Source organism: Kribbella antiqua, from assembly GCF_004345665.1.
Taxonomy (GTDB): domain Bacteria; phylum Actinomycetota; class Actinomycetes; order Propionibacteriales; family Kribbellaceae; genus Kribbella; species Kribbella antiqua.
The window spans coordinates 1-56,949 of the sequence record NZ_SLWR01000007.1 but is presented as its reverse complement, the minus strand read 5'-3'; the positions used below and the strand labels follow the sequence as shown (position 1 = coordinate 56,949).

Below are 56,949 nucleotides of genomic sequence, written 5' to 3'. Positions count from 1 at the left end.
GAGGTCGCCTCGTCCAGCACCAGCGTGTGCGGGTCCGCCAGCACCAGCCGCGCCAGCGCGACCTGCTGCGCCTGTGCAGGCGTCAGCGAGATCCCACCGGAGCCCACCTCGGTGTCCAGCCCGTTGCCGAACCCGGCGACCCAGCCGTCGGCGTCGACCGACCGCAGCGCTTCCCACAGGTCGGCGTCGGTCGCGTCCGGCCTGGCCAGCCGCAGGTTGTCCCGGACGCTGCCCACGAACACGTGGTGCTCCTGGTTGACCAGGGCCACATGACTGCGGACCTGCTCGGCCGACATCTTGTCGAGCGCGGCACCACCCAAGGTGATGTCGCCGACCCGCGGCGAGTAGATGCCTGCCAGCAACCGGCCGAGTGTGGATTTCCCTGCTCCTGAAGGGCCTACGAGCGCAACGCGGGCACCCGGCTGCACAGTCAGCGTGACGCCGTGCAGTACGTCCCGGCCTTCCAGATAGCCGAACCGTACGTCGTCCGCCAGCACAGTCCGGCCCTCGGGCTCGGTCTCGTCACCGACTGCCGCCGCCTCGACCTCACGAACCCCGACCAGCCGTGCCAGCGACACCTGCGCAACCTGGAGCTCGTCGTACCAGCGGAGCATCATGTTGACCGGCTCCACCAGCATCTGGATGTACAGCGCACCTGTGGTGAGCGCGCCGACGGTGAGCCAGCCCTGAATGGCGAAGCCGCCGCCGATCACCAGTACGGCGACCAGCGCGACGCAGTGGGTCATGTTGATCACCGGGAACAGGACCATCCGCAGGAACAGCGTGTACCGCTCCCAGGCGACCCACTGACCGATCCGGGTGTCACCGAGCTGGATCCGGCGGTCGCCGAGCCGGTGCGACTCAACGGTGCGGCCGGCGTCGACGGTCTCGGCCAGAGCCGAGGCGACTGCGGCGTACCCGGCCGCCTCCGACCGGTACGCCGACGGCCCGCGCCGGAAGTACCAGCGGACGCCGAAGATCAGGATCGGCGCCGCGATCACCACCGCGATCGCAAGCTCCGGCGCGGTCACGATCAACGCACCGATCAGCAGCGACGCCCAGATCACCGCGATGGTCAGCTGCGGTACGGCGTCCCGCATGGCGTGCGACAGCCGGTCCACGTCCGTGGTGATCCGGGACAGCAGGTCACCCGTCCCGGCCCGCTCCAGCACGCCAGGCGGCAGCCCGACCGCCCGGACCAGGAAGTCCTCCCGCAGGTCGGCCAGCATCTCCTCACCCAGTACGGCGCCGCGCAGCCGCGTGAGCCGGACGAACACCGTCTGGACGAGTAGCGCGCAGACGAAGCCGATGACGACGTACGGCAGGTCGACGTCGCGCTCGCCGCGGGACAGCTTCTCCACCACGTTGCCCAGCAGCCAGGGCCCGACCATGCCGCTCAGCGCTGCCGCTGCGTTCACCAGCGTCAGCCAGGCGAACGCACGGCGGTGCCGGCGGAACAGGGTCTTCAGGTAGGCGCGAACGGTTGCCTTGCCGGCGACGGGCAGGCGCTCTATCTCCTGCGGTGCCGCCGGGTCGTACAGAGGGCGCTTCACGCCGACTCCTCGAAGGTTGGTTCGTCTTCACGAGTGACGACCGCGCGGTAGCGCGGGTTGGTGTGCAGCAGTTCGTGGTGGGTGCCAACGGCATCGACCTGGCCGTCCGGCACGAACACCACCCGCTCCGCGCGGTCCAGCATCAGTGGGCTGGAGGTGAACACCACAGTGGTCCGGCCGGATCGCAGCAGCCGCAGCCCGTCGGCGATCCGGGCCTCGGTGTGCGCGTCCACCGCACTGGTCGGCTCGTCCAGCACGAGCACCGGCGGGTCGACGTACAGCGAACGAGCCAGTGCCACCCGCTGCCGCTGGCCACCGGACAGTGAACGTCCACGCTCGGTCAGCACGGCCTGCATCGGGTCCGACACACCTGCAGGCAACGACTGACGCAGTACGTCGAGAATGTCCGCGCACTGCGCCGCTTCGAGCGCAGCCACAGCAGGGACCGCACCACTCGCCGGCACGTCGAACAGCTCCCGCACCGTGCCAGACAGCAGCACCGGGTCCTTGTCCTGCACCAGTACGACGGTGCGCGCCGACTCGAGCGGGATGTCGTCCAGCGCGACGCCGTCGAGCAGCACAGACGCCTGCCCGTCCTCTGCGTGCGGGCTGTGACCACCCAGCCGGTCGGCGAACCGGCCACCAGCGTCCGGGTCGCCGCACACGATCGCGGTGAAGCTGCCGGCCGGCACGTGCAGACCGGAGACCGGGTCGAGCAGGTCACCATCCGGCAGCTGGGCCTCGGCGGTGCCCATGTGCTCGTCGGTCCGCTTGAGCGACAGCACCCGAGCCGCCCGGCGCGCCGACACCTTCGAGAAGATGAACGCGCTCGCCGTCTCCTCGAACGTGTGCAGCGGCACCAGCATGAAGGTGATGAACCCGTACGTCGTGACGAGTTCGCCGACGGTGATCCGGTTGGACATCACCAGCCGGACACCCATCCACACGATCAGCACCAGGAACAGCCCGAACATCAGCACCTGCAGCGCGGAGATCAGCGACCACATGCGAGCACTGCGGACCGCGCTGGCCCGGTAGTCCTGCGAGGCCGAGCGGTAGCGGTCCAGGAACAGCTGCTCGCCACCGATGCCACGCAGCACCCGCAGACCGGCCACGGTGTCGGCGGCCAGCTCGGTCGCCCGGCCACCCTTGGCGCGCTGGGCATCGGCCCGGCGCTCGGCCGGACCCATCAGCGGCACGATCGAGAACGCCAGCACCGGTACGGCGATGGCGACGATCAGACCGAGCTGCGGCTCATAGAGCAGCAGCCCGACAACGACGGCGAAACAGGTCAGCAGCGCGGCGGTGAACCGGCCGAGGACCTCGACGAACCAGCCGATCTTCTCGACGTCGCCGCTGCTGACGGCGACGACCTCACCGGCGGCGATCCGCCGGGTCAGCAGCGAGCCCAGCTCCGCGGCCTTACGGAACAGCAGCTGCTGCAGGCGTGACGCCGTACTGATCCAGTTGGTCACGACGGCCTTGTGGAAGAAGGAGTCGGCACCGGCCTGGGCCGCGCCGAACGCGAGCAGCAGGGCACCGGACAGGAACAGCTTCGACCAGGACTTGTCGATCACCGCCTGGACGGCAAGACCGACAGCGATCGGGGAAGCGGCGATTCCGCCGAAGAACAGCAGGCCCCAGAGCACTGCCACGGCCTGGCCGCGCAGCTGCTGGTGCTCCAGCCAGAGGATGAGTCGGAGACCGGACCGGGTGTCCGGCACACCCGGGTCGGCGAACGGAATGAGGCGCAGCGACATGACGTCCCACAGAAGGCATAGAAGGAGTGAAGAAGGCACCTGACCAGGCGAATGGATCAAGCCTAGGCGGCGCCGCCGACAGTTCGCCAACGCTTTTCAGCCTGTGGTCCATGCCGGTATCCCGAGGGCTGAGATCTGGCTAGTACAGTGTTCAACGAGAGGAGTCCGGTGCCTGAGTTGAGTCGCGGTCGACGGTTGCTGGTACTCGGGATCTGCTGTCTCAGCCTGTTCATCGTCGGGCTGGACGCCACCATCGTGAACCTCGCGCTACCGGCCATCCGGTCCGACCTGAACGCGGACGTCTCCAAACTGCAGTGGACCATCGACGCCTACACGCTGGTGCTGGCGAGCCTGCTGATGGTGTCCGGCTCGACCGCCGACCGGGTTGGGCGGCGGCGTACCTTTCAGCTCGGGCTGGTGCTCTTCGGCGTCGGCTCGCTGTTGTGCGGGTTCGCGACGTCGGCAGACCTGCTGATCGCGTTCCGGATGCTGCAGGCGGTCGGTGGGTCGATGCTCAATCCGGTGGCGATGTCGATCATCACGAACACCTTCACCGATCCGCGGGAGCGAGCGCAGGCGATCGGGGTCTGGGGTGGCGTGGTCGGGCTGAGCATGTCCGTCGGGCCTGTAGTCGGTGGGGCGCTGGTGGACTCGGCTGGCTGGCAGTACATCTTCTGGATCAACGTGCCGGTCGCGCTGGCCGCTCTGGTGCTGACTGCTCTCTTCGTGCCGGAGTCACGGGCCGCGGTGCCGCGGCGGATCGATCCGGTCGGGCAGGTGCTGGTCGTGCTGCTGCTCGGCGGACTCACGTACGGGATCATCGAGGGACAGCGGGCGGGCTGGGGATCGCCGCTGATCATCGGGTGTTTCGTCCTGACCGTCGTTGCTTTGATTGGGCTCGTGCTCTACGAGCGGCGGCGGGTGGAGCCGTTGCTGGAGCCGCGGTTCTTCCGGAGTGCGCCGTTCTCGGGAGCGACGCTGATCGCGGTCGCCGGATTCGCGGCGCTGTCGGGGTTCCTGTTCCTGAATTCCCTGTATTTACAGTCGGCGCGCGGATTCTCGGCGTTCCATGCCGGGTTGCTGACGTTGCCGATGGCGGCGATGACGGTGGTGTTCGCGCCGGTGTCGGGCTGGCTGGTTGGGCATCGCGGGCCGCGGCTGCCGCTGGTGGTTGCCGGGGGCATGCTTACGGTGTCCGGGCTGGTGTTGTCGCGGCTGAGCCTGTCGACCTCGACCGTGGAGCTGCTCGGCGGTTACCTGCTCTTCGGCCTCGGCTTCGGGATGCTGAACGCGCCGATCACGAACGCCGCGGTGTCCGGGATGCCGCGGTCACAGGCCGGCGTCGCGGCCGCGATCGCGTCGACCAGTCGCCAAGTCGGTGCATCCCTCGGTGTCGCGATTGCCGGCACTGTCCTCACTGCGCGACTCACCGGCGCACTCGAGACCGGCTTCGTCGACGCCGCCCGCTTGTGCTGGTTCATCATCGCCGGCTGCGGCTTGCTGGTGCTCGTGCTCGGCCTGATCACCACCGGCGCGTGGGCACGTCGTACTGCTGCTTCGGTCGCAGAGGATCTCGTCAAGACTCGGTGATGCCGGCGCGGGCGAGGGCTTTGAGGCGGCCGCGGAGGATCTTCTGGCGGCGCTCCTCGTCGGGGAACAGGTCGACGTACGCCGATCCCTTCGCGGCCAGCAGGTCGTCGTCGAGGCGTCGTACGGTTCCGGCTGGGAAGCGGTGGGTCATCGCCGACTGGACCGCGGCGCTGTCGATGCCGGTGAGCAGGTCGGTCAGCTGCTCCTCGGTCGTGACGCCGAGCTGGGCGAGGACGCTGAGGATCCAGGCGTAGTGGTTCGTCTTCGCGTGCGGCGCGTCCGGGTAGCGCCGGGTCAGGTACGTCGTCAGTGTCGCGGTGGTGAGGTCGCGCGGCGCCTTGTCCGATTCGGACGCCGCCAGCTCGCGGTAGAGCCGGTCGATCTCGGTGAACTCGTTGTCGGCCAGCTCCATCAACGCCGCCGCCAGCAGGAACCGCCGGTCGAACTCGGCCTTGCGGTCCGCCGGGATGTCCAGCTTGTACCGGATGTCGTGCTCGAACTCGGCCCACGCGTGCTGAACCGCCGTACGCACCTGAATCTCCATCACCAGATTCTTCAGTACGGCGTACTCCGGCAGCTCCCGGCGATGCGCGTTGAGCCGGACCAGGTAGTGCTTGCTCGCGTACCCGAACACGCCCTGCGCCCGGGTGTGCGCGCCCATGTCGGTGTGCTCGACGATCTCGAACTCGGCCTCGATCACCTCACACACCCGGTCCACCGCCTCGACCAGGAACGTGATCACCCGGGCCGCCACCAGGTCGGTGATCTGGTTCAGCGGGTCGTCGTACTTCGGCCGGGCCGGATCGTCCGGGTTGGGTTTGGCCGCCTTGGCCAGAAAGGACTCGGGATCCTTCGCCCTCGCGGTCGCACTCAGGTAATTGATGCCTTCCTCCTCGCCGATCAACTCGTTGATCAGCGCCTCCAGCTTCCGCGCACCCCCGACGTACTGCTGATGCACCCGCTCGTACAGGGCCCCCGCCTGCCGAGCCCACTCCACCCGCCCAACCATGGTTGGACGATAGTGCGCCGCCGGGCCGGATGGTGTCTCGACTCGTCTACCAAAATCTAGGAAAAAAACTAGAAAGCTGTAGACAGTGGTCGCGACACGCTCTCGGGGTGGCTAGCGAAATCTAAGGAAAACGCTAGATGCGCTCATACAGTGAAAGCATGGATCCGATCCGGAATCCCTACGCGCCCGGCGCCGGTCAGCGGCCGCCTGAGCTGGCCGGACGCGACATCGAGGTGCGGCAGTTCGAGGTGGTTCTCGAACGTGTCGCGGCAGGCAGACCGGAACGGAGCCTGGTGCTGAGCGGGCTCCGGGGTGTGGGTAAGACGGTGTTGCTGAACACCTTGCGGAGCCAGGCGATCAAGCGGGCCTGGGGCACCGGGAAGATCGAGGCACGGCCGGACCAGAGCATCCGGTTGCCGATCGCGCAGGCGCTGCACACGGCGATGCGCGAGCTGGGACACCGGCACCGGGACGACGAGAAGGTTGACGAGTTCAGTTCGGTGCTGAAGGCGTTCGCGCTGCGGACCGCGGCGAACGACCGGAAAGGCATCCGCTGGCACCCGCCGGTCGATGTGGCCGCGGCGAAGGGCCGGGCCGACTCCGGTGATCTGGAGATGGACCTGATCGAGCTGTTCACCGACGCGGCCGATCTCGCGGGCGACCTGTCCGTCGGCGTCGGGCTGTTCATCGACGAGATGCAGGACATCAGCGCCGACGACCTCTCCGCGTTGTGCGCCGCGTGCCATGAGATCTCGCAGCAGAGCGCACCACTGGTCGTCGTCGGGGCCGGCTTGCCGCATCTGCCCGCCGTACTCTCGGCCAGCAAGTCCTACTCCGAGCGCCTCTTCCGCTACATCCGCGTCGACCGCCTGGCCCGGGACGCGTGCGACCGGGCGCTGATGGTCCCCGCCGAGAGCGAAGGAGTCCAGTACGACGACGAGGCGCTGGACGAGCTGTATGCGCAGACCGACGGCTACCCGTACTTCGTCCAGGCCTTCGCCCACGCCACCTGGGACCACGCCCCGACCTCACCGATCACCATCACGGACGTCGCCGTCGCCGCCCCCGAAGCATCCGCCGAACTCACCGTCGGCTTCTTCGGCTCCCGGTACGAGCGCGCCACCCCGGCCGAACGCGAATACATGCGCGCCATGGCCGAACTAGGCATCGGCGTCGACGATGGCTCCGTCCCCACCGCCGAAGTCGCCAGCACCCTCAACCGCAAACCCCAATCCCTCTCCCCCGCCCGCGACGGCCTGATCAAGAAGGGCCTGGTCTTCTCCGCCGAACGCGGCACCGTAGCCTTCACCGTCCCCCACTTCGGCAAATTCCTCCGCACCCGCACAGCCTGATCCCCCACGCGTGCTACGCCCGGAGCCTGGGCTGATTGGGGTTCGCTGTGGCTGGGTCGTGTTGGGGCTGGTGGGGTGGAGTCGCCGGACTGCCGGGCCGGCTTGGCTGTCCCGCGGAAGCTTCGTCCGGCAGGCGCCGGATTTAGTTGCCCTAGGCAACTGGTGGTCCGACATCCGGGCAGATTGCGGCAGGCGCCGGAACCTCGACCACCAAACCGGGACCGTGAACACCTGGTCAGATGTCCGAGCTCTCCACTTCTTGTCCCAACCAGAGGCGATCGCCCGGTTCCGGCGCGAGAATCCCGCCATCCGGACAAAACCGGCCACATCCCGGGCGGAGCCCCCATCCACCCGACTCGATGGCGGGTTGTTTCACCGCTAGCCCCAAACAAAGGGCCGTCGCATAACCCGCTATCGGACCAGACCCGGCCGCCAGAATCGCCTGATCGAAGACTGCTCTTTCAGGTAGTGGGTTGGGGTCTGTAGGGTGAAGCGACATGACCACCCGTCGGACTGGCCAGCGGCCGGTTGCGGCTGCGCGGAAGTCGCAGGGTGGGCGGCACAGCCGGAAGATGTCGTACAAGGCGCAGTGGTTTTCGGTGACGGCGTTGGCTGTGCTGGGGACTGTGATGGTGGCGCATCCGGATGCGATGGACCGGCGGAGTCTTGCGGCCGAGGTAGTGGCCGGCGCTGAGTTGCCGACGGTGGAAGTGCCGGTGGTCACACCGACGCCGGTTCCGACGCCGACGCAGAAGTTCACCCAGCCGTTGCGTCCGGCACCGACTCTGACCCGGCAGCCGAAGGGGTCGAAGCCGAATGTCACCGTCTCCACCGGCAAGCTGGCCGTGGTACCGGGGTTCAACAAGGCGAGTGGCGTTCGGGACAAGCTGACCTACCGGGTCGAGATCGAGCAGGGGCTGTCGGTCAACGGTGCCGCGGTCGCGGCGGCCATCCACAAGACGCTGACGGACCCGCGCGGCTGGCAGGCGATGCATCCGGTCAGCTTCGAGCGGACCGACAAGGTAGACGCCGACCTGCGGATCATCCTCGCCACCCCGACCCTGACCGACAAGCTGTGTCTGCCGCTCGACACCGGCGGTGAGGTGTCCTGCCGGGTCGAGGACCGCGTCGTACTGAACGCCAAGCGCTGGACGTACGCCGTCCCGGCCTACGCGGGCGACGTCGCCCTGTACCGCGCGTACCTGGTCAACCACGAGGTCGGGCACGCGCTCGGGCACGGCCACTCCACCTGCTCCAAGGCGAAGACCCCCGCGCCGGTCATGATGCAACAGACCAAAGGCCTCGGTGGTTGCCTCCCGAACGCCTGGCCCACGATCAAGGCAACCTGAGCTGTCCGTGAGAAGCTGAGTCCGACGGGAGGGAGCAGCGATGTCGTCACAGGATTTCCCGACCTACGGCCGCGGCGAAGAGCCCGCCGAGCAGCCCGCCGAGGAGCACCACTACGCGCCACCTTCGCCGTACGGCGGTGGCACCTACGGCACCGGCCCCCACGGAGAGCAACAGTCGGGTCACTACGCTCAGCCCCAGCCTGGTGCCTACAACACACCCCAGTACGGCGCTCCCCCGCAAACTCGGCCTGGCCAAGCAACGCAGCCCGGCCAGCCGATCTACGGCCAGCCTGCACAGCCCGGTGCGCCGACGTACACGCAGCCGCCCGTCTACCGCCCCGGCCACCCGTACGGCGCCCCCGTGCACCCGCAGCAGCACCAGATCCCGACGTACGGTCGTGAAACCCCATCCCGCGACCCCCGAGCCGCCCGCGTCCTGCTCCTCGCCACGATCATCGCGGCCGTCTACGGCTTGCTGGTCGTGTCGGTCCAGCGTGTCGCCCTCCGCGAGATCTCGCAGGCCCCAGGCTCGCCGCTCAACCACCCCCTGCGCACCGATGTCATCGACACCATCGGCCAGCTGCTGCTCCTGCTGGTCGGCGCCGCCGCCATCGGCATGTGGACCCGCGACGTGCTGTCCCGTCGCAAGGCCGGCCGCCAGCCGGAATCCGCCGAGCTCGGCGGACTCCTCCTGGTCGGTGTCTCGCTGGTCCCGATCCTCGTCTGGTTCGTGATGGTCTTGTCCACCGGCATGGGCGCCGTCGACGAATCGATCGACCGACTGCCCACCGCCTACGGCTGGGGCGGCATCGGCCTCCTGATCCTCGCTGTCGGCCTGTTCCTCGGCTACCGCGAGCTCAAGCCCGATGTCCCCAACGCCGTCGTCCAGGCCGCTCCGGCCAGGCCACCCTGGGAGTGAGTACGCCGGTCGTCCTGGTCCCGGGCCTCGGCCTCGGTCGGGAGTCGTACGCGCCAACCGTCGAGCACCTGACGACGCCGTACCAAGTGATGACGCTGCCCGGGTACGGCGAGCCGGCCGGGTCGCGTGAGGACCTGCATCCGCAGGCCCTCGGTGCGGCGCTGGCCGAGAAGATCCGGGAGCGGTCGGTACTGGTCGGGCACTCGGCCAGCTGCCAGATCGTGGTGGAGACGGCTGTTGCTTACCCTGAGCTCGTCCACGCTCTTGTACTCGCGGGACCGACCGGAGACATCCACGCCGCGAGCTGGCTCGACCTGACGGCCCGCTGGCTCGGATCGGCGCTGCCGGAGTCACCACGCCTGATCCCGTTGGTTACTCCGCAATACGCGCGTACAGGGTTCTCGGCCATTGCCCGGGCGGCGGAGGCAGCCAGGAAGCACGACCTGGCCGCTGTGATCAGTCGGGTGAAGGCACCGGTGGTGATCGTCCGCTGCAGGCATGACCAGCTGTCACCCGCCGAGTGGACAGAGCGACTGGCCGAGCTGGCTCACGGTGAGGCACGGACCTTCGACACCGGCTCACACATGCCACCGCTGACCAACGGCCCAGAACTCGCCGCTCTCATCCAGCGAGCAGCCGCCGCGCCGAGTCCGCAGTGAAGCGCTATCGTTGACGCGGTAACAAACCTCTGCGGGAGCTCGCACCAAGCGCGGGCTGAGAGGGCGACGCGAGGGTCGCCGACCGCCTGAACCTGACCGGGTAATGCCGGCGTAGGGAGCGGGTCACCATGACCAGTACTGCTGTTCGTCCTGCCAGCAACACCGAGGCGCCGCTCGTCCTGACCACGGACGCTCCACGGACTCTCGGCTTCCTGGACCAGTTCACCCTCTGGGGGAACCTCGGTATCTCGCTGTTCGGCCCGGTGACTGGTGCGCTGGTCGCGGCGTATACGGGTTCGCTCGCGCAAGGTCTGCTCGCGGTCGTGGTCGGCTGCGGGATCGGTGCGCTGGTGCTCGGCGGCTCAGCCGTGTTCGGTTCGCAGACGGGTGCGCCCGCGATGGCCAGTCTGCGCGGTCTGTTCGGCCGCCGCGGCTCGATGGCGCCGACCGTACTGAACATCGCGCAAAACATCGGCTGGGCGACGATGGAGATCATCGTCATCTCGCAGGCCGCGGTCGCGGTGACGAGTGAGCGCTGGCGCTGGTTGTTCGTCGTACTGGCCGGGCTGATCGCGACGACGATGGCGGTCCGGCCGCTCGGCAGTGTGAAGCTGCTGCGCAAGTTCATGGTCTGGCTGGTGCTGATCGCGTCCGTGTACCTCTTCGTGCAGGTCCTCAGCAAGCCGGTCCACGACCTTCCGCAGGACGGTGTCTTCGGCTTCTGGCCGGCCGTCGATCTTGCTGCCGCCGGTGTGGTGTCGTTCGCGCCGCTGGCCGCCGACTACACCCGGCACTCACGCACGAACAAGGCCGCCTTCGCCGGGTCGGCTCTCGGTTATGGGATCGCCGCGATCGTGTACTACGCACTCGGCGTCTTCGCGGTGGCGACGTTGCAGACCAACAGCACGGACGTGATCACCGCGCTCGTCACCTTGCCGGCCGGTGCGATCGCGTTGTTCGTCCTGCTGGTGGACGAGGTCGACGAGGCGTACGCGAACGTCTACTCGACCACGATGGCCGCGCACAACCTGATCGGTCACGTCGACCGGCGCTGGATCTCGGTCGGCATCGGCGTGCTCGCCACCGGACTCGCGCTGTTGGTTGACCTGGGCAACTACACGCAGTTCCTCTACCTGATCGGCTCGGTCTTCGTCCCGCTGTTCGCGGTCGCGATCGCCGACTTCTTCGTGGTCAGCAAGCGGAACTGGGACGTCTCCGGTACGGCGCGCTTCCGCTGGCAGCCGGCCGTCGCCTGGCTGATCGGCTTCGTCGCCTACCAACTGGTGAACCCCGGCACGGTCGAAGGCTGGTCCCCGTTCTGGCTCGACCTCCAGCAGCGCATCTTCAACCACCAGCCCGTCCCCGGCTGGCTCGGCGCCACGTACACCTCCATCGTCATCTCCATGCTCGCCGCCATCCTCCTCGGCCGAGTACGCCGCCCCACCCCGGCCCAGCCCGTTTGATGGGTCCACCAGCCAAATGGCGGGTTCCCCGCCCGCATGCCGGCGGCGAACCCACAAACTGATGGGTGAACCCATCAAATGACCGTGGGCGGGGTGCGGCGCCGGGCTGACGACTGGCACTGACCCGCACGGGCCGAGATACTTGCGCCCATGCTGAACTCCGCACTGCGCAGCCGGGCCGAGTATGCGGAACTCGGGGCCGACGGTCTGGCCGCGCGTACGACGCCCGAGCGGGACGCGGCGACCATCAAGGCCGTCGAGGAGCTCCTGGTGGGGCGCGAGACAGTGCTCGACCTGTGCTGCGGGTACGGCCGGATCGCGCTGCCGCTGGCCCGATCCGGGAAGGTGGTCCACGCGCTGGACATCTCGCCGAACCTGATCGAGGCCGGCCAGGCGAAGGCAGCCGAGGAAGAGCTGTCGATCGAGTGGGCGGTCGGCTCGATGACGGACCTGCCGTACAAGTGGGACTCGTTCGACGCAGTGATCTGCCTGTGGACCGCGTTCCACGAACTGTTCGCCGAGGACGAGCAGATCTCCACCATCTGCGAGATCTCCCGGGTGCTGAAGCCGGGCGGCATGGCGATCATCGAAGGTCCGGTCTGGGGTCCGGCGACCGCGGCCGAGATCGCCAACGGGATGCGGCAGGGGCCGGAGCACCGGATCGTCACCACCGAGCACTTCGGCACCAGCAGCGTGCACTTCATCCACGACGAGATCAGCTACGGCCGGCTCTGCGCCGCCGCCGGAATCGAGGACTACAAGGTCTACAAACGTGAATGGGGCGGCCGTCGCCGGCTCATCCTCGAGATCCACCAGCCGGGAAATTAACTGACGCGTCAGAAACCTTCTCAAACGTATTACCGGAAAATTCCTGACCGGCCGGGATCCCTTACAGGGCAGGGAAAACAAGAAGCAGATCCCCACTCCACACTGGGGATCTGCTCCTTTGTTCTTTTAGTGTAAATCCATTCAGCAAGCGGCGGGAAACGTCAGCTTTTCGATTCAAGATTCAGCAGGAACCGCTTCGCGTCCAGCCCACCGGCGTATCCGGTCAACGCTCCGCTCGAGCCGATCACCCGGTGACAGGGCAGTACGACGCACACCGGGTTCGCGCCCAGCGCCGTACCGACCGCCCGGGCCGCGCGAGGTTTGTGGATCTCACCGGCCAGTCGCCCGTACGTCGTGGTGTGGCCGTAGCTGGTGTGGACCGGCAGATCGCTGAGCACGATCCGCTGAAACGGCGTCGCCAGGGCGAGATCCACCTCCAGGTCGAATTCGTGACGGCGACCAGCGAGATATTCGTCCAGTTGCCGTCGTACGTCGTCCAGTGCGGCGGGCTGCCGGAGGACGCGTGGGGACACGGCCCGGGCGAGGCGAGTCGTCATGGTCTCCTCGTCGCCGAACGAACTGGCGACCACTCGACCTTGAGCGACGGCGAGCAGCAGCGTGCCGATGGGCGTGTCGTGCAGGGTGTAGGCGACGTCGGCGTCCGGGAACGTCGGTGGCTTGAGGCCAGGTGTGGTGAGCCGGGTCAGCCGGCTCTCGAGATCAGTCATCTTCTACTCCGAGTTTCGTGCGCAACGTCGCGAGCGCGTCGCTGACGAGCCGGCGCGAGGCGGCGGGCGTGGTGTCCAGGGCGGCGGCCACGCCGTGGTGGTCCAGGTCGCCGACGTACTTGAGCGTGACGGCGAAGCGCTGGCGTTCGGGCAGCGCGTTCACGGCCTGCCAGAGGTCCGGGTCGGGCCAGTCCGCGGCTTCGGGGCCGTCGACGGCGATCGGCGGGGCGTCGTCGAGCGGGCGTTGTGGTTTGCGGGCCCGATGGATGTCGGTCGCACAGTGGGCGGTGATGGTGAGGAGCCAGCTGCGGAGGTTCTTCGCCGAGGTCAGCCCGGGATAGGCGGTGAACGCCTTCTCCCAGGCACGCTGAGCCACGTCGTCGCCGTCGACCGGCCCGGCCAGCGCACGCGCCAGCCGTGCCACGTCCCGCCAGTGCGCGTCGACCAGCGCCTGGAACGGCGGCAACAGAACCTTCTCCCGAGCCATCACGCCAGTAGAACGCACGCCCGCCCAAGTATGTGAGGGCACCTCGTGGCGAACTGAACGTCGACCTTGAGCACGGATCGACCATCATTCGCCGAGCAAAGTGGTTGGTGCGTGCTCAAGGTGAGGCCGTACGCGCGCTGGCAGCCCGGCAAGCCGGGGCGTGTCGTTTCAGCTGGTGGGCATTTGCGGACAGGTGTCCCAGATGTCGAGATTGTCTAGTTATTGGGTCGACATTGATGAGAGAGTCGTTGACATGACGACGACTTTGCTCACCCGCCGTCGCGTCATCGATCTCCTGCGGACGGCGAGCGCGACCTGTCGCTGACGGCCGCGGATCTGTTGCTGACGGCTGCAATCCTTCGCTGAAGGCTGCGGTCTTTCGCTGAAGGCTCTGCCGCTTCCGCGTTGCCCCGGCGGACGTTCCGCCGTACGAGGCTCTCTGAACCGCCTCCCACACCCCGCCCGGTTGTGGTGCTTCCTGCTGCCCGCTGCCGGTCGTCCCTGCCCCCGTTCCGAGGGAGAGACATGTCAGTCCATGCGATCAACCCGTCCGACCGCCCGTCCCTGTCCGTCGTTCCCGACCATCTGGAGGAGCGGACCGTCGACGCCGACGTCTACCGCTCGGTGTTCCGCCGGCACGCCGCCGGAGTGGTGGTGATCACCGCGGACGCCGGCCACGGTCCGGTCGGGTTCACCGCGACCTCCCTGGTCTCGGTCAGCCTGCTGCCGCCGCTGGTGTCGTTCGCGATCGCCACGTCCGCGTCCAGCTGGCCGACCGTCGCCAAGGCGGACAGCCTGGTGATCAACTTCCTGTCCGCCGACCAGCAGGCGATCGCCGGCCGGTTCGCCACCAGCGGGATCAATCGGTTCGCCGAGCCGACCCGGTGGTCCCGGCTCCGCTCCGGCGAGCCCGTCCTCGACGAGGCCCCGAGCTTCCTCCGGGCCCAGGTCGAGCACCGGTTCGCCGTCGGCGACCACTACCTGGTCGTCGCCCGGCTGGCCACCCACGGCGAACGCCGTGAGCACGACCCGCTCCTCTACCACGACGGCACCTACGTCACCGCTCATCCCACGAAAGCCGCCACTCATCATGTCTAAGAACCGCACCTACGCCGTAATCGCTGCCGCCACCGCAACCGTCGCCCTCCTGGCGGGCTGCGGCGGCGCCGCGGACGCAGGTGGCAACGGCGCCGCCAAGCTGTCCCTCGACGCCGCACTGCCGACGACGGTGCCGGACGGCACCAAGATCGTCGTCGGTGACCCGCAGACTCAGGTCGCGCTCAAGCTGTCCGGCCAGATCGACCAGGTGTCGAAGTACGTCCAGTTCGCCAACCTCAGCGGCGGTCCGCAGACCACCGAAGCGTTCCGGGCCAAGGCACTCGACGTCGGCTCGGTCGCCGAGATCCCGCCGATCCACGCGACCTGGACCGGGCTGAAGGTGAAGATCGTCGCCTCCAAGTTCCGCCAGGACCCGATCAACCACCCGATCTACAAGCTCGGCATCGCCCCGGGCGTGAGCGTGAAGACCCTGCAGGACCTGAAGGGCAAGAAGATCGCCTACAGCCCGGGCCAGGCGCAGGGTGCGCTGATCCTCAAGGTGCTGCAGAAGGCCGGCCTGACCAAGGAAGACGTCAAGCTGATCGAGCTGCCCAGCACCGGTGACGTGTACTCGCAGGCGCTCGCGTCCAAGCAGGTCGAGGTCGCGCCGATCGGCGGCGTACAGATCAAGCGCTACCTGACCAAGTACGGCAAGGACGGCGCCACCACGATCGACCACGGTCTGCGTGATGACGCCGGTCACCTGTACGTGCTGCAGTCCTCGCTGGAGGACCCGGCCAAGGCGGCCGCCATCCGCGCGTACGTCGCTGCCTGGGGTGTCGCCCAGGAGTGGATCGACAAGCACCCCAAGGAGTGGATCGAGGGGTACTACGTGAAGGACCAGGGCCTGACCGCGGCCGACGGCCAGTGGCTGGTCGACAACGCAGGTCACCCGGACATTCCGGCGGACTGGAGTGACGCGATCGAGCGTCAGCAGCAGACCATTGAGCTGCTCGCCAAGGAGACCGGCAACCCGGTGATCCAGGCGAAGGACCTCTACGACCTGCGCTTCCAGACCGTCGCCGCGGACGCCATCAAGGCAGGTGGAGCGAAATGAGCGCTACGACACTCCCCGGCATCCGCCGGGAGCAGGTGGCCGGGACTCCCGTCGTACGACGGCGCAGGCTCGGCCCGGGCAAGCCGATCAAGTTCGGCACCGCCCTCGGACCGGTACTCCTGCTGGTCATCTGGAGCATCGGATCCGCCACCGGGTGGATCGACCAGCGGGTGCTCTCCGCGCCGTGGACCGTGGTCACCACGGCCGGTGAGCTGATCGCCGACGGCCGGCTGCAGTCGAACCTCTGGACGTCCACGCAGCGCGCGCTGCTCGGTCTTGCCTTCGGCATCGTGCTGGGCGTCGTACTCGCGCTGCTCTCCGGATTGTCCCGCATCGGCGAGGCGGTCCTGGACGGGCCGATTCAGATCAAGCGGGCGATCCCGTCGCTGGCGCTGCTGCCGCTGCTGATCCTCTGGCTCGGTATCGGCGAGTCGATGAAGGTCATCACCATCCTGCTCGGCGTGTTCGTGCCGATCTACATCCACACCCACAACGGTCTGCGCACCATCGACGCCCGGTACGTCGAACTCGCCCAGACCGTCGGGTTGTCCCGCTGGGACTTCATCCGCCGGGTGGTCCTGCCAGGTGCCCTGCCCGGGTTCCTGCTCGGCCTGCGGTTCGCCGTGACCGGCGCCTGGCTGTCCCTGGTCGTCGTCGAGCAGATCAACGCCACCAGCGGTATCGGCTACATGATGGAGCTGGCCCGGACCTACGGTCAGACCGACATCATCATCGTCGGGCTGGTCCTGTACGGCGTCCTCGGCCTGCTCTCCGACGGCTTCGTCCGACTCATCCAAAGGAGGGCCTTGTCATGGCGCCGCACGCTGGACTCTTAACAGCCGCCGTCCAGGTTCGGGGACTGACCCGCAAGTACGACGAACGCGCCGTACTGGATGGTGTCGACCTGGACATCGCACCCGGCGAGTTTGTCGCCCTGCTCGGGAAGAGCGGATCCGGGAAGAGCACGCTGCTGCGGGCATTGGCAGGGTTGGACGCCGGTGTCGCCGGCTCCGGGGAGCTCGTCGTACCGGCGAATGTGTCGGTTGTCTTCCAGGACTCGCGGTTGTTGCCGTGGGCAAGGGTGTTGGAGAACGTCGTCCTCGGCTTGACCGGCGCCGACGAGCGTGGCCGGAAGAGTCTCGAGGAAGTGGGGCTCGCGGGGCGCGAGAAGGCGTGGCCGAACGAGCTGTCCGGTGGTGAGCAGCAGCGGGTCGCGTTGGCGCGGTCGCTGGTGCGCGAGCCGGAGCTGCTGCTGGCGGACGAGCCGTTCGGGGCGCTGGACGCGCTGACGCGGCTGAAGATGCATGTGTTGCTGCGGAAGCTGTGCGCGGCGCATCAGCCCGCCGTACTGCTGGTGACGCACGACGTGGACGAGGCGATCGTGCTGGCCGATCGGGTGATCGTGCTGGACGAGGGGCGGATCGTCGCGGAGGAGCACGTTGAACTGGCCGCGCCACGGAGCCCGGCCGATCCAGGATTCGCCAAGATGCGCTCGACGCTCCTTGAGGCATTGGGGGTTTCGCTGTGACCAGACAGCTGCATTTGAACGCGTTCCTGATGAGCACCGGACACCACGAGGCGTCGTGGCGGCTGCCGGAGAGCGATCCGTTCGCGAACACGTCCGTTCAGCACTACCAGTCACTGGCGCAGATCGCCGAGCGGGGGAAGTTCGACTCGATCTTCTTCGCGGACTCGCCGGTGCTGTTCGGTGATGTCGGGCGGCGGCCGGCCGGTTCGCTCGAGCCGACCGTGCTGCTCACCGCGATCGCGGCGGCGACGTCGCGGATCGGCCTGATTGCGACCGCGTCGACGACGTACAACGATCCGTTCAACCTGGCCAGGCGATTCGCCAGCGTCGACCATGTCAGCGGTGGACGGGCGGGCTGGAACGTGGTCACCACGGCCGGCCCGGAGGCGGCGAAGAACTTCAATCTGGCAGATCAGCCGGCGCATGCCGAGCGGTACGACCGGGCCGCCGAGTTCCTCGAGGTCGCCTACAAGCTGTGGGACTCGTGGCAGGACGATGCTGCAATCGCCGACAAGTCGTCCGGTGTCTGGGCTTTGAATGACCGCGTGGTGCCGATCGACCATGTCGGCCGGCACTTCCAGGTCCGCGGGCCGCTGAACCTGCCGCGCTCGCCGCAGGGTCACCCGCTGATCGTCCAGGCGGGCTCGTCGGAGGACGGTAAGGGCCTCGCCGCCCGGTACGCCGAAGCGGTCTTCACGGCGCAGCAGACGCTGGAGGACGCACAGGACTTCTATCGCGACCTGAAGGCGCGGACGGCGGCACTCGGCCGGGATCCGGACACGATCAAGATCCTGCCGGGCATCGTGCCGGTCATCGGCGGGACGGTCGAGGAGGCGCTGCGGCTCGAGCAGCAGCTGGACGAGCTGATCCGGCCCGAGTACGCGCGGCTGCAGCTGGCCCGCACGTTGCGGGTGAAGCCGGAGGATCTGCCCTTCGATCAGCAGTTGCCCGACGATCTGCCGGACGAGGACGAGATCGAGGGCGCGAAGAGCCGCTACACGCTGATCGTGACGCTGGCCCGGCGGGAGAAGCTGACCGTCCGCGAGCTGATCGGCCGGCTGGGTGGTGGCCGTGGGCATCGAACCTTCAGCGGTACGCCGGAGCAGGTGGCGGACGCGATCCAGGACTGGTTCGAGGCGGACGCGGCCGACGGATTCAACATCATGCCCGCGGTGCTGCCGTCCGGGCTGACCGCGTTCGTCGACGAGGTCGTGCCGATCCTGCAGCGGCGCGGTTTGTTCCGCACCGACTACACCGGTACGACGCTCCGCGACCACTACGGCCTGGCCCGCCCGGCCGGTCGTACGGCGTCACTACAGGAGGCAACCGCTTAGACCCGGACGACAAGCTTGCCGACGGCTCCACCGTCCTGCATGACGCGGTGGGCCTCGCCGATCTGCTCCATCGTGAAGACGCGATCGATCCGGATCGGAAGCTTGCCGTTAGCAACAAGATCGACATAGCGCTGGAACGCGCCGGCGGGGAGGTCACTGCTCTCCCCGCCGTACGCCGCCAGCCGCACACCGTTGGGCAGATACCCGATCGGGTAGAAGTCCGGGATCGTCCAGTTGTCGCTCAGCATCCCGGTGAAACACGCGGTCCCGTGCACGGCCGTCGCTTTCAGGGTGTCCGGCAGCACATTGGTGCCGATGAGTTCGAGGGCCGCATTCACACCGGTCGGCAGGATTTCCCGGACCTTTGCCGCGACGTTGCCGTCATCAACAATCGGGTAATCGACGCCGAGGTCCTGCAACACCTTTGTCCGTTGGGGATTTCGGGTGGTGGCGAACACGGTCAGCCCATGCTCCTTTGCGAGCACCGCCGCAGCCACGCCGACCGACGACGTACCGCCGCGGACGAGCAACGATTGACCGGGCTCGATCGCCAGCCCGGTGTGCAGCGAACCGTGCGCCGTCTGCAGCATCTCCGGCAACGCCCCGAGCGTCGCCCAATCCAGATCGGTCCGCACTGGAATGACGCTCGACGCCGGTACGACGGTGTACTCGGCGTACCCACCGTCGTACTCGCGTCCCATCCCGCCCATCATCGCGACCACCTGCTGCCCGGGCTCGAACTCACCGCCCGGTGCCGCGTCGACCGTGCCGGTCGCCTCGATCCCGGGGATGACCGGGAACCGCGCGTTCGTCGCCATCCCGGCCCGCAGGTGGTACTCGGACCGGTTCAGCCCGAACGCCTCCACCTTCACCCGGACCCAGCCGGCCTCGGGCTCGGGCACCGGGACCCGTCGTACGACCATCTCCTCCGGCTCGATCGGACCATCCAGGACCACCGCCCGCATCTCCATGCGGCAATCGTCCCTGACCGGTAGTAGTAACCGTTTTCCGGTCCCGGCGAGCCTGCGTGACTTGCTGACTTGAGTGCGTGTCAGAGTTGTCCCCATGGGACAGAGCTTCCTTCGAGGGAAGGGCCCAGCCGTCGTGGCCCACCGTGGCGCGAGCGAGGTCAGTCCCGAGCACACGCTGGCGGCGTACCGCCGGGCGGTCGAAGCCGGCGCGGACGGTCTCGAGTGCGACATCCGGCTCACCTCCGACGGACATCTCGTCTGCGTCCACGACCGCCGGATCGAACGCACCTCCAACGGTCGCGGCGTGCTGTCCACGATGAGCCTGGAGGAACTCAAATCCTTCGACTGGGGCTCCTGGAAGAACCCCTGGGCGGAGCTCGACGACGAGGCCGAGCTGCCGAGCCCCGACCTGCTGACAGTCCTCACCCTCGACGAGCTGCTCGCCACCGTCCGCGACGCCGGCCGCCCACTCGAGCTCGCGATCGAGACGAAACACCCGACCCGGTACGCCGGACTCGTCGAACGCCGGCTGGTCGAAGCCCTGGACCGCTACGGCTGGGCGCACCCGAAGGTCGGCACGGAGTCCCCGGTCCGGGTGATGAGCTTCTCCTGGCTGTCGTTGCGCCGCCTGCGCGTGATGGCGCCCGGCCTGCGCACAGTCCTGCTGATGGATCGCGTTCCGCTACGGTTCCGGGACGGCTCGCTGCCCACCGGCGTCTCGTGCGCCGGCCCCAGCCTGGAGCTCGTCACCGCCCATCCCGAGTACGTCGACCGGGCGCACAAGCACGGCCACCAGGTCTATGTCTGGACCGTCAACGATGCCCCCGACGTCCACCACTGCCGCGACATCGGCGTCGACGCGATCATCAGCGACCACCCGGAAGCCGCTCTGCGAACCCTTGCGGAGCCGCCCTCACCACCGCTCCCGTCCTTCACCTTCCCGCCGAAGCGCCGTACCCGCCGGCAGGCCTGAGCGGGCTGTGCCGTGGGTCACCGTGGGTGAACACGGCGCGGGGTTATGTGAATGCGACCTGTTATTGCAACGTTCAATTCCGTCGATTTCGTCTCGGTTTGTTGGCTAAACGTGTGATCTACGGCGTCGCTATGTAACGGAATACCTGTCTGTGTTTTCCCGGGCTGGAAGTGGGCAGAAGAGATTGTGGCTGTTCCGATGATCGAGGAGACCCTGCTTGTCCTCTGCGACCTTGCCTGCCGACGTGAGCGTTGTGGACGTCGTACTGCCGCATGAAGTGTCCGCGGTAGCGGATGCCCGTCGCCGTCTGGCCGCCTACCTGAAGCGTTACCGGGTCACCGAAACCGCGAGTGACGACGCCCAGCTGGTGCTGTCCGAGCTGATGTCGAACGCGATCCGGTACGCACCACCCCTGCCCGCCGGCGAGGTCCGCGCCGCGTGGTGGATCGACCGCGCCGGTATCCACGTCGAGGTGACGGATGGTTGCGGCGAGACCGAGCCGCAGCGGATCACCGACGCACACCCCGAGTCGATCGGCGGCCGCGGCCTGGCCATCGTCGACGTACTCACCTCGATGTGGCACGTACGCACCGCCGACACCCACCGCACGGTCCACGCCATCATTCCCAACTGACCGATCGGCGAGTTGGCCGTCGGGTGGGGGTGGCTGCAAGACTGCGCCCATGGGAAAGAAGTCGCGGCAGCGCCCGAAGAACACGACGACCGTCACGCTGGATCCGGCCGACCTGGTCGATGTCGGCCCGCGCGAACCCTGCCCGTGTGGTTCGGGTAAGCGGTTCAAGCAGTGCCACGGCCGGGAACGTGCCCAGGCCGCGGACACGTTCGTGGTGCGGCCGTTCGAGGGCCTGCCGTCCGAGTGCGACCTGATCGCCTTCCGCGAGATCGTTCCGGCCGGTACGGCGGAAGTCGTGCTGACCGGCGACAACGCCGGCAAGGTGGTCAACCTCGTCACGCTGTTGCCCATGGCGATGCCCGGGCTGGTGCGCGACGACGAGTCGATCTGGATCGGGCTGCAGACGCACGCGTCGTCCGGCGACCCGAGCCGCGACCTCGGGCACGCGATCACGGCCGCGCTGACGACCGAGCCGGGCAACCCGATCCAGCTGGGTGACCTGATGAAGGAAGGCCCCCGGCTGCAGGACCTGATCGACACCTCGAAGCCGATCGAGGTCAAGGTGCACGAAGGGTTCGACTTCTGGGTCAGCGAGAACGTCGAGGACCCGACCGGTGAGGTCGCCGCGGGTCTGGAGCGGGCGAACGCGGCCGCGGCTCCGACGGTGCGGCTGGGGTCCGTGGAGGCGGCGTACTGGACTCAGATCGGCGACCGGCGGTACCTGCGCTGGGTGATGCCGCACAGCGAGGACACCCTGCTGGACGCGCTGGCGCGGCTGCACGCGGCCGGCTCGTCGGCGCTGACGGAGGGCAGCCGGCTGATCGGCTCGTTCCGGGCGCTCGGCGTACTGGCGCCGGTGTGGGAGCTCCCGGCCGACGCTGAGGCGGCGGACGTGGAGAAGCCGGCGGGCGAGTTCGCGGTCGAGCTGGAGAAGGCGCTCGCGGCCGACGCTCCGCTGACCACCGAGGAGCGCGCTGCCCGGGCCGGTCTGGCCAGCCGGCAGCTGACGATTCGTTAGACCACTCTGAGCCGAAGACCCCGGTCGCCTGGTGAGGCGGCCGGGGTCTTGGTCTATGTGCTGCTAAACGTGGACGGCCCAAGTCCTGCTGACGGGGGAGCAACAGGGCCTGGGCCTAGACAGGAAGAGTACTCAGATCGGGGTCGCCCCACAAGCCCCGATTTCACTCCGCGTGTCGTCAGGCTTACTTGCCTGGTCAAGTGAACGTTCAGACCCCGTCGCGCAGGACCGGGCAGGACATGCAGCGCGGGCCGCCGCGGCCGGAGCCGAGCTCGGAGCCGGAGATGCGGATGACCTCGATCCCGGACTCCTCCAACCGCGCGTTCGTCTCCACCGTGCGCTCGTACGCGATGCACACGCGCGGCGCGAGGGCGAGCGTGTTGTTGCCGTCGTCCCATTGTTCGCGTTCGGCCGTCACCGGGTCTAGACCGGTATCGATCCGCCGCAGGGTGTCGATGCCCAGCGCCTTCGCCGCGGCGACCAGGAACGGTTCAGGCTCGGCCACGTGCAACTGGTCCCCGTCGGTGGTGACCGCGAGCGCGCGCATCTCCTCCGCCATGTTCGGATACATCAGTACGGCGTCGACGTCGACCATCGTGCACACGGTGTCGAGGTGCATGGTCGCCCGCTGCTGGGCGATCGGCACCGCGAGCACGGTGTGCGCCAGGTCCTTGGCAAAGACTCGCCGGGCCAGGCGCTCGACACCCGCCGGGGTGGTTCGTTCACCGACACCGACGGCCAGTACGCCAGGGCCGAGCGCGAGTACGTCGCCGCCCTCGACGTGCTCTAGCTGGTGGTCATAGACCTTGTCGGCCCCGGCGAAGCGCGGGTGGAAGGTGTAGATCAACTCGGTCAGCTGCGTCTCGCGGCTCCGGGCCGGCATCGCGAGTGAGGTCACCGCGACCGCGTCCCGGATCCAGACGCTCGAGTCGCGGGTGAAGAGCAGGTTTGGCAGGGGGTCGATCAGGAAGTCCTCGTGCGCCAGCAACGACGTCACCAGGCCACCTACGCGAACTTCGTCGTTCCGTACGCCGGCCATCAGCGCCTCGGCGAGTCCTGCCGGGTCCAGGGCGCCGAGAGCCGAGTGGAGGTAGTCGCGAAGGGTGTCGCCGAGGCGCAGGTCCTCGGTGGCGCCGGTGACCGCGATCGAGCGGGCCTCAGGGTCGGTGAGTGCCTCGGTGAGCAGCTCACCGAGGTACAGCACCTCCACGTTGCGGTCGCGCAGAGCCTGCGCGAACGCGTCGTGCTCGTCCTGGGCCCGCCCGACCCACGGGATGCCGTCGAACAGCAGCTTGTCGTTGTTGCGTGGCGTGAGCCGGCGCAGTTCGTTACCGGGCCGGTGCAGCATCACCGTCCGCAGCGGCCCGACCTCACTGTCGACGCCGTACGCCGCCCTGTCGCTCATCGGCGTCCTCGCTTCGCTCCGGGCGCCGATGAGACTCCGAGCGCACTGTGCTTTCTGGCGAACTCGCTCCGCTCGTTCACGCCGCCTGCCCTCTCCTCCGGGTCGTCCTCATCCAAGCTACGGCAGTCGCCGCCGGATGTCGGTCAATCTGTCTGATTGTCCGACAATATCCCCGGATCTCCAAGTTCAGGACCGGACCCGGTCGTACAGCAGGCACAGCGCGCCGGACTCGGTCGGGGTGGAGTCGGTCAGCTTCCAGGACGTCGCGGGCAGGCCGTCCTCGAACAGCCGCGCGCCGCCACCGACCAGCTCAGGCGCCAGGGTGATGCTCAGCTGGTCGATCTCGTCGGCGGCCAGCAATGCCTTGATCACGCTGACACTCGCCAGTACGACGATGTCGCCGCCCTCCTCGGCCCGCAGCTGCTTCACCACATCGGCAGGCTCGGCGTCGACGATCCTGCTGTTCTGCCAGGGCGCCTCGGTCAGCGTCGACGAGAAGACCACCTTCTCGGTCTCGTTCAGCCACCGCGAGAACGCACGGTCCTGCGGCGCCGCGTTCTCGTCGTCGGCCACCGCCGGCCAGAAGCCGCCGAAGCCCTGGTAGTTCTTCCGGCCGAGCAGGGCCGTGGTGGCCGGCTGGGTCACCCGGGTCATGTGGTCGCGGGACGTCTCCGTGATCGCGTGCGGCACGATCCAGCTCATGTCGTAGTCGCCACCGGCGCCGTTCACCCGTCCGTCCAGCGAGAGCGTGATGTTGGCGGTCACCTTGCGCGTCATCTCAGTACCTCCGGTTCCGGGACACCCCCTCGGCGTCCGCTTACCTGAATCCTGTCGCGCCCCCCGCCCCCGAACATCTGCCACCTGGCCGATATCCCCCACCCCCTGGCCGACCCCCGGAGCCGCCCCGGCCGACCTCGCCCGTGCGGCGCCCCCGCGCCCGACCTGCCCCACGCCATTTGATGGGTTCACCCACCAGCTTGTGGGTTCCCCCGCCGTATGCGGGCGGGGAACCCGCCATTTGACGGGTGGACCCATCAAATGGCTGCCGGCGCGGCGTCGTACGAAAGGACGAGATATCCACAGGGGCGGGCACTGAGGACGTCTCTTGGCTGGGGAGGAACTAGGCTTCCGTCCGTGTCCGGTCATGACCTGAACTCCGAGCCCTTCGAGCGTGCCGTCGCCTGTGTCATTCCGGCGAAGGACGAGGCGGAGCGGATCGCGGCCACGGTCGACGCGGTCCACAAGATCATCGGCGTGGACCTGGTCGTGGTGGTCGACGACGGCTCCACGGACGGTACGGCGGAAGCCGCCGAACGCGCCGGCGCGGTCGTCGTACGGCACGAGCGGAACCGGGGCAAGGCGGCGGCGATGGAGACCGGCGCGGCCGCGGTCGCGGAGCGCGACGGCGCCCGCGCGCGGCACCTGCTCTTCCTGGACGCGGACCTGACCGACTCCGCGACCGCGGCGGCGCCGCTGATCGCGCCGGTGCAGACCGGCGCGGCCGACATGACCATCGGCACGCTGCCCGCGCAGCTCAGGGCCGACGGGTCGAAGGCCGGCGGTCACGGCTTCGTGGTCAAGCTCGCTCGGGCCGGGATCGAGGAGGCCACCGGCTGGGCGCCGGAGCAGCCGCTGTCCGGTCAGCGCTGCCTCACTCGTACGGCGTTCGACGCTGCCGTGCCGCTCGCGCCCGGGTTCGGGGTCGAGACGTCGCTGAGCATCGACCTAGGCCGCAAGGGGTTCCGCATCCTCGAGGTGCCGATCGACGTACGGCATCGCGCCACCGGGACTGACCTGCGCGGTCAACTGCACCGCGCCAAGCAGTACCTGCATGTCCGCCGCGCCCTCATCGCCCGCAACGCCCTGCCTGCCAACGCCGGCCCGTCGCTGCGCAGCCTGTTCCCGCGGAAGTCCGCGCAATGAGCCCCGTTGATTTGGCAGACCGTTACGGTCGCCGCGCGGTCGCTCTCTACCTCGCTTGTACGGCGCTGATCGTCGCCGCCGGCCTGCTCGGCCCGTCCGTGGTGGTGCTGACCCTGACCAACCGGCACGCGTGGCTGCCGTCGTACTGGTTCGACACGAAGCCGAACGACTGGCTCGTCACCACGCTGGTGTACGTCGGCATCCTCCTCGGCGGGTACGGCGTCTTCCTCGCCACCAAGGCGCTCAAACTCGGCTGGGCGCCGCGGATCGACCGATTGGTTGCCCTAGGCATCGGTACGACGGCGGCCATCACGCTGGTCCCGCCGATGGCGTCCGGCGACGTCCTGATCTACGCGGCGTACGGGCGGATCATGTCGCTCGGCGGCAACCCGTACACGACCGCGCCGGCGGACACCATCCGGCTCGGCTATGACCCGGTGATCGCGGCGACCGAGCGGCCGTGGCAGGGCGCGAAGAGTGTCTACGGGCCGATCGCCACCTGGATCCAGTGGATCTCGTCGCTGATCGGCGGCGACTCGATCCAGCTGACCGTGTGGATGCTGCAGCTGTCCGTCGCGATCAGCCTGGTCGTGACGGGCCTGCTGCTGATGAAGCTGGTCGGGCCGAACCTGCCGAACAAGCGCCGGGTGATCATGCTCGGCCTGGCGAACCCGCTGATCCTGTGGACGGTGCTGGCCGGTGCCCACAACGACGCGATCGCGGTGATGTTCGCGGTGATCGCGCTCGTACTGTTCCGGCGGCACGTGTTCTTGGCCGGCATCCTGCTCGGCGTCGCGGGCTGTACCAAGCTGTCCATCGGCCTGGTCGGGGTGGCGATGCTGTGGGCGCTGCGGGCGGATCGCCGTAAGGCTTTGATCTTCTGTGGCGGCGGCGCGCTCGCCATGGGTGGTCTGTACGCCGTCGTCGGCCTGCAGGCGTTCCAGCAGGCCCGCTCGCAGACGTCGTTCATCTCCACCGGCACGCCGCACAAGGTGCTGCTGAGCTTCTTCACGCTGTTCCTGCCGAACGGGCTGGTGCGGACGGTCCTGGCGATCCTCGCGTGGGTCGGGCTCATCATGGTCGCGATCCTGCTGACGCAGGTCTTCCCGAAGTCGATCGTGCCGCAGACGCATCCCGACGACCCGACGCCGGCCGCGATCCGGTACACCGCGATCTATGCGATCGCGTGGATCCTGACCGCGATGTACTCGCTGCCCTGGTACGACCTGATCGCCTGGGTCGCGCTGGCCGCGGTGGCGGCGTCGAAGGTGGATGGGTTGATGGTGGTGCGGACGACGATGCTCGCGATCGCCTATGTGCCCGGGCGAGATCCGAACGCGCGGCAGGTGGCGGCGAGTTTGTCCGACTCGCTGGAGTTCTTCAGCGCGCGGCTGCGGGACACGATTTGTCCGGCGATCGAGCTCGCCGTACTGATCGGCCTGATCGTGTGGGCCCGTCGCGGTGGTGCGCAGTGGTGGCCGTACGACTGGCCCCGCCGCAAACAGAAAGCCGTGCCGGAGAAGGCTAATCTCGGCGCGTGAAGAAACTGGTGGGGGCGGGCGGTTTCACACCTGACGGGCCGAACCATTTCGCCGAGCATCTACGCACCGACTCGCTGTCCGTCGGCACCTACTCGATTCCTGCCGGCGGCGTCGACGACCAGGCGCCGCACCACGAGGACGAGATCTACGTCGTGACGGCCGGGCGGGCGACCCTGGTGACGCCGACCGGGACCGAACTGGTCGGTCCGGGCGACGTCCTGTTCGTGGCGGCCGAGGAAGAACACCGCTTCACCGACATCACCGAAGATCTGGCGCTGCTGGTGTTCTTCGCGCCTGCCTACAGCGGCCGCTAGCCCCAGAGTTCGTGGCCGGCGGCGATCGCCTTGGCGAGGATGGTCTTCACCGGCTTGCTCAGCGCCGTGGCCGCGGCCGCCACATCGTCGTACTCGGGCTGGACGTTGACGACCTGACCGCCGTACCGGGCAATCTTGACGTGGATGCGCTGGCCGTCGACGTACACGCTGGCGAACTCGCGGTCCGCGGCGTGCTTGCGGATGCCGAACTCCCGCAGCCCGATCGCGGAGGTCTCGGAGAGGATGACCGAGCGGACCACTTCGGCGTTCGCGCTGCCGACGAGGACTGACAGGGTGTGCGCGGGACGGCCCTTCTTCATCAGGATGGGAGTCAGCCAGGCGTCCGCGGCGCCGGCTTCCATCAGCCGGGCCAGGACCTGCGGCCAGATCCGTGGATCCAGGTCGTCGACGTTGGTCTCGTACACGAGTTCGCTGGACGAGCCCTCGACCGACTCACCCACCACGACGCGTACGACGTTCGGCACCTCGACCGGGTCGCGGCCGCCCGCTCCCACCCCGGTCTGCTCGATCCGCAGATGGGGCAGTGGGCCGAACTCGTCCGCAAGCGAAGCCAGCAGCGCCGCACCGGTCGGAGTGGTCATCTCGTACGGCGCTATGCCGCCGAAGACCGGCGCATCCGCCTCGGACAGCAGGTGGAGCACGGCGGGACCGGGGACCGGGATGCCGCCGTGCTGGCCGCGAACCTGGCGGCCGCCGCCGAGGGCAATGGTGGAAACCACGATCCGGTCGAGCTCGAGCGACACCGAGGCAGCGGCGACGCCGACGATGTCCGCAATCGCGTCCAGCGCCCCCACCTCGTGAAAGTGCACCGCATCCGGCTCCACCCCATGCGCCGCAGCCTCAGCCCGAGCCAACCGAGCAAACGTATCCAGAGCCCGAGCCCGCACGGCGTCACTCAACTCAGCACCCTCAAGCAACCGCCGCACCTCAGCCCAAGCCCGCGTCTCGCCATGAGAGTGACCGGCCTCATCGCCGTGACCATGACCGTGCCCATGCCCAACGGCCTCGGAGCTCCGCTCCCCGGCGCTCGGGGTGAGGGACGGGGTGGTGAGGTCGCCGCGCTCCAGTTCGGTGCTGCCGGCTGACGCCGCCGTACTGGCGGCACCCCTTTCCTGCTCGCCCCCAGCCAGGCCGGCGGCGTCAGCCGCGGGCTCCTCGGCGTGCCCGTGACCGTGGCCCGCGGCGGGGAAGTTCTCCGGGTGCGGTGTGCCATCGACCCGGACGGTGGCTTTGGTGGCGGCTATTTGGTGGCGAGAGGTTCGCTCGACGGTGACCGAGAGGCTGGCGTCGACGGCGGCGACGGCGGCGTTGACGGTGGTCAGGTCTGCGCCGGCGTCGAGGAAGGCGCCTAGGAGCATGTCGCCGGAGGCGCCGGCGGAGCAGTCGATCCAGGCGATCCTCATCAAGACTCCTTGGTCTCGCGTGGGACCGACTGGCGCGCCACCCGGGCGGCGAAGACACCGGCTCCGAAGCCGTTGTCGATGTTCACCACGGTGACACCCGGCGCGCAGGAGTTCAGCATCCCGAGCAGCGCCGCCACGCCACCGAACGAAGCGCCGTACCCAACCGACGTCGGTACGGCGACCAGCGGTACGCCGACCAGACCGCCCACGACACTCGGCAAGGCACCCTCCATGCCCGCCACCACGATGAGGCAGTCCGCCGCGTCCAGCCGCTCGCGGACCCCCATCACCCGGTGCAGCCCCGCCACACCCACATCAGTGATCAGATCCACCTCAGCGCCGAACACCCACGCGGTAGTCGCCGCCTCGGCAGCCACCGGAGCGTCCGACGTGCCAGCCGACACCACCGCCACAGTCCCCCGCAGTGCCGGCGGCTGGCCGACGACCGCCGTACGCCCGACCGGGTCGATCACAGCGGACGGCAGCGCGTCAGCAACGGCCTCCTGCGCCTCCACCGTCAGCCTGGTCGCCAGTATGGCGTGAGACGGGTGCGTGGCGTGGAGAGTCCGCAAGAGCTCCACCACCTGGGCAGGGGTCTTGCCGGCGCCGTAGACGACCTCAGCGTCGCCGGTCCGCTCCAGCCGATCGGTGTCGAGCCGCGCGTATCCCAGATCATGGACGCCCGGTTGAGGACCTTGGTCAGGCAAATGTGTCACGCCGTGAATCTACGTGGCCTGCGCGGACACCACCTCGCCGGTCCACCGAGAACACCGTTCGCCACTCTACGCAATCGCTTGAATACTCAGGCATGATGGCCGATGCTTTAGGCTTCCGTGCGTGTCTTCGACGTTAGCCGGTGCCTTCGGGATCGCCGCCCTGTTCGTGGCGGTGCTCGCCCTGGTGTTCGCCATCCAGGCCCTCCGAGCTCAGTCCGGCACGTCCAAGTCGGCCAACCTGCCCGCGACACCCACCCCCGAGCCGGAGCCGCAGGCGCAACAGCCGGAGCCCAAGCAGGGCACGGTGCGGTCCGAGCTGCGCAAGCTGGGCAAAGACCTCGAGGTCACCCGCGGCGAGCTGCGGGAGACCCTCCAGCACCTGGCCGTCGTCCGGTACGACGCTTTCGGCGACACCGGCGGCAAGTTGTCCTGGTCGATGGCGCTGCTGGACGACAACGGCGACGGCGTCGTACTGACGTCGATCAACAGCCGGGCGGACGCGCGTACGTACGCCAAGGAGATCCGGGCGTTCGCGAGCGAGTCGAAGCTGTCCCCGGAAGAGGACGAGGCGATCGAAACCCTCCGGAAGGAATCCGGCCCAACAGTCGAGGGCTAACGACGCTTCGGGACCCGGGCGACCAGCGCACCGGCTTCGATTTCGGCGCTGAGGGAGCGGCCGGGACCGATCGGGTCGCCGTCCAGTTGGCGCTGGACGTCCACCGCCGCGACGATCTCCACCTTGTGGCCGGTGAACCGCTCGACGTACATGTCGTGACGCGTCGTCCGCGTCATCAGGCGCCAGGCCACGATCGGCCACTGCGTGACCCGCCGCGGCGCGATCACCACCACGTCGAGCAGGCCGTCGTCGGGCCGTGCGTCCGGCAGCAGCGGGATGTTCGCCTGCAACATGCCCACGTTGCCGATCACCACGGTCCGGACCCGGCGATCCATCGGCTCCTCGTCGTCCAGCGTGATCTGGACTCTCACCGAGGGGTGGTTGATGTTCTTCGCCGCCGAGACGATGTACGCCGTCCAACCGATCTGCTTCTTCAGATGCGGCGGCGCGCCCGAGATGATGGCGGCGTCCAGCCCAAGCCCGGCCATCACCGCGAACCGGTCGGTGTCCAGGTCGTCGCCGTGCACCTGGACCAGGTCGATCCGGCGGTCCCGGCCCTCCAGGACCCGCTCCAGCGCGTCGTCCAGGTCCAGCGGGATATGCAGGTTCCGGGCCAGCAGGTTGCCGGTGCCCGCCGGGATCACCCCGACCGGGATCTCGGTGTGCGCCAGCGCCGCGCACACCACCCGGACCGTACCGTCGCCTCCCGCCACCAGCACCAGGTCCGACTCGTTCTCGATCGCCCGCTTCGCCATCGCGTTCCCGGCGTCGTCCTCGCGCGTCTCCAGCCAGAGCGGATCGTCGAACCCGCGTACGGCGAGCGCCCGGGTCACCTTTCGCCGGAACGCCACCCCGTCGCCCACCTTGATCGGGTTCACGATCACCGCAGCCCGCGGCGGAACCGTCGTACCGTTCTCATCCACGGGCGTACGGCGACGCCGTCGCCGCAAGCCGGGCCGGAGACCGAAGCCGATCGACGTCGCGGTCAGGATGGCCAGCCCGAGCGCCCAGCCGCCGAGCACGTCCGACACGTAGTGCACGTTCAGCGCGATCCGGTCGGCCGATGCGATCCACACCACCGCGATCGTCGGCAGCATCACCAGCAGCCGGAACCGCCGCCGCCATCCCCGGACGGACGGCAGTACGACGCCCAGCGCGCCGGCCATCACGAATGCGGCGGTGGCGTGACCCGAGACGTACGACCAGCCGTCGTTCTCGACCAGCATCTGAGCCGGACGGGGCCGGTCGAAGATGTGCTTCACCGCCTGGACCAGCCCGAGTTCGGCACCGGCTGTGACCAGCAGCCAGATCGTCAGCGACCGAGCCCGGCGTTGCCAGAGGTAGGCCGCCACGATCACGATCACCGCACGGGAGGTCCACGGGATCACGATCGCGCCGATCACCTGCCAGGTATCGACCATGCTCTCGTGCGCAGCGCCGTACGACGCGGCGCGGGCGGCGACGGAGAGGTCCCAGCGCTCCAGCGGACCCCAGTGGTTGAAGACGAGCAGGGTGATCACGGTGAACGGCAGCGCACCCAGGACGACCGTGAGCACACGGCCGACCGGACTGGGTGGATGGTGGTTCATCGGATTGGTCGCGGGGGAACCCTGTCTTTCGGGGTGGGCTGGATCCGCGATTGCCTCCCTTCGATGATCAGGGATTGTCGGTCGCAGCTGATTGGGTAGGTGGCGTGTCCCGGTTCCGGATGTACCCGACTCCTGCGCAGGAAGCTGCGTTGCTGGAGCAGTGCAGGCACGCCCGGTACGTGTGGAACCTGGCGCTGGAGCAGTGGTCGATGTGGACCCGCGACAAAGCCGCGACACCGGGGTATGTCGAGCAGGCACGGCAGTTGACCGAAGCCCGAGCCGCATTCGGCTGGCTGCGTGCCGGATCGCAGACCGTGCAACAGCAGGCGTTGCGGGATTTCGACCAGGCCGTCAGGAACTTCTATGCCGGCACCCACCGGCGACCGACCTGGCGCAAGGCCGGTCTGCACGAAGGGATCCGGATCGTCGGCCCGCAAGCGTCCCGGGTTGAGCAGCTGAACCGGAAGCGGGCGCGGGTGCTGGTGCCGAAGGTCGGCTGGGTGAAGGTCCGGCTGTCCCGTGCGATCCCCGACGCGAAGTCCTACCGCATCACTTGCGACCGTGCGGGTCGCTGGCATATCGCGTTCGCCGTCATCCCGGAGCCGATCCCCGCGCCGGATACCGGCGAGGTCGTCGGCGTAGACCGGGGCGTCACCGTCTCGGCGGCCCTGTCCACCGGGGAACTTCTGGCCTGCCCCGGGCTGTCGGACCGGGAACAGGTCCGACTGAAGCAACTGCAGCGTCGCCTGGCCCGGTGCCGCCGTGGCTCGCAGCGGCGCCTGAAGGTGAAGGCTGCGATCGCGAAACTGCGGGCCCGAGCCGGCGACCGGCGCAAGGACTGGGTGGAAAAGACCAGCACCGACCTCGCCCGACGGTACGACGTCGTCCGCGTCGAGGACCTGCGCATCCCTCAGATGACGCGTCGCCCGAAGCCGAAGCCCGACCCCGCACGACCGGGTGCCTACCTGGCGAACCGACGCCGCGCCAAGGCCGGGCTCAACCGCGGCATCCTGGCCAACGGCTGGGGCCAACTGGTGACCCGGCTGGAGGACAAGGCGCCGGGCCGGGTCGAGAAAATCAGCCCCGCGTACACGTCGCAGACCTGTAGCGTCTGCGGGCATCGCGCACCGGAGAACCGCGAGAACCAAGCGGTCTTCCGGTGCGTGGCCTGCGGACATCAGGCCAACGCCGACGTGAACGCGGCCATCAACATCGCGGCCGGACGGGCCGTCAGCGCACGCCGAGCGACGCCACCACGGGTCTCGCCGAAGCGTGAACCTCAACTCGCTACCTCCGCGTAGTCGTTGGAATCCCCACTCGTCAGGGCGGGGAGGACGTCAAGACGTGCTCGGTTCCCCCCTCGTCAGTCGCTATGCGCAACCTCATCATCCCGAATACACTTCGCCGCTCCTGACACGCCCCGCTACTCTCGTCGTGTGATTGACGCGAAACTGCTCCGTGAGAACCCCGATGTCGTGCGTGCGGCCCTGACCAAGCGCGGTGAGAGTACGGACCTGGTCGACCAGATCCTGGTGGCCGACAGTGAGCGTCGATCGTCCATTTCCGCGTTCGAAACGCTGCGGGCCGAGCAGAAGGGGCTCGGCAAGCAGGTCGCGCAGGCCAAGGGCGACGAGCGGGCCGCGCTGCTGGAGCGGACCAAGACGCTGGCCGCCGAGGTGAAGGCGACCGAGGCCGCCGCGAACGAGGCCGAGCGCCGCTTCGACCAGCTCGCCCGCGACCTGCCGAACCTGGTCTCGGACGAGGCCCCGGTCGGCGGCGAGGACGACTACGTCGTGGTCGAGGAGATCGGCAAGCCGCGCGACTTCGCCGCCGAGGGCTTCGAGCCGCGCGACCACCTCGAGCTGGGCGAGCTGCTCGGCGCGATCGACATGGAACGCGGCGCGAAGATCTCCGGCTCGCGGTTCTACTTCCTCAAGGGCGTCGGCATGCTGCTCCAGCTCGGCATGCTCCAGCTGGCCATCCAGCAGGCGGTCGAGGCCGGCTTCACCCCGATGATCACGCCGACCCTGGTCAAGCCCGAGGTGATGGGCGGCACCGGCTACCTGAGCGCCCACGACGACGTCTACCGCCTGGCCGACCCGGACCTCTACCTCGTCGGTACGTCGGAGGTGTCGCTGGCCGGCTACCACATGGACGAGATCCTGGACCTGTCCGGCGGCCCGATCCGGTACGCCGGCTGGTCGTCCTGCTACCGCAAGGAAGCCGGCTCGCACGGGAAGGACACCCGCGGGATCATCCGCGTCCATCAGTTCGACAAGGTCGAGATGTTCTCCTACTGCACCGTTGAGGAGGCCGCCGACGAGCACCAGCGGCTGCTCAACTGGGAGAAGGAGATGCTCGACAAGATGGAGCTGTCCTACCGGGTGATCGACACCGCGACCGGCGACCTCGGCATCTCGGCGTACCGGAAGTTCGACTGCGAGGCGTGGGTGCCGACGCAGGGCCGGTACCGCGAGCTGACCTCGACGTCGAACTGCATCGACTTCCAGGCCCGCCGGCTGAACATCCGGTACCGCGACGCCGACGGCAAGACCCAGCCGGTCGCGACGCTGAACGGGACACTGGCGACCACCCGCTGGATCGTCGCCATCCTGGAGACGCACCAGCAGTCGAACGGTTCGGTCCGGGTGCCGACGGCACTGCGCCCGTACGTCGGCGGCCGCGAGTACCTCGCACCGGTTGGCAAATGACAGCCAGGCCGACAGCCGTTGCCCTGGACATCGATGGGACGCTGCTCGACCACGACGAGCAGCTCTCACCGGCGGTCATCGATGCGGTACGACGGGCGGCCGCGGAAGTACCGGTGATCCTGGCCACCGGCCGGGGCTGGTCGACCACGCGACCGGTCGCGGAGCTGCTCGGCCTGCCCGCCGGCGCATTGGTTGTCTGTAGCAACGGCGCACGCACCCTGCGGCACCCGAGCGGTGAGGTCGTCGACGAGCGCACCTTCGATCCGTCGACGGTGATCGCCTCGGTCCGCGAACACGCGCCGAACGCGCGGATGGCGGTCGAGGAGTACGACGGCAGCTACCTGGTCACCGCCCCGTTCCCGGACGGCGACCTCGGCTACGACGCGAAGATCCGGGTGGTCAACCACGACGAGCTCGCACCGGAGCCCGTGACCCGGTTGATCATCCGGGACCCGGAGCAGTCCGAGGCGGACTTCGTCCACCTGGCCGAACGCCTCGGCCTGCACGGGGTGAGCTACTTCGTCGGCTGGACGGCCTGGCTGGACATCGCACCGGAGGGTGTGGACAAGTCGACCGGGCTGAAGGTCGCGCTGGCGCAGTACGACCTCGACCCGGCCGGACTGGTCGCGATCGGGGACGGACGCAACGACATCGAGATGCTGACGTACGCCGGCCTCGGGGTCGCGATGGAGTCCGCGCCGGCCGAGGTGAAGGCGAAGGCCGACGAGGTGACCAAGTCGGTCCAGGACGACGGCGTGGCCGCCGTACTCAACCGCTGGTTCTGAAGTAGCTACCTAGGGCCACGACTTGGCTGCCAGCCAGTTCACAGGAAGTTGCCAGAAGCACCGAGGCCCGGAATCCCTGCTGATGCAGGGTTTCCGGGCCTTCGTCTTGACCGATAGTCTGCTGGCGGGCCGAGTATCGGTTCAGGCGACGCGGCTGCTGCCGGTGCGGCGCTGCTGGCGCTGCTGGTCGACCACGGTGTCGAAGGCGTCCAGGACGGCGCTCACCTGCGGCCGCGGCCGCGGTGTCTTCACGGCCGGGCTCTGGCCGCGCCGGGCGCGACGCAGGTGACGCTTCACCGTCGACAGTGAGCACCCCAGCCGCATGGCCAGCGATTCCAGGCTGTCGTTGGGGTACTGCGTCCGCAGTCGCAGCACTTCCTCGTGGCTGACCGGCCGGCGGGTCCCACGGGCTCCGGCGAGCTGGTCGAAGTCGTCGGCCTGCACCTCGACGTCGAGCAGGTTCCGCATCGAACGGCGTTGTGCCGCGGTCGTTCCGGCGACGAAGCCGCTCACATCGTGCTGGGCGACGGCGCTGTACAGGCAGTCCGTGAACAGCGGACACGAAGCACACAAGGCCTTCGCCTCCCGGACCAGCTGCTCGTACCGCTCACGGGTGCGCCGGGTGGCGGACGCGGGCGGCGGGTCTTCCATCAGGCGGTGCTGGAAAATATCCGGCCGGGCGATGCAGCCGGTCATTGCCCCTTCCATGCTGGAAGATGTGTCGACAGCGGCTCGGGAACTGCTGCCCCCTGATCCCGCTAGATTGGCGCTGTTGACGGTCATCGTTGCTCCCCAAGTATTCGGATCCCCGTGAACGAGCGGTGAACGACGCTCGACCACACAGATCCAGTAGCTGATGGACCGACGACCTGTTGCCGGCCCACCATGTCTCGCCCCGCAAGGAGGCGCACCGATCCATAACTGTTGACGCCGCCGCCGAGGTTTTGGTTGCAGCCAATTCCTCAACGGTTTCGCAGCGTTCGGGTGTCTTCGGGTGTGGTGGGCTGCATCAGCCGCGCTGATCCTGAACAGGCTTACGACGCGGTCGAATCGCCCCCGGTTCCCCGCGAACCCCCCGCATGAAATCATGCGTAAACCGTGCTGCGCAGGGGAACTTGCTGCCTTTGCAGCATCCTGCCGTAACGGTCTGATGACGTTGTTGCAGACTCAATCACCTTGGTCAAGAACGTCTGAAAACAAGGTCGAATCGCTTGCGCGGGCGCTGTTCGAAGGGTAGTGAGGATTCCTCATCGGCGCCGGATACGGTGGTCAGGTGACGGCCCCTGATGACCTGCGCCGACCCCGTCTGATCGCCACAGATCTTGACGGAACCTTAGTACGCACCGACGGAACCATTTCGGCTCGTACCCGATCAGCCGTGCTCGCCACCCAACGGGCGGGAAGTGTTTTCGTAATGGTCACCGCCCGTCCACCTCGCTGGCTGCACGACCTGGCCGACCTGGTCGGCGACCACGGTGTCGCGATCGTTGCCAACGGCGCCATTTTGTACGACGTCGTACGCCGCCGGGCGATCCGGACCAGGCTGATCGATCCCGGTGTCGCGCTCGAGGTGGCGCAGGCGATCCGGGCCGAGATTCCCGATGTGGAGTTCGCGATCGAGCGCTCGGATCGCTACGGACAGGAGCCGAACTACCTGAATCGCTGGCCGCGGCCGGACGACACGTTGGTCGCCGGCATCGAGGTCCTGCTGTCCGAACCGGCCGCGAAGTTGCTCGTCCGCCACCCCAGCTGGCATGCCGACGATCTGCTGGCGAAGATCGTGCCCGTAGTCGGAGAACGGGTCACGGCCAGCCACAGTGGCGGTCACAGTCTGGTGGAGATCTCCGCGAGCGGGGTGTCGAAGGCGGCGATGTTGGCCGATTTCGCTGCCACACAAGGGATTTCGGCTAACGAATCGATTGCATTCGGGGACTCGATCAACGACCTGCCGATGCTCGCCTGGGCCGGCACGTCGTACGGCGTCGCCAACGCGCACGCCGAAGTGCTCGCTGTGGTGGACAAAATCGCCCCGGCAAACGACGAGGACGGCGTCGCCGCCGTCCTCGAAGAGTTGTTTCAGCCTTTGAATTAAGAGGTTACAAGTACATCCCGCCGCTGCCGGGGCCGTCGGTGCTGTTGTTGGCCTGCGGTGCGCCGGGGAACGCGGATGCGTCCTCGGGCAGATGCTGACCGCCGGGGAGTGCGCGGCGCATCTGCTCCAACTGCTGGCGGGCCGCCATCTGCTGGGCGAACAACGCCGTCTGGATGCCGTGGAACAGGCCCTCCAGCCAGCCGACCAGCTGCGCCTGCGCGATCCGCAGCTCGGCTTCGGTCGGCACGCTGTCGTCGGTGAAGTCGAGGGTGAGGCGTTCCAGCTCCTCGACCAGCTCCGGCGCGAGGCCGCTCTCGAGCTCCTTGATGGAGACCTCGTGGATCGACTTCAGACGCTGCCGGGACGCTTCGTCCAGGGGTGCGGACTTCACCTCCTCGAGCAACTGCCGGATCATGTTCGCCACCCGCATCACCTTGGCCGGCTGCTCGACCAGTTCGGTCACCGAGCGTGGCTCGTCATCGCCTGGCTCGTCGTCAAGGTCGGAGCGCGGCGGCCCCTCGACGGCCATGCCGTCCGGCCCGACGATCAGCACCTTGCCGTCTTCGGTCCGCGCCCCGGCCATCGGAACTTCCTGGCCCTCGCTGCTGCTCTCGGTCATCTGCCCATCCTAGGCCGGATCCACGACAAGCCCCGCTCGGCCTGTGGACAACTGCCTAGTGCCGGGCGCGATGCCGTCGTACGGCGTCACGGTTGGCACAGGCGGGACTGCAGTACCGCTGCTTCCCGGTCCGCGAGAGGTCGGCGTACACGTTCTCGCAGCCGTCTGTCGCGCAGCGGCCGAGCCGGGTGATGCCACGGCCGGCCAGGTGGAGCGCCGTACCGGTGCTGATGAGCGTCGCGACCAGTCGGCCGACCGTCACCTTGTCCGGGCGGTAGTGCATGTGCCACCCGTCGCCGGCATGGTTTGTCAGCCGTGGATGCTCGGTGTACTTGGCCAGCATCGCGTTGATCAGCTCAACGCGATGCTGCTCGTCCTTCGCATCCACCACCTCGAGCCACTCGTCCAGCGCGACCCGTACGGCGGCCAGGTCCGCAGCCGTCACCCGGCGCTCACGCACCAGGCGGCTCTCGACACCGCTTTCCTCACACCGTGCGGCGAGCTCCTCGGGCGTGGTCGCGGGTCGGGTGACCAGGTTGACGGCGAGGAGCACCGCGTCGGCGCCGTAAGGGTTGAGATGCATAATGGCATTACAACACGATGGATTCATGACAGCCAGCCTTAAAGCCCACCGTCACCGCTGGAGCGTGGCGTCCTCCCACCACATCAGTGAAGGCCTTGTCGTGTACCAGCGCTGCGCCTGCGGCCAATGGCGAGTCACCAGCACCCCGCTGGTCGCACCCGTAGCCCTCGACGAGGCGCTAATCGATCCGGCTCACCATCGGTAGGCGCGACCGCGTCATCAGCCAGGCAAGCGTTCCAGCGAACAGCGGTACGACGATGACGATCCCGCCGAGCTCGGTCCACGGCACCATGAACCGCGGCGATCCGAACGCCGCATGGGCCGTATAGCCGTACAAAGCGCCGACGCCGACGCCCAGCAGACAGCCGAACTGCCCAAGCACCCACGCCTGCGCCGCCGCGAGGTTCCGCCGCCGCCGAGGTTGCGCACCGATCGCAGCCAGCGTTGCCAGATCCGCACGTCCCTCCGCCGCCGACAGCGACACCGAGATCGCCACACCGAGCAGCGTCACCACGGTCGCCGCGACCAGAATCCCGATCATGAACATCCGCGCCGGACTCTGAAACCCGCGCTCGACCTTCAGTACGTCGTCATTGCCCAGCAGCCGCGCGACCGCAGCCAACTCGTCTTCGGTCGGCTCCCGCGTCAACTCGTACTGAACCTCGAAGGTCGTGACCGTGCCGACCTTCGCGGCTGTTTCGTTGCTGATCAGTGCGTTGTCGCGCAGGAAGCTGATGTTGGGCGGTGCACCGGTCGCCGCCGCGTCGAGCGTCCGGGCAGGTGATGATTCCCCAGCTTCGCCGTCGGTGTACAGGTCGACCTTCTGGCCGTTCCAGTTCGGGAGGACGACCTTCCCGGCTCGCAGTTCGTCTGCCGCCTTGGCGCCGTACTCGTCGAAGCGGGCGATGAAAGCGGGGTCGACCGCCAGCAAACCCAGCGAATAGGACGTTCCTTGCGAGTCGACCGGACTCATCGCGTACAGGGTGGGCAGATAGCCCCACTCGTTGGTCTTTGCGTCGGGCAACGAAACCGTGGCCAGCCGGTACGTGTGCCGGACCGGTAGCAAGGCGGCCACCTTCTGCTCGGTGCTCTGTGAGTACGGCACGTTCTCGAAGTGGACCACCGCATCCCCGTGCTTCGCGATCGGGGTGTATCCCTTGGCTTCCGCGGCGATCCCGTTCGACGCCGCGAAGGCGACAGCGGCGGTCCCGGCCACAGCCATCATGATCGCGGCGGTGGCAGGACCCGTGCGGTGACGATGCCGGGCCGCGTCGCGAACGGCGAGCCGCGCGCTGAGCGGCAGCACCCGCGCGAACCCGGCGAACTTGGCAACCAGACTCGGCAGCATCCACACCAGCGCGGCGATCGTCGCCGTGATCCCCAGCAATACGAGCGCGATCGGTCCGGTCGGCGTGACCGTCGCCTCAGGCCTCGACCGCTGCGCCTCCTTCAGCGCCGCGGCGATCAGCCCGCTGCCGATAAACACGCAGACCATTCCGCCCACTAACAGAACCACGGCCGGCACGCGGACCCGCGCCGAACCAGTGGTGGTCGCGAAACGTCCAGCCAGCGCAGCCATCGGAGTCTGCCGCGCAGCAGCAATCGCCGGTACGACGGCCGCCGCCAGCCCAGCCAGCAATCCGAGCAGCGCGATCAGTACGACGCTCGTCCATGGGATCTGCCAGCCCGTGAAGATCGCCGACGTCATCTCCTCCCACACCGGCTTGCCGGCGAGGACCAAGGCCGTCGCGACTGCGAGCCCGCCGATCACCCCCACCAGACCGGCGAACAAGCCCTGCAACAGGACGATCCGTCGTACGTCGCGGGGCGTACCGCCGGCCGCCATCACCAGGCCGAGCTCGCGGGTCTGTCTCCGCGCGCCGACCGCAAACGCCGTACCGGCGAGCAGGATGATCTCCAGGATGCCGAAGCCGATCACCAGCGCCATCGCGGCGTACGGGCCGAGGTCGCCGCTGGTGCCGCCGTACGGATCCGGTGGCGGGTCGACGATGTTTGCGCGCGGCAACAAGAACAGGCCCTGGTCCGGGAGTTGCTTCGCGAGGGTCTTCGCGTCGGCCGATGCGGGCAGCTTGACCAGGTAGCGGACGGAGGTGCCCGGGTCGGCGGCGCGCAGGGCGGTGTCGGGGGCGGCGAAGATCGTCTCGGCACTTGGGGTCGACATCGTTCGGGCGATGCCGACGACCGCATAGCTCTTGCCGGTCGCACTCGTCACAGTTCCGGTCGGCGCGCCGAGGCCGAGCTGCTTCGCGAGCGATGGTGAGACCGCGATCTCGCTCTTCGTCGCCGGGAGGCGGCCTTGGTCGAGCTTGACCGTGCCTTGTGTCAACTGGCTGGTGCCGTCCCCGACCACGAGGCTGACGGAAGTGTTCGCCTGCGGACCGCGGATCTCGACCATCCCGGCATCGACGAACGCGCGGGCTACGGTGCTTCCGCCCGGCAGCAACGGAGTCGGGTCGAAGGTCGCCGGCACCCGGACGGGCTGCTCGGCGCCTTCGGCCGGCGCCGGCTCGCTCGACATCAACGACGGTTCGCCTGGCAGTGCTGCCAGCTTCCCGTACTGCGTGACGTCGAGCCGAGCGTCGGCCTGGCCGATCTCGATCCTGGCGAGGTTTTCGCCTTCCGGGCTGGACGTCTTGAACACGACGCCCATCCACGTCGCCGCGAGGACCGGGAGGCCGATCAGACAGGCCACCAGGAACGTGCGGCCGAGGGACTTTCGCGTGGTTCGGCGGGCGATCCGCAGCGGCGGACCCCACCCGCCCATCAGTGGCTCTCCTGTAGCAGCGCGTCGGCCTCGGGCAGCGGACCGGACTGGCCTACCAGCACGCCATCGCGCAGGTAGACGACGCGATCCGCCCAGGCCGCGTGCCGGGCGTCGTGCGTGACGAGTACGCCGGCGATGCCGTGCTGGTCGCACCGGTCGCGGAGGAGCTGGAGGACCGTTTCGCCGGTGTCGGAGTCGAGAGCACCGGTGGGCTCGTCGGCGAGCAGCAGTCGACGTTCGCCGACGATGGCGCGGGCGATCGCGACTCGTTGCCGCTGGCCACCGGACATGTCTTCGGGGAATCGGTCCGCGAGTTCATCGATGGCCACCTCCTGGAGTGCTGCTTCGGCGTACTTGCGGGCCGCGCGGGTGCGGGTGCCGTCGAGTTCGAGCGGGAGCGCGACGTTCTCGGCGGCGGTGAGGGCCGGGATCAGGTTGAAGTCCTGGAAGACGTAGCCGATCCTTCGCCGGCGCAAGGCGGCGACCGCGTTGCGGCTGAGGGTGGTGAGGTCGTTGCCGTCGACAAGTACTTCGCCCGCGGTGGGCTGGTCGAGGCCGCCGGCGCAGGTGAGCAGCGTGGACTTGCCGGAGCCGGACGGGCCCATCACGGCGACGAGTTCACCGGCTTCCACGGACAGATCGACGCTGCGGAGGGCGTGCACGGCCTGCTTGCCTTGCCCGTGGGTCCTGGTCAGATTACGGATGTCGAGAATCGTGCTCATCGCTTGGCCTGCTCTTCCGGTACGTCGTTGGTGCGGTGGGCGGCCGGCGTGGTACCGGCTCGGCCTGCGGCTGGCGTCGTACCGGCTCGGCTGGCGGCCGGCGTCGTACCGCCGGCTGCGCGGTGGCGTAACAGCATCGACTCGCAATGGTCGAGCCAGCGGATCTCGGCCTCGGCGGCGAAGATCATCGACTCGAGCACCAGCTGCCAGGAGATGTCGCCGTCGCGGTTGCCGCGCTTGAGGCGAGTCAGCTCCTGCAGCGACCGCATGGTCGACATCCGCTGACGCTGGACGACGGCGCTCACGTCCACACCCGGTACGGCGAGCGCCAGGGCGAGCTTGATCGCCAGCTCGTCGCGCGGTCGCGACTCCCGGGTGACCGGGGTGTCGAACCACCGGGCCAGCTCGGCCCGGCCGTCGTCGGTGATCTCGTACAGCGACCGGCCGTCGCCATCGCCTTCGCCCGACGCCGGCCGGACGAGTCCGTCGCGCTCGAGGCGGGTGAGGGTGGTGTAGACCTGCCCGATGTTCAGCGGCCAGGTCGCCCCGGTCGCCGCCTCGAACTCCCCGCGCAATTGGTACCCGTACTTCGGATCCTCCCGAAGCAGAGCCAGCAGTCCATGCTTGATCGACATGAATACTGAGTATGCATACCGAGTATGCTCTCGTCAACGGTCTAGACCAAGCGCGGCGGTTCCTGGCGCTGGCCGTTTGGTGGGTTACCCCACCAGCTTGTGGGTTCCCCGCCTGTATTCGAGCGGGGAACCCATCATTTGACTGGTCAGCCCATCAAATGATGCTGGTGTCGTCCCTGCGGACGAGGCGGCGGACCAGGCGGGCGGTGATGGCGTCGACGTCGTACGGGCGGCCGGTGCCGGGGGTGAGCTGGTCGAGCACCAGGCCGTCGATGGCGAAGTGCAGGAGGCGGATCTCCTCGGCGCCGCCGGGGAGGCCGGCGTTCGCGTTGAATGCGACGTCGGCGTCGAAACCGTGGCGCAGAGTGCGGGACAGGATCTCGTGCAGGCCGGGGCGACGGGCCGCTTCGAGTCGCAGTTCCAGCAGGGCGAGGGAGAGTTCGGGTCGGCCGAGCAGCCGCTCGACGATGTAGTGCACGTAGTCGATCATCAGATCGATCGTCGGCTCCCGCTTGGACAGCGGCTCCAGGACGGCCTCGTCGGGGGCGAGTCGCTCGAAGATCCGCTCGCCGAGCGCGCCGAGGAGTGCGTCGCGGGTGCGGAAGTAGTTGGACGCCGTACCGGCGGGCAATCCAGCCGCGGCGTCGACCGCTCGGTGGGTCAAGCCGCGCGCTCCGGCTTCCGCGAGTACGGCGAGACCGGCGTCGGCGAGCTGGGTACGGCGTTCGGGGTTCCGGGGCATGTTGACAAGCGTAGCAGCGTCCACTACAACTGTCGTACACAACAACGACAGCTGTAGTAGTCAGGAGAACGTATGCAACCCGCGGCATTCGGCGCGACCGTGGTCACCGACCGACCGGCGGAGGTCGCCGCCTTCTATCAGCAGCATCTCGACGTACAGATCGCCATCGACCTCGGCTGGTTCATCACCCTGCGCCGGGGCGAGGCGGATTGGGAGCTCGCGATCTGTCAGCGCGGCCACGCGACGGTTCCGGCCGCGGTGTCCGCGCTGACCGAGAGTACGAACGTCTTCGGCTTCATCGTCGAGGACACCGACAAGGTCGCCCAGTCACTCACCGAGGCCGGCGTGCGGCTCGAGACCGAGGTGGTCACCGAGGTCTTCGGCCAGCGCCACTTCTTCGTCCGCGACCCCGAAGGCACGTGGCTGGACGTCATCCAACTGGTCGCGCCGGACCCGGAGTGGCTGGCCGCGAACATGCCAGTGGAGGCATGACGCGGATCTCCAGCACTCACCAACGGCGACGAGCCGGCCGCGTCCAGGCGCGCGTGAGCCTGAACGCAGGTCGTCCGCGGGAGCCCATCCCCGTCGTACGGCGACCACGCGGTTGGTGAGTGCTGGGCGTCCGCACTCAGATGGTGAGGAGGACCTTGCCGATCTGGGTGGAGTCCTCGAGGGTCTGGTGCGCGAGCGCCACCTGGTCGAGGGGGAAGGTGGTGTGGATGATCGGCCGGACCTTCTTCTCGGCGACCAGGGGCCAGACGTGGCCGACGACCTCGGCCAGGATGCGGCCCTTGTCCTCGACCGAGCGGAACCGGAGGCCGGTCGCGGTGATGGAGCCGCGGCGAGCCATCAGGCGGCCGATGTCGAGTTCGCCCTTGGCGCCGCCCTGCATGCCGATCACGACCAGGCGGCCGTCGTACGCGAGTGACTTCACGTTGTCCTGCAGGTACTTCGCGCCCATGATGTCGAGGATCACGTCGGCGCCCGCCTTGCCGGTCGCCTCGCGCACCACCGACGCCCACTCGGCTTCCTTGTAGTTGATCGCGACATCCGCGCCGAGCCGGGTGCAGAACTCCATCTTGTCGGTGCTGCCGACCGTGCACAGCACCCGCGCGCCGTGCGCCACCCCGAGCTGGATCGCCATCGTCCCGATGCCCGACGCACCACCGTGGACGAGCAGCGTCTCGCCCTCCTTCAGGTGCGCGGTCATGAACACGTTCGACCACACCGTCGCGACCACCTCGGGCAACGCCGCCGCGCTGACAAGATCGATGCCTTCAGGCACCGGCATCACCTGCGGCGCCGGCAGGACGACCTTCTCGGCGTACCCACCGCCGGCGAGCAGTGCGCAGCACTCGTCACCGACGGACCAGTCCTCGACCTCCGCACCGACCGCGGAGATGACACCGGACACTTCGAGCCCGATCGTCCCGGGCGCGCCGGGCGGCGGTGGATAGTGGCCCTGCCGCTGCAGCAGGTCGGCCCGGTTCACGCCCGCGGCGACCACATCGATGACGACCTCGTCGACGGCCGGCTTCGGATCCTCGATCTCGCCGATCCGAAGGACCTCGATCCCGCCGGCACCACCCTCACACACCACAGCACGCATGCTGCCCACCGTACCGGCTCAGCTGACGATCTCGGCCATGTCGTCCGCGATGCTGTCGAGGGGATCGGCGTTGCCTATCGAGGCGAACCAGTCCCATAGCTCGAGCGAATGGTAGAGCCGGTACAGCGTGGTGCGTTCGCGCCAGTCCTCCGGCAGGTCGCCGTACCCATCGACGACTCCTTGGAGTTTCGTGGCGTCGCCTCGGATTGAGTAGGACATCGTCTTGGCGAGATCGAGCAGTGGGTCGGCGGCGATCGCGTTCTCGACGTCGATGAATCCGGTCACGCGCCAGGTCTCCGGATCCACCAGCACGTTGCCTTCGTGGAAATCGTTGTGGCACAGGGCCGGTGCCAGATTGGCTTTGAACAGCTCGGCGTGTGTTTCGACGTACTCGCGGATGCGTCGGTGGAGTGCGGGATCGCCTTTGAGACCTTGGAATTCTGTGAGCTTCTTGGTGAATTGGCGGCGCATGTACTGGTCGTTGTCCGGCAGCGGGTCGAGGATCTCGTCTGTGAGATAGCCGTACGACGGTTGCCCGATGCAATGAATTCGTCGGAGCAACCGCCCGATCTGCTCGTACGACGCTCGCCAGTCGGGCGGCTCGGCCTCGGACAGCGGGACGCCGTCGAGCTTGGTCAGAACGGTGTAGCCATCGCCGACTTGGACGACTTGTGGGACGTCTTGCCCGCTCAGCAGTCCGTAGACGTGGACTTCTTTTGCTTGTTTCCAACGCCATTCGGGTGCGTATTGCTTGACGATCAGCGGGTCGGCGTCTGTACGTCGTACCTCGTAGACCGTGCTCAGTTGGCCGCCGGTGCGCTGGACGATCTCGCTGCCTGGGTAGAGCTTCGCGATGAGCTCAGTCATCTAGATCGGCCCAGGTGTCGACGTCGTCGCCGGCGTGTGTTGGGTCGGACCAGGCGATGTCCAGGTCGGCGACCAGGCGCCGTACTGACTTGTCTCTTGGGTCGCCGATACGTCGTACTGCTTCAGTGATTGCGGTACGGCGGTATGCGGTGGCGAGCTGCTGGTTGCGGCCGTCGGTGTCTCGGAGCCCGTGGGCGTCATGATCTCTGAGTCCTTCGATCAGGTGGGTGACGTCGTCTTGGGTCAGCCAGGGGAGGTCGCAGCTGAGGATCACGACAATTGGTTCGGTGCCGTGGGTCAGGCCGGCCGCGATCCCTGCTACTGGGCCGCCGGAGGGTGGATCCTCGACCGTCCATTCGACCGGGCGGCAGGTGGTGCGGACTGAGCCGACTACGACAGTTGTGGTTGCGTCAGCGGTTGCCGTCAGCACTCGATCGAGCAGGGTGACACCGTCCAGCACCAGCATCGCCTTGTCCACCCCGCCGAACCGGGTGGAGCCTCCTCCGGCGAGTATCAACGCGTCGAAATCCACGGACGCAGTCTCGCATCCCCGCCGCCTCGCCGCCCGAGGTTTTCTGGGTTCAAGTGCGGCACCATGGAAGCGTGAAGATCGCCGTGGTGCAGACCGCCAGTAGCTCCGACAAGGCCGCCAATCGCGACCTCGTGACGCAGGTTGTCGCCGAGGCGGCGTCCGAGCACCCGGATCTCGTCGTACTGCCGGAAGCGATGATGGCCGACTTCTCGGTCGAGGACGGCGTGGTCGCGCAGGCGGCGGAGGCGCTGGACGGGGAGTTCGTCGGCACGCTGCGGAAGTGCGCGGTCGAGCACGGTGTGGCGATCGTGGCGGGCATGTTCGAGCGCAGCTGCGACGAGCGGCGCCCGTACAACACCCTGCTGGCGGTCGGCGCGGACGGCTCCTTGCTGGGTGCCTACCGGAAGATCCACCTGTACGACGCCTTCGGCTACAAGGAGTCGGACCAGCTGACGCCAGGTGATGTCGCGCCGGTGGTGGTCAAGATCGGCGGACTCTCGCTAGGCCTGATGACCTGCTACGACCTGCGCTTCCCGGAGCACTCCCGTGCCCTCGTCGACGCCGGCGCCGAGGTCCTCGTCGTACCGGCCGCCTGGGTCCGCGGCCCCCTGAAGGAACACCACTGGACCACGCTCCTGACTGCCCGAGCCATCGAAAACACCTGCTACGTGGCCGCCGCGGCTCAGAACGGCAAGAAGTACTGCGGCCTAAGCCAAATCCTCGACCCGCAAGGCGCCACGCTGGCCGCTGTCGGCGACTCCAACGGCCACGCCACAGCCACCCTCACCCCCGACCGCCTCACCACCGTCCGTCACCAAAACCCCTCCCTCCAAAACCGCCGCTACACAGTCACCCCCCGTTAACTCCCTTGGCCCCGGCCCGTTGGGCGGGCCGATCATCGGAGGAAAGTTTGCGGCTGGCGCCGAAAATCCTCCGGAAAGGTGAGGTGCGTGGGTGAGACGTGGGGGTGTGGGTGGTGGGGGAGCGGTTAGCCTCCTGGGGTGGTGGATGGGTTTGATTTGGAGCATCACGGTGATCTCGAGGTTGGCGACGGGCTCGTCGACCTCGCTGTCAACGTCAGGGCTGGTACGCCGCCGGCCTGGTTGGTGGAGGAGATCACCGGGAGCCTGACGGACCTGGCGGCGTACCCGCGTCAGGAGGCGGCGCTGGCTGCGGTCGCCGCGCGGCACAACGTGCCACCGGAGCGGGTGTTGCTGACCGCGGGAGCGGCGGAGGCCTTCGTGCTGATCGCGCGCGCGTTCCGGCCGCGGCATGCGGTGGTGGTGCATCCTCAGTTCACCGAGCCCGAGGCGGCACTGCGCTCGGCCGGGCATCTGGTCGACCGGGTCATCCTGCGGCCCGAAGACGGCTTCGAGCTCGACCCTCGGGCAGTGCCGGCCGACGCGGACCTCGTTGTCATCGGCAACCCGACGAACCCGACCTCCGTGCTGCACCCCGCCGACGACCTCCGCGAACTGGCTCGGCCCGATCGCATCCTCGTGGTCGACGAGGCATTCATGGACGCGGTCCCAGGCGAACCGGAGTCGCTCGCCGGCGCGTCCATACCCGGCCTGGTGGTGATTCGCAGCCTGACCAAGACGTGGGGGCTGGCGGGGCTGCGCGTCGGGTACGTGATCGCGTCCGCCGGCATCATCGAGCAACTGGCCGCCGTCCAGCCCCACTGGCCGGTGTCCACTCCTGCGCTGGCCGCAGCAATTGCCTGCAGCAACGAGCAAGCCCTGGCCGAAGCAGCCCAAGCCGCCCTGGACACCGACCGCCAACGAGCCCACCTCCTCCACGCCCTCGCCCCCACCCTGTACAGCGACACCGCGGGCGCGTCGGGAGGTGCGTCGTACGGCGACACGCGTGCCGTGGTGGGGACTGCGTCGTACGGCGGCAGGGCTGGAGTTGTGACGTATGGGGTGGCTCGGGGGCCGTTTGTGTTGGTGCGGGTTGACGGGGCCGATGTACTGCGGGAACGGTTGCGGGAGCGGGGTTACGCCGTACGGCGGGGTGACACCTTCCCGGGGCTGGGGCCGGACTGGTTGCGGATCGCTGTGCGGCCTGAAGAGGTGACTGACGGCTTCGTGAAGGTCTGGCGCGATCTGCTGACCTGAGCGCTCGATGCGGGCGTGCCTGGTTCGCCGTCGAACCGAGTGAGCGCTGTAACCCTGGCGGGGTTTAGTCCGTCTTCACTTTGCGCACAGGATGAACGCAGAGTGCCCTTGCCGCGTGTCCGGCACTCTCCTGGCCAGTGCGAAGGGAGCAGCAGATGAGTCTCAACGACGACGACATGACGACCTCGTCCGAAGGCGACGAGGGTCTGGCGGACGGTGGCGCGACCCCGGGTGCGACGGACGGAGGCGCCGACGGCGGCGCCGGCGAGTACGGAGGCTCAGCCGGCGGATCCTCGAGCGAGGGCAACGACACAACAGCTGGCGCGTTCGGCTCGGGTGAGGGGTTTGCAGACGGCGGCGCCACGCAGGGCGCAACCGACGGCGGTGCGGATGGTGGAGCCGGCGGTTCCGAGGGTCCCGCAGACGGTGGAGCGACGCCGGGCGGCACTGACGGTGGTGCGGATGGTGGAGCCGGCGGCTTCGGTTCCGAGGGGCCTGCAGATGGTGGAGCGACGCCGGGCGGCACTGACGGTGGTGCGGACGGTGGGGCCGGCGGCTTCGGCTCTGAAGGTCCCGCGGACGGCGGTGCTACGCAGGGCGCTACCGATGGTGGCGCTGACGGTGGAGCCGGTGGGTATGGGTCGGGCGGTGAGGGTCCTGCCGATGGCGGCGCCACGCCGGGCGGTACTGACGGTGGTGCGGATGGTGGGGCTGGTGAGGGTCCTGCGGACGGCGGCGCGTCGCCTGGTGTCAGCGACGGTGGCGCCGACGGAGGTGCCGATGGCGGCGCTGGAGGCGGTTCCGAAGGACCTGCTGACGGTGGCGCTGACCCGAGCGTGACCGACGGCGGTGCTGACGGCGGCGCCAGCGGGAGCTCCGGAAGTTGGTGAGGGCGGTGCCGGAGACCGGGCCGCTGCCGGACGAACGCCCGGCTCTCCGGCGCTGTGTAGCAGGCGACCTGAACGAATTCGCAACCACCTACTGGGGCTCCCACGCCCTCCTCTCCCGCCACGCCGACTTCCACCCGTACGACGCCCTCCAGCCGAACGTCGCTGACGGGTTCCACAGCCCTGACCCACGCCCGGACAACCCCCACGACCACCACCCCGGACCTGTCGTCTCCGACGACGACCGTCCCGGGCTGGGCGGCTCTTACAATCACCACCCCGGCGACGGCTCGCACGGCGATCGCTCCGCACTGGGCGACCTGCACGAGGCGGGTTCCGGGCCTGGCGGATTGGGCGGGCCGTTTGGTGACTTGTTCAGTTTGGGGGCTGCGGATGAGTTGTTGTCTCGGCGGGGGCTACGGACGCCGTTCTTGCGGATTGCCAAGGACGGGGCGGTAGTGGGGGACGGGCAGTTCACTGGGTCGGGTGGGGTTGGTGCGGAGATCGCAGACCAGGTGCGTGACGACAAGGTGGCTGCGCTGTTCGCCGGCGGGCACACCGTCGTACTGCAGGCACTGCACCGGACCTGGCCTGCGCTGGTTGACTTCGCGACGCAGTTGTCGATGGATGCGGGTCATCCAGTGCAGATCAACGCGTACATCACCCCGCCGCAGTCACAGGGGTTCTCGGCGCACTACGACGTACACGACGTCTTCGTGCTGCAGGTAGCGGGTGAGAAGCACTGGACTGTGCACGAGCCCGTACACGTGGATCCACTGCGCAACCAGCCGTGGACGGACCACTCGCAGGCCGTAGCGGCTGCCGCCCGTGACAAGGCTCCGGTGATTGACGACGTACTGCGTCCTGGTGATGCGCTATACGTACCACGTGGCTTCCTGCACTCGGCGAAGGCGCTGGGCGGGGTCAGTGCGCACCTCACTGTCGGCCTGCACACGATGACGCGCTACCTGCTCGTGCAGGAGCTCGCGGCGCTCGCCGCGAACCAGGCGGCGTTGCGTGCCGCACTGCCGCTCGGCTTCGATCCAGGTGATCCAGCGCAGGTCAGTGCTGTGCTGCCGGAGGTTGCTGATCTCTTCGTCAAGCAGATCCAGTCGGCATCACCGGAGGACCTGGCAGCACGCCTCCGCCGCCGTACCTGGTCCAGCAACCGACCGGCGCCGCTACCGCCCTTGGCTCACGCAGCTTCCATCGCGTCTCTTGCTGTCGGTACGACGGTCCGGCTGCGCGCTGGGCTTCGTTGCCGGGTCGTGGCGGGCGATCCCGTCGTACTTCAGCTTCCCGATCGCACGATCACCTTGCCGGCGTCCACGGCCGACGCGGTCACCCAGCTGTGTTCCGGCGGTGATCACAAGGTCGGCGATCTCCCTGGGCTGGACGAACAGGACCAACTGGTCTTGGTTCGCCGCCTGCTCACCGAAGCAGTTCTCGTCACGCCGTCCAGCTGACGTGCCGCGTCTGGCCTATGGTTGCTGCGAGCAACATTATGGTGAAGTGGTTCTGTGGTTGAGAAGAGGTATCGAGCCGAGACGGGTTGTGCGGCGCTCGCGGCCGAGCGCGAGGACTCCATGGTCGCCACGGCACCTCCGGCCGAACGCTGGCTGCTGATCGAATGCCGCACAGCGTGGCCCCGCAGCGCCCTGCACGCCCTCCGCGATGCTGAGGGGCCGGCGGATGGAAGGCTTGCGGCTGAGGTGGCGCGAAGGTGTGGGCGGCTCGGGTATCGGCCGGCGCTGATCAGGCGGTATGGGCGAACGGACCAGTCGGTGCCGCGTCGGTGGGCGCTCGTCGATAGCCGGCCAGGCCACGAGTCGATCCGCTGGGGTGACCTGCCGTCGGACAACCACCTGCTTGAAGTACTCGGCGGTGGTGCTGGGTTGGGAAGGGTCAGCCGGGAGCCGATCTACTTGGTGTGCGCGCACGGGCGGCATGACGCGTGTTGTGCCGTGCGTGGACGCCCGGTGGCTGCCGCGTTGTCGGCGGCTTATCCGCAGCGCACCTGGGAGTGCAGCCACGTCGGCGGCGATCGCTTCGCTGCTAACGTCGTCGTACTGCCGCATGGGCTGTTCTACGGGCATGTTCCAGCGTCCCGCGCCGTTGAGCTCGCCAAGCACTACGACGAAGGGCTCGTCGTCCCTGACCTGTTCCGCGGATCAGGCGCATTCATCCCACCAGTCCAAGCAGCGCAGCACTTTGCCCGCGCGGCCGGTCATTCCCTGGCCGTCGACGACCTCCGTCCCACCGCTGCTCGCCAGGTTGCGGCCGATCAATGGCGGGTAGACCTCGCCGCCCCTACAGGTCTCATCAGCGTCGAGCTCTCGATCCACCTCGACACCGTCGACGCACGTCTCACCTGCGCGTCCACCCCACCCGCCCAAGTACGCCGCTTCGAGGTACACACCCTCACCACGACCTGAAACGCCGGTCCGAGGCTGTCAGTCGGGCAGTTGGGTGTCGTCGAGGTGGGCGCCGAAGAAGGTGGATTGGCGGGCCATGATGTCGCGCATGGAGGTGCCGCGAGGGACGCCGTACACGGTGCCGGGGAAGTCCAGGTCGCGTTGGATCGGCCAGAGCTCTTCGTGCCGGTCGGGCGAGAAGAGCTGAGCCGGGTCGCCGACCGCGATCCATCCGATCGGGAGGACCGCGCCGGGTTCCAGCCGCGAGTTCACCTGCAGCACGCTGTTGATCCGGAGTTCCGCGCCCGCGCCGGCGACCGAACCGGGGAACAACGCGGCGCCCGTGGCGATGAAGACCTCGTCCTCGACCGTGGCGCCGTTCACGTGTGCATGGGGACCTACCAGAACCGCGTCGCCGAGCAGGGCGGGATGGTCGGCCCGGCCGCGCACCAGGGCGTTCTCCATCACCACACTGTTCTCACCGAGACGGACCTCGCCGTTCTCCGCGGTCAGTACCGCGCCGTGCAGGACCCTGCTGCCTTCGCCGAGCACGACGGCACCACAGAGCACCGCTGACGGTGCGACATAGGCGGATTCGGGCACGACCGGTCGTCGGCCGCGGTGTTCGAGCAGCATGCCGCTGTCCTTCCGTTGAGCATCACCTCGTTCCTGGCCAGGATCCATGGATCGAGGCCGAATCAGCAGTACCAAAGGTCGTACGGATCTCCACAGCCCGGGCCCTCACTGCCCGGGCGGCGGTGTCCGGTGGCCGTCCACATCGGAGGTGGGAGGTTCGGTCGGCCGGACGATCCGGGTGGTGGAGAACCGCGAATGCAGAACACATTAGAACACGTGTTCGAAGGACGCAACGATGGCTGATCCGTCAGTCTTCCGGTGTCGCGAGCGCCGCAAACCGGGGTTCAACGGCGTTGCGTGGTCGAGTGCGGGAGGACCCGGTCCAGCGTGAAGATCGTGGCGACCGCGAGTAGCGCCAAGGCGGACATCCCCAGCCAGGGGAACTCATGGCGGATCTCGAAGAGCTGCGCGAAGAAGCCCGGAACCAGCACGCTGGCAAAAGTGAACGAGTACTGCCAGTAGGACAGGTACTTCCCATGCCCCACAGTCGGCGCCACGGCCGCAGCCAACGCGTTCGAGGTTGCAGCGTGCAGTACGTCGGCAAACGCGAAGACCGCGGTAGCCAGGATCAGACCGGGCACCACCAGCGCAGTAGGTACATGCAGCAGCGATGCCATCAACACACCCCACACAGCCCAAGTGACACCAGCGACGATCAGCACGTTGGTACGGCGGCGCTTCTCGGTGTGCCGCACGACCAGAGTCTGCCCAGTCCCCAGTACGACGGACACGGCCGCCAGCAACACGCCTACCCACCACTTCGCCACAGGTAGCGCCTCAGCGACGTACACAGGTAGTCCAGTGCCGAACAGCATGGTGCAGAGCGCCAGCAGCGTGTTGGCGCCGATCAGCACCAGGAATGGCTTGTCCTTGCGGAGCAGTGGTGCCGGACCGCTCTCCCGCGCAGCCCACTTGTGGTGCGAGATGCGGAGCCGCAGCAGCAGGAGCCCTGCGAGGTAGAACGTCACAGCATTGACTGCCATCGCGATCAGGAACGGTGTCGTCCCACCTGCGGCCAGCAGTACGCCGGCAACCAGTGCGCCGAGCCCCCAGCCGCCAGCCTGCATCATGCCGCCCAGGCCGAACCACCTGTCCCGGTCGCCCTCGTCGGCAACATCCGACAGCAGGCTGAAGATGGCGGACCAGAACGCGCGCTGACCACACATCGTCACCAGCGCACACAGGAACAGCAGCCACAACGACCGACCGAAGAAGAACCCGGTGAACGCCAGTCCTTGCGCGAACTGCGCCCCCACCACCAAGTTCCGTGCACCGACCCGGTCGATCGCTACGCCGACAGCAGCCGGTACGGCGATGGAGAACAGCGTCGCAAGGGTCAGCACCAACCCCGCCGTACCCAGTGGGATATCGGCGACCCTGACGAAGAACAACAGCAGGAGCGGCCCGGCGCAGCCCCCACCGAAGGAGTCAATCGCCAGACCGACAAGCAGCGGCGCCCGGCCACGGGTGTTGGGCAGGCCGAGGGAGGTGAATGCGCTCATGGGTTTCATGGACACTAGCAAGCCCTTACTGGACGCAGCCAACCCTTATCAGCCTGGAGTTGCCGCAGTACGGCGTACCGACACGTGCCGTAGTGGCCGCCAGGCCACAGCGGTCATCAGCACCATCGCGACGAAGGCAATGGCGAACGGAGCCGCCAGTCCGTACCGCTGCGCCAGTACGCCGCCCAGTGCCGAGCCGATGGCCGCTCCGCCTACCGAGGCGAGCAGATACACGCTGTTCACCCGCCCCATTAGCGGCTCCGGAGTAGCGAGCTGCCGGGCAGTGGTGGACACAATGCCCCACACGACGGCGTGTACGCCGAAGACGGCCATGGTCGCGCCGGCGACCCACGGGCTTCGGGTCAGGGCGAGGATGAGGTGCACCGTCGTCTCGATGACCAGTCCGGCGCGTAGCAGGGTGAGTGAGCCGACGCGGGGCTCCAGGAGGTGGTAGACCGGCATGCCCAGCACTCCACCGACTGCGCCGACCGAAACCAGCAGGCCGAACTGCGTCTCGCTCAGCCCCAACCGCTCACGCGCGTACAACACCCAGGTGGCGAACGCCGCGCAGAACGTGATGTTCATGACCAGGATCGAGCACGCCAGCGTCCGCACGCCAGCGTGGTGCCACAGCCAGCGAACTCCCTCGCGTACGTCGGTCCAGATCGCCGTACGCGCGGCTGGAAGTGGCGGACGCACGGCGACCCGCGCGATGAGGGCGGCCGCGGCGGCGAAGGTGACAGCATCGAACACCAGCGGCACACCGGCACCCACGGCGAATAGCAACGCGCCAAGCGGCGGACCGCCGAGCTGCTGCAGCACGGTGCCACTGGCGAACAGTCGTGCATTAGCTTTACCGAGTTGCGTTTTCGGTACGGCGCTCACCAGCAACGCACCGGAGGCGTTGTCAGCAAGCGTTTCCGCCGTACCGAGCAAGAACAACGCGGCGTAGACGCCCCACAGTGGCGAGGTCTCGAGCAACACTGCGATGCCCAATGCGGTAAGCACGGCACAGCGAAAGATATCGGCGGCAACGATCATCAGCCGGCGGTCGAGCCGGTCGACGAGAGCCCCGCTGAGCAAGGCGAACAGCAGCCACGGCAACTGCTGGACGAACGCGGCGGCGCCGACCGCGGCCGGTTCACGGGTGATCGAGGCAACGAGCAGCGGGCCGGCGGCCAGCATCGCGCCGTCGCCGAGGTTCGAGATGATCGAGGCCGGCCAGATCTTGCGGAAGTCCGGCCCGAGCTCGGCGGGCAGCAGGAAGGTACGCAGAGATGACATGCGAAAGCTCCAGAGGGCATGACGGAACGACTGGACAGCCGACGCCCGCGCGGCGTCGGCAGGAGGCCCGGTCAGTCAGCTGATCAGCGTGCCGACCGGACGGTGGTTGCAATGTCCTCGAACAGCCGAGACATCGCCCTCACCTCCGTCCGTACCCCAGGCGGCCCACCCGCCCTCCGCAGACCATACCTGCTGCCCCCCGTGCACGCACTCCCACATCAAGGAGCGCTATCCTCGACGATCGGCGGCCAAGCGTCGCCTGGAGGGTTCGCATAGTGGCCGAGTGCGCTGGTCTTGAAAACCGGTATGGCGGGTGACCGTCATCGTGGGTTCGAATCCCACACCCTCCGCTCTCCATAGCAGGCAACAACGCTCTGACCTGCGGAAACAACCGTTGCGAGGCATCGCCCAGGGTTGTCCGGCCACTTCCGGATGTGTCCGACCAGCACCGGCCGTCTACGGCTGTCTGTGCCCGTATTGTGCCCGCGCGGTGTGTCGGTCTCATGGCCACTTCACGGACCCGCTGCACCGCCCCCCTGGTGTTGCAGCCGTTCTGCGTGGAGTGCTGAAACATGAGGGCACGTCAGCCGCTCGACCGAGCCCCTGCGGGCTGGGACACCTGGGACATTGCTGGCGCGCGACTGTCCCAGGTGTTTGCCCAGGTCAGAGCGGCACATGGGACAGTGGGACACCTGGGACAACGTCAGCTTGGGAATCGCTCCGCCCAGGCGCCTGCGAACGTTTCTGACTCTGGCCCAACCGGCCGACTCCGGCCTGGACCACCCTCGATCGGCCCCCCGGAATGGCACACTGATGGCACGCCTGGCCAGGGTTATTGAGATACTCCCAGGTCGGCGCGCGCCGCCGCGGTGAACCTCTTTCGAGCCTCGTGAAGAGCCTTCTCGGCCCCTTCTCGCTCGTCAGCTCGGATGTTCGTCCACTTGCTCAGGGACGAGACCAGCTCGTGTGCGCGGTCAGCGACAGCGATTGAGCCGTAGATCTCCACGGTACTCACTCGCTCAGACAGCTCGTCGAAGGTGTCATAGTCAGGCGGGGGAATCGTGCGATCGAGGTCCCAGACGTACGGAAAGAAGACGGCGTAGTACCGCTCGTAGGTACTGAGGAACTCCGTAGATGCGTTGCGCCTGCGCTCGAATAGGCGTGCCTCGCGCTCGCGTTGCCATGAGGCTTCCGCCTCCTGTCTTGACCATTTGTGTTGGCTGCGCAACTGAGTTACCTGGGCCGTGAAGGCGAGGGCGGAGGCCATCAGTGTGCCGCCAACACCCACGGCTGCGATCACAAGCTCAGTCGACACATCGGCAGGGTACTGGGCTCCATCGGCTGATGCTTCGCACGCCGCGACGCGAATTGCCAACCTTCTGATCCGTAGTCGAGTTCAGACCGTCCACTACTTTCCAATGCGCGCCCGGGCACCTGTGCCGATCTGTCCGGCTGTCTGTCAACGGCAGTTGAAAACTGACCAGTTGGCGGCAAGGTGGTTTCTACTGACGGTTGCAACACTTCGTCCTGAATTGGGAGGTTGTGTTGTCTTCATCTCGTCGTGTGAAGAAGGGGCCGGGGCGTCGTCC

General features: G+C 68.0%; 54 protein-coding genes, 1 tRNA gene and 1 riboswitch (1 of these 56 only partly in view). Of the genes, 30 read left to right on the top strand and 25 right to left on the bottom strand.

The features are described 5' to 3' along the window. Nucleotides 1-1,553: the 5' portion of an ABC transporter ATP-binding protein gene (locus tag EV646_RS20315; RefSeq protein WP_132150862.1), read on the bottom strand. Its footprint begins 220 nt before the window's first position; 1,553 of the gene's 1,773 nt are visible here — the first part of the coding sequence; it begins with the start codon at nt 1,551-1,553; its stop codon lies off the left edge, out of view. Further along, a complete protein-coding gene (locus EV646_RS20310; RefSeq protein WP_132150860.1) occupies nt 1,550-3,313 on the bottom strand; it encodes an ABC transporter ATP-binding protein in 1,764 nt (587 codons plus the stop codon). Before EV646_RS20310 ends, EV646_RS20315 begins: the two co-directional genes overlap by 4 nt. Nucleotides 3,314-3,481: 168 nt before the next feature. On the opposite strand from EV646_RS20310, the gene EV646_RS20305 reads away from it, so the two are divergent. Further along, entirely contained in the window at nt 3,482-4,903 is a 1,422-nt protein-coding gene (locus tag EV646_RS20305) for an MFS transporter (RefSeq protein WP_132150858.1), read from the top strand. Here EV646_RS20305 and EV646_RS20300 read toward each other — a convergent pair. Then, nucleotides 4,890-5,912: a GTP pyrophosphokinase gene (locus tag EV646_RS20300; protein ID WP_132150856.1), complete on the bottom strand. Its 1,023-nt coding sequence runs from the start codon at nt 5,910-5,912 to the stop codon at nt 4,890-4,892. The two genes, EV646_RS20305 and EV646_RS20300, sit on opposite strands and share 14 nt — an antisense overlap. Nucleotides 5,913-6,070: 158 nt before the next feature. Between EV646_RS20300 and EV646_RS20295 the strand changes: the two genes are divergently transcribed. From EV646_RS20295 to EV646_RS20270, 6 genes are all read left to right on the top strand, one after another. Further along, a complete protein-coding gene (locus tag EV646_RS20295) occupies nt 6,071-7,264 on the top strand; it encodes an ATP-binding protein (protein ID WP_132150855.1) in 1,194 nt (397 codons plus the stop codon). Nucleotides 7,265-7,761: 497 nt separating this feature from the next. Further along, nucleotides 7,762-8,613, top strand: coding sequence for a DUF3152 domain-containing protein (locus EV646_RS20290; protein ID WP_132150853.1), 852 nt, complete (start codon nt 7,762-7,764; stop codon nt 8,611-8,613). Between the two features lie 40 nt (nt 8,614-8,653). Beyond that, a complete protein-coding gene (locus EV646_RS20285; protein WP_132150851.1) occupies nt 8,654-9,532 on the top strand; it encodes a hypothetical protein in 879 nt (292 codons plus the stop codon). Beyond that, on the top strand, nt 9,529-10,191 hold the full coding sequence (locus EV646_RS20280) for an alpha/beta fold hydrolase (protein WP_132150849.1): 663 nt from the start codon (nt 9,529-9,531) through the stop codon (nt 10,189-10,191). Before EV646_RS20285 ends, EV646_RS20280 begins: the two co-directional genes overlap by 4 nt. 21 nt (nt 10,192-10,212) lie before the next feature. Then, nucleotides 10,213-10,326, top strand: a riboswitch (TPP riboswitch). Next, complete coding sequence (locus tag EV646_RS20275; protein ID WP_132150847.1) at nt 10,320-11,654, top strand: purine-cytosine permease family protein; 1,335 nt, start codon at nt 10,320-10,322, stop codon at nt 11,652-11,654. (Overlaps the previous riboswitch by 7 nt.) A gap of 150 nt (nt 11,655-11,804) precedes the next feature. Beyond that, nucleotides 11,805-12,482 carry a class I SAM-dependent methyltransferase gene (locus EV646_RS20270; protein WP_132150845.1) on the top strand — a complete coding sequence of 226 codons (678 nt, stop codon included), beginning with the start codon at nt 11,805-11,807 and terminating at the stop codon, nt 12,480-12,482. 161 nt (nt 12,483-12,643) lie between these two features. On the opposite strand, the gene EV646_RS20265 is transcribed toward EV646_RS20270, so the two are convergent. Together EV646_RS20265 and EV646_RS20260 are read right to left on the bottom strand one after the other, a co-directional pair. Continuing rightward, entirely contained in the window at nt 12,644-13,210 is a 567-nt protein-coding gene (locus tag EV646_RS20265; RefSeq protein ID WP_132150843.1) for a methylated-DNA--[protein]-cysteine S-methyltransferase, read from the bottom strand. Beyond that, nucleotides 13,203-13,697 carry an RNA polymerase sigma factor gene (locus tag EV646_RS20260; protein ID WP_132150841.1) on the bottom strand — a complete coding sequence of 165 codons (495 nt, stop codon included), beginning with the start codon at nt 13,695-13,697 and terminating at the stop codon, nt 13,203-13,205. Before EV646_RS20260 ends, EV646_RS20265 begins: the two co-directional genes overlap by 8 nt. A 525-nt stretch (nt 13,698-14,222) precedes the next feature. Here EV646_RS20260 and EV646_RS20255 point away from each other — a divergent pair. Genes EV646_RS20255 through EV646_RS20235 form a run of 5 tightly spaced genes read left to right on the top strand, consistent with a single transcriptional unit; the run spans nt 14,223 to nt 18,714 of the window. Beyond that, on the top strand, nt 14,223-14,795 hold the full coding sequence (locus EV646_RS20255; RefSeq protein ID WP_132150839.1) for a flavin reductase family protein: 573 nt from the start codon (nt 14,223-14,225) through the stop codon (nt 14,793-14,795). Continuing rightward, nucleotides 14,788-15,852: an ABC transporter substrate-binding protein gene (locus EV646_RS20250; protein ID WP_132150837.1), complete on the top strand. Its 1,065-nt coding sequence runs from the start codon at nt 14,788-14,790 to the stop codon at nt 15,850-15,852. The genes EV646_RS20255 and EV646_RS20250 overlap by 8 nt, the downstream gene beginning before the upstream one ends. Further along, nucleotides 15,849-16,688, top strand: coding sequence for an ABC transporter permease (locus tag EV646_RS20245; protein ID WP_132150835.1), 840 nt, complete (start codon nt 15,849-15,851; stop codon nt 16,686-16,688). Before EV646_RS20250 ends, EV646_RS20245 begins: the two co-directional genes overlap by 4 nt. Beyond that, on the top strand, nt 16,664-17,380 hold the full coding sequence (locus EV646_RS20240) for an ABC transporter ATP-binding protein (protein ID WP_132150833.1): 717 nt from the start codon (nt 16,664-16,666) through the stop codon (nt 17,378-17,380). Before EV646_RS20245 ends, EV646_RS20240 begins: the two co-directional genes overlap by 25 nt. Next, nucleotides 17,377-18,714, top strand: coding sequence for an LLM class flavin-dependent oxidoreductase (locus EV646_RS20235; RefSeq protein ID WP_241996201.1), 1,338 nt, complete (start codon nt 17,377-17,379; stop codon nt 18,712-18,714). The genes EV646_RS20240 and EV646_RS20235 overlap by 4 nt, the downstream gene beginning before the upstream one ends. On the opposite strand, the gene EV646_RS20230 is transcribed toward EV646_RS20235, so the two are convergent. Continuing rightward, complete coding sequence (locus EV646_RS20230; protein WP_199237088.1) at nt 18,711-19,685, bottom strand: alcohol dehydrogenase catalytic domain-containing protein; 975 nt, start codon at nt 19,683-19,685, stop codon at nt 18,711-18,713. The two genes, EV646_RS20235 and EV646_RS20230, sit on opposite strands and share 4 nt — an antisense overlap. A gap of 94 nt (nt 19,686-19,779) precedes the next feature. Here EV646_RS20230 and EV646_RS20225 point away from each other — a divergent pair, with 94 nt between their 5' ends. The 3 genes from EV646_RS20225 to EV646_RS20215 all read left to right on the top strand — a co-directional run bounded on the left by EV646_RS20225 (nt 19,780) and on the right by EV646_RS20215 (nt 22,310). Beyond that, entirely contained in the window at nt 19,780-20,658 is an 879-nt protein-coding gene (locus tag EV646_RS20225; RefSeq protein ID WP_132150831.1) for a glycerophosphodiester phosphodiesterase, read from the top strand. A gap of 244 nt (nt 20,659-20,902) precedes the next feature. Next, nucleotides 20,903-21,292, top strand: a complete 390-nt coding sequence (locus EV646_RS20220; RefSeq protein ID WP_241996200.1) for an ATP-binding protein — start codon at nt 20,903-20,905, stop codon at nt 21,290-21,292. A 49-nt stretch (nt 21,293-21,341) separates the two neighbouring features. After that, nucleotides 21,342-22,310 (top strand): DUF5926 family protein, encoded by a 969-nt coding sequence (locus EV646_RS20215; RefSeq protein ID WP_132150827.1) that lies wholly within the window; start codon nt 21,342-21,344, stop codon nt 22,308-22,310. 208 nt (nt 22,311-22,518) lie between these two features. Here the strand turns inward: EV646_RS20215 and EV646_RS20210 are convergent, their stop codons facing one another. Next, complete coding sequence (locus tag EV646_RS20210) at nt 22,519-23,715, bottom strand: arginine deiminase (protein ID WP_132150825.1); 1,197 nt, start codon at nt 23,713-23,715, stop codon at nt 22,519-22,521. Nucleotides 23,716-23,901: 186 nt separating this feature from the next. Next, nucleotides 23,902-24,492, bottom strand: a complete 591-nt coding sequence (locus tag EV646_RS20205) for a dihydrofolate reductase family protein (protein WP_132150823.1) — start codon at nt 24,490-24,492, stop codon at nt 23,902-23,904. A gap of 357 nt (nt 24,493-24,849) precedes the next feature. Here EV646_RS20205 and EV646_RS20200 point away from each other — a divergent pair, with 357 nt between their 5' ends. Genes EV646_RS20200 through EV646_RS20190 form a run of 3 tightly spaced genes read left to right on the top strand, consistent with a single transcriptional unit; the run spans nt 24,850 to nt 27,493 of the window. Then, nucleotides 24,850-25,638 (top strand): glycosyltransferase family 2 protein, encoded by a 789-nt coding sequence (locus EV646_RS20200; protein ID WP_199237087.1) that lies wholly within the window; start codon nt 24,850-24,852, stop codon nt 25,636-25,638. A gap of 11 nt (nt 25,639-25,649) precedes the next feature. Next, nucleotides 25,650-27,179 (top strand): MptA/MptB family glycosyltransferase, encoded by a 1,530-nt coding sequence (locus tag EV646_RS20195; RefSeq protein WP_241996199.1) that lies wholly within the window; start codon nt 25,650-25,652, stop codon nt 27,177-27,179. Continuing rightward, nucleotides 27,176-27,493 carry a cupin domain-containing protein gene (locus tag EV646_RS20190; protein ID WP_132150817.1) on the top strand — a complete coding sequence of 106 codons (318 nt, stop codon included), beginning with the start codon at nt 27,176-27,178 and terminating at the stop codon, nt 27,491-27,493. Before EV646_RS20195 ends, EV646_RS20190 begins: the two co-directional genes overlap by 4 nt. Here the strand turns inward: EV646_RS20190 and larC are convergent. Beyond that, a complete protein-coding gene (gene larC / locus EV646_RS20185) occupies nt 27,490-28,917 on the bottom strand; it encodes a nickel pincer cofactor biosynthesis protein LarC (RefSeq protein WP_199237086.1) in 1,428 nt (475 codons plus the stop codon). The two genes, EV646_RS20190 and larC, sit on opposite strands and share 4 nt — an antisense overlap. Further along, nucleotides 28,917-29,633 carry a nickel pincer cofactor biosynthesis protein LarB gene (gene larB / locus EV646_RS20180; RefSeq protein WP_132150815.1) on the bottom strand — a complete coding sequence of 239 codons (717 nt, stop codon included), beginning with the start codon at nt 29,631-29,633 and terminating at the stop codon, nt 28,917-28,919. Before larB ends, larC begins: the two co-directional genes overlap by 1 nt. A 121-nt stretch (nt 29,634-29,754) precedes the next feature. Here larB and EV646_RS20175 point away from each other — a divergent pair, with 121 nt between their 5' ends. After that, nucleotides 29,755-30,249 carry a DUF4446 family protein gene (locus tag EV646_RS20175; RefSeq protein ID WP_241996198.1) on the top strand — a complete coding sequence of 165 codons (495 nt, stop codon included), beginning with the start codon at nt 29,755-29,757 and terminating at the stop codon, nt 30,247-30,249. Here the strand turns inward: EV646_RS20175 and EV646_RS20170 are convergent. Beyond that, nucleotides 30,246-31,805: a bifunctional phosphatase PAP2/diacylglycerol kinase family protein gene (locus EV646_RS20170; RefSeq protein ID WP_241996197.1), complete on the bottom strand. Its 1,560-nt coding sequence runs from the start codon at nt 31,803-31,805 to the stop codon at nt 30,246-30,248. The two genes, EV646_RS20175 and EV646_RS20170, sit on opposite strands and share 4 nt — an antisense overlap. A gap of 137 nt (nt 31,806-31,942) precedes the next feature. Between EV646_RS20170 and EV646_RS20165 the strand changes: the two genes are divergently transcribed. From EV646_RS20165 to EV646_RS20155, 3 genes are all read left to right on the top strand, one after another. Then, the gene (locus EV646_RS20165; protein ID WP_132150811.1) at nt 31,943-33,139 is read left to right on the top strand and encodes an RNA-guided endonuclease InsQ/TnpB family protein; all 1,197 of its coding nucleotides are present in this window, start codon (nt 31,943-31,945) and stop codon (nt 33,137-33,139) included. A gap of 135 nt (nt 33,140-33,274) precedes the next feature. Further along, the gene (gene serS, locus EV646_RS20160) at nt 33,275-34,549 is read left to right on the top strand and encodes a serine--tRNA ligase (protein ID WP_132150809.1); all 1,275 of its coding nucleotides are present in this window, start codon (nt 33,275-33,277) and stop codon (nt 34,547-34,549) included. After that, a complete protein-coding gene (locus EV646_RS20155; protein WP_132150807.1) occupies nt 34,546-35,334 on the top strand; it encodes an HAD family hydrolase in 789 nt (262 codons plus the stop codon). The genes serS and EV646_RS20155 overlap by 4 nt, the downstream gene beginning before the upstream one ends. A 141-nt stretch (nt 35,335-35,475) precedes the next feature. Here the strand turns inward: EV646_RS20155 and EV646_RS20150 are convergent, their stop codons facing one another. Then, the gene (locus EV646_RS20150; protein ID WP_241996196.1) at nt 35,476-36,030 is read right to left on the bottom strand and encodes a WhiB family transcriptional regulator; all 555 of its coding nucleotides are present in this window, start codon (nt 36,028-36,030) and stop codon (nt 35,476-35,478) included. 577 nt (nt 36,031-36,607) lie between these two features. Between EV646_RS20150 and EV646_RS20145 the strand changes: the two genes are divergently transcribed. Continuing rightward, entirely contained in the window at nt 36,608-37,426 is an 819-nt protein-coding gene (locus tag EV646_RS20145) for an HAD family hydrolase (protein WP_132150803.1), read from the top strand. Between the two features lie 4 nt (nt 37,427-37,430). On the opposite strand, the gene EV646_RS20140 is transcribed toward EV646_RS20145, so the two are convergent. The 6 genes from EV646_RS20140 to EV646_RS20110 all read right to left on the bottom strand — a co-directional run bounded on the left by EV646_RS20140 (nt 37,431) and on the right by EV646_RS20110 (nt 43,512). Then, the gene (locus EV646_RS20140; protein WP_199237085.1) at nt 37,431-38,045 is read right to left on the bottom strand and encodes a bacterial proteasome activator family protein; all 615 of its coding nucleotides are present in this window, start codon (nt 38,043-38,045) and stop codon (nt 37,431-37,433) included. 55 nt (nt 38,046-38,100) lie between these two features. Then, the gene (locus EV646_RS20135; RefSeq protein ID WP_132150801.1) at nt 38,101-38,628 is read right to left on the bottom strand and encodes a CGNR zinc finger domain-containing protein; all 528 of its coding nucleotides are present in this window, start codon (nt 38,626-38,628) and stop codon (nt 38,101-38,103) included. A gap of 178 nt (nt 38,629-38,806) precedes the next feature. Beyond that, entirely contained in the window at nt 38,807-41,413 is a 2,607-nt protein-coding gene (locus tag EV646_RS20125; protein ID WP_132150797.1) for an FtsX-like permease family protein, read from the bottom strand. Then, complete coding sequence (locus EV646_RS20120) at nt 41,413-42,135, bottom strand: ABC transporter ATP-binding protein (protein ID WP_132150795.1); 723 nt, start codon at nt 42,133-42,135, stop codon at nt 41,413-41,415. Before EV646_RS20120 ends, EV646_RS20125 begins: the two co-directional genes overlap by 1 nt. Next, complete coding sequence (locus EV646_RS20115; RefSeq protein ID WP_132150793.1) at nt 42,132-42,770, bottom strand: PadR family transcriptional regulator; 639 nt, start codon at nt 42,768-42,770, stop codon at nt 42,132-42,134. Before EV646_RS20115 ends, EV646_RS20120 begins: the two co-directional genes overlap by 4 nt. Before the next feature lie 154 nt (nt 42,771-42,924). Further along, nucleotides 42,925-43,512, bottom strand: a complete 588-nt coding sequence (locus EV646_RS20110) for a TetR/AcrR family transcriptional regulator (RefSeq protein ID WP_132150791.1) — start codon at nt 43,510-43,512, stop codon at nt 42,925-42,927. Between the two features lie 72 nt (nt 43,513-43,584). On the opposite strand from EV646_RS20110, the gene EV646_RS20105 reads away from it, so the two are divergent. After that, nucleotides 43,585-44,004 (top strand): VOC family protein, encoded by a 420-nt coding sequence (locus EV646_RS20105; RefSeq protein ID WP_132150789.1) that lies wholly within the window; start codon nt 43,585-43,587, stop codon nt 44,002-44,004. A gap of 136 nt (nt 44,005-44,140) precedes the next feature. Here EV646_RS20105 and EV646_RS20100 read toward each other — a convergent pair whose 3' ends face one another. From EV646_RS20100 to mobA, 3 genes are read right to left on the bottom strand one after another with little or no spacing between them, the layout of a single operon-like run. Continuing rightward, nucleotides 44,141-45,121 (bottom strand): NAD(P)H-quinone oxidoreductase, encoded by a 981-nt coding sequence (locus EV646_RS20100; RefSeq protein WP_132150787.1) that lies wholly within the window; start codon nt 45,119-45,121, stop codon nt 44,141-44,143. 18 nt (nt 45,122-45,139) lie between these two features. After that, entirely contained in the window at nt 45,140-45,988 is an 849-nt protein-coding gene (locus tag EV646_RS20095; protein WP_132150785.1) for a phosphotransferase family protein, read from the bottom strand. After that, complete coding sequence (gene mobA / locus EV646_RS20090) at nt 45,981-46,520, bottom strand: molybdenum cofactor guanylyltransferase (protein WP_132150783.1); 540 nt, start codon at nt 46,518-46,520, stop codon at nt 45,981-45,983. The genes EV646_RS20095 and mobA overlap by 8 nt, the downstream gene beginning before the upstream one ends. Nucleotides 46,521-46,591: 71 nt before the next feature. Here mobA and EV646_RS20085 point away from each other — a divergent pair, with 71 nt between their 5' ends. The 5 genes from EV646_RS20085 (at nt 46,592) to EV646_RS20065 (ending at nt 51,959) form a co-directional block, all read left to right on the top strand. After that, a complete protein-coding gene (locus EV646_RS20085; RefSeq protein WP_132150781.1) occupies nt 46,592-47,383 on the top strand; it encodes a carbon-nitrogen hydrolase family protein in 792 nt (263 codons plus the stop codon). Between the two features lie 138 nt (nt 47,384-47,521). Further along, entirely contained in the window at nt 47,522-48,637 is a 1,116-nt protein-coding gene (gene cobC, locus EV646_RS20080; RefSeq protein WP_132150779.1) for an Rv2231c family histidinol phosphate aminotransferase CobC, read from the top strand. Between the two features lie 155 nt (nt 48,638-48,792). Continuing rightward, nucleotides 48,793-49,527 (top strand): hypothetical protein, encoded by a 735-nt coding sequence (locus EV646_RS20075; protein ID WP_199237084.1) that lies wholly within the window; start codon nt 48,793-48,795, stop codon nt 49,525-49,527. 5 nt (nt 49,528-49,532) lie between these two features. Further along, nucleotides 49,533-50,990: a cupin domain-containing protein gene (locus tag EV646_RS20070; RefSeq protein ID WP_241996195.1), complete on the top strand. Its 1,458-nt coding sequence runs from the start codon at nt 49,533-49,535 to the stop codon at nt 50,988-50,990. A 54-nt stretch (nt 50,991-51,044) separates the two neighbouring features. Then, nucleotides 51,045-51,959 carry a sucrase ferredoxin gene (locus EV646_RS20065; RefSeq protein ID WP_132150777.1) on the top strand — a complete coding sequence of 305 codons (915 nt, stop codon included), beginning with the start codon at nt 51,045-51,047 and terminating at the stop codon, nt 51,957-51,959. A gap of 18 nt (nt 51,960-51,977) precedes the next feature. On the opposite strand, the gene EV646_RS20060 is transcribed toward EV646_RS20065, so the two are convergent. The 3 genes from EV646_RS20060 to EV646_RS20050 all read right to left on the bottom strand — a co-directional run bounded on the left by EV646_RS20060 (nt 51,978) and on the right by EV646_RS20050 (nt 55,360). Further along, nucleotides 51,978-52,574, bottom strand: coding sequence for a gamma carbonic anhydrase family protein (locus EV646_RS20060; protein WP_132150776.1), 597 nt, complete (start codon nt 52,572-52,574; stop codon nt 51,978-51,980). 284 nt (nt 52,575-52,858) lie between these two features. Further along, on the bottom strand, nt 52,859-54,076 hold the full coding sequence (locus EV646_RS20055) for an MFS transporter (RefSeq protein ID WP_132150774.1): 1,218 nt from the start codon (nt 54,074-54,076) through the stop codon (nt 52,859-52,861). A gap of 48 nt (nt 54,077-54,124) precedes the next feature. Then, entirely contained in the window at nt 54,125-55,360 is a 1,236-nt protein-coding gene (locus EV646_RS20050; RefSeq protein ID WP_132150772.1) for an MFS transporter, read from the bottom strand. Between the two features lie 261 nt (nt 55,361-55,621). On the opposite strand from EV646_RS20050, the gene EV646_RS20045 reads away from it, so the two are divergent. Continuing rightward, a tRNA-Ser gene (locus tag EV646_RS20045) sits at nt 55,622-55,710 on the top strand. A gap of 482 nt (nt 55,711-56,192) precedes the next feature. Here the strand turns inward: EV646_RS20045 and EV646_RS20040 are convergent. Continuing rightward, nucleotides 56,193-56,675 (bottom strand): hypothetical protein, encoded by a 483-nt coding sequence (locus EV646_RS20040; protein WP_132150770.1) that lies wholly within the window; start codon nt 56,673-56,675, stop codon nt 56,193-56,195. Between the last annotated feature and the right edge of the window lie 274 nt (nt 56,676-56,949).

Bases quoted from the DNA above. Each gene is read 5' to 3' on its own strand.
- EV646_RS20105 (WP_132150789.1), top strand. From the start codon at position 43,585: ATGCAACCCGCGGCATTCGGCGCGACCGTGGTCACCGACCGACCGGCG.
- EV646_RS20210 (WP_132150825.1), bottom strand. From the start codon at position 23,715: ATGAGCGACAGGGCGGCGTACGGCGTCGACAGTGAGGTCGGGCCGCTG.
- EV646_RS20270 (WP_132150845.1), top strand. From the start codon at position 11,805: ATGCTGAACTCCGCACTGCGCAGCCGGGCCGAGTATGCGGAACTCGGG.
- EV646_RS20225 (WP_132150831.1), top strand. From the start codon at position 19,780: ATGGGACAGAGCTTCCTTCGAGGGAAGGGCCCAGCCGTCGTGGCCCAC.
- EV646_RS20055 (WP_132150774.1), bottom strand. From the start codon at position 54,076: ATGAGCGCATTCACCTCCCTCGGCCTGCCCAACACCCGTGGCCGGGCG.
- EV646_RS20265 (WP_132150843.1), bottom strand. From the start codon at position 13,210: ATGACTGATCTCGAGAGCCGGCTGACCCGGCTCACCACACCTGGCCTC.
- EV646_RS20215 (WP_132150827.1), top strand. From the start codon at position 21,342: ATGGGAAAGAAGTCGCGGCAGCGCCCGAAGAACACGACGACCGTCACG.
- EV646_RS20310 (WP_132150860.1), bottom strand. From the start codon at position 3,313: ATGTCGCTGCGCCTCATTCCGTTCGCCGACCCGGGTGTGCCGGACACC.
- EV646_RS20285 (WP_132150851.1), top strand. From the start codon at position 8,654: ATGTCGTCACAGGATTTCCCGACCTACGGCCGCGGCGAAGAGCCCGCC.
- EV646_RS20060 (WP_132150776.1), bottom strand. From the start codon at position 52,574: ATGCTGCTCGAACACCGCGGCCGACGACCGGTCGTGCCCGAATCCGCC.
- EV646_RS20275 (WP_132150847.1), top strand. From the start codon at position 10,320: ATGACCAGTACTGCTGTTCGTCCTGCCAGCAACACCGAGGCGCCGCTC.
- EV646_RS20135 (WP_132150801.1), bottom strand. From the start codon at position 38,628: ATGCATCTCAACCCTTACGGCGCCGACGCGGTGCTCCTCGCCGTCAAC.
- EV646_RS20115 (WP_132150793.1), bottom strand. From the start codon at position 42,770: ATGTCGATCAAGCATGGACTGCTGGCTCTGCTTCGGGAGGATCCGAAG.
- EV646_RS20260 (WP_132150841.1), bottom strand. From the start codon at position 13,697: ATGGCTCGGGAGAAGGTTCTGTTGCCGCCGTTCCAGGCGCTGGTCGAC.
- EV646_RS20240 (WP_132150833.1), top strand. From the start codon at position 16,664: ATGGCGCCGCACGCTGGACTCTTAACAGCCGCCGTCCAGGTTCGGGGA.
- EV646_RS20100 (WP_132150787.1), bottom strand. From the start codon at position 45,121: ATGCGTGCTGTGGTGTGTGAGGGTGGTGCCGGCGGGATCGAGGTCCTT.
- EV646_RS20125 (WP_132150797.1), bottom strand. From the start codon at position 41,413: ATGGGCGGGTGGGGTCCGCCGCTGCGGATCGCCCGCCGAACCACGCGA.
- EV646_RS20300 (WP_132150856.1), bottom strand. From the start codon at position 5,912: ATGGTTGGGCGGGTGGAGTGGGCTCGGCAGGCGGGGGCCCTGTACGAG.
- EV646_RS20110 (WP_132150791.1), bottom strand. From the start codon at position 43,512: ATGCCCCGGAACCCCGAACGCCGTACCCAGCTCGCCGACGCCGGTCTC.
- larC (WP_199237086.1), bottom strand. From the start codon at position 28,917: ATGAGGATCGCCTGGATCGACTGCTCCGCCGGCGCCTCCGGCGACATG.
- EV646_RS20245 (WP_132150835.1), top strand. From the start codon at position 15,849: ATGAGCGCTACGACACTCCCCGGCATCCGCCGGGAGCAGGTGGCCGGG.
- EV646_RS20255 (WP_132150839.1), top strand. From the start codon at position 14,223: ATGTCAGTCCATGCGATCAACCCGTCCGACCGCCCGTCCCTGTCCGTC.
- EV646_RS20290 (WP_132150853.1), top strand. From the start codon at position 7,762: ATGACCACCCGTCGGACTGGCCAGCGGCCGGTTGCGGCTGCGCGGAAG.
- EV646_RS20205 (WP_132150823.1), bottom strand. From the start codon at position 24,492: ATGACGCGCAAGGTGACCGCCAACATCACGCTCTCGCTGGACGGACGG.
- EV646_RS20230 (WP_199237088.1), bottom strand. From the start codon at position 19,685: ATGGAGATGCGGGCGGTGGTCCTGGATGGTCCGATCGAGCCGGAGGAG.
- EV646_RS20250 (WP_132150837.1), top strand. From the start codon at position 14,788: ATGTCTAAGAACCGCACCTACGCCGTAATCGCTGCCGCCACCGCAACC.
- EV646_RS20295 (WP_132150855.1), top strand. From the start codon at position 6,071: ATGGATCCGATCCGGAATCCCTACGCGCCCGGCGCCGGTCAGCGGCCG.
- EV646_RS20050 (WP_132150772.1), bottom strand. From the start codon at position 55,360: ATGTCATCTCTGCGTACCTTCCTGCTGCCCGCCGAGCTCGGGCCGGAC.
- EV646_RS20095 (WP_132150785.1), bottom strand. From the start codon at position 45,988: ATGACTGAGCTCATCGCGAAGCTCTACCCAGGCAGCGAGATCGTCCAG.
- EV646_RS20075 (WP_199237084.1), top strand. From the start codon at position 48,793: ATGAGTCTCAACGACGACGACATGACGACCTCGTCCGAAGGCGACGAG.
- EV646_RS20150 (WP_241996196.1), bottom strand. From the start codon at position 36,030: ATGACCGGCTGCATCGCCCGGCCGGATATTTTCCAGCACCGCCTGATG.
- EV646_RS20140 (WP_199237085.1), bottom strand. From the start codon at position 38,045: ATGACCGAGAGCAGCAGCGAGGGCCAGGAAGTTCCGATGGCCGGGGCG.
- EV646_RS20155 (WP_132150807.1), top strand. From the start codon at position 34,546: ATGACAGCCAGGCCGACAGCCGTTGCCCTGGACATCGATGGGACGCTG.
- EV646_RS20120 (WP_132150795.1), bottom strand. From the start codon at position 42,135: ATGAGCACGATTCTCGACATCCGTAATCTGACCAGGACCCACGGGCAA.